Genomic DNA, 56,233 nt, shown 5'->3' on the forward strand with positions numbered 1-56,233 from the left:
CTGGGCTACCGCCCGTCCGCGGCGGCCCGCACGCTCCGTACGGGCAAGTCGGGACTCATCGGCCTGACCGTGACCACGTACGGGGATGAACCGCGCAGTGCGCGGGGGCCCACCCCTTCGCCCGGCCGGGGCCCGGGCGGGCAGGCACGCGCCTGCGGCGCGGCGGGGCGACAACCGCCGCGCGCGGCATCCCCGACGCCCGGAGGGGGCGCGCCTCACGCGATCGCGTGGAGCGCACCCCCTCCGGCGTTGAGACGTCGTCAGACGCCCACGGCGTCCAGGGCGTCGCCCTCCGCCTCGGCCGCGTCGGCCGCATCGCCGGCCGCCTCGGCGGCCTTGCCCGCCTTGGCCGCCTTCTTCAGCCGCCGGCGCTCCTTGCGGAGCTCCACCATCGCGTAGAGCGTCGGGACGAGCAGCAGGGTCAGCAGCGTCGAGGTGATCAGGCCGCCGATCACCACCACGGCCAGCGGCTGGGCGATGAAGCCGCCCTCGCCGGTGACGCCGAGCGCCATCGGGAGCAGGGCGAAGATCGTCGCCAGGGCGGTCATGAGGATCGGGCGCAGGCGGTGCCGGCCGCCCTCGATCACCGCTTCGACCACGCCCAGGCCCTGGGCCCGGTACTGGTTGATCAGGTCGATCAGGACGATCGCGTTGGTGACCACGATGCCGATGAGCATCAGCATGCCGATCATGGCCGGCACACCCATGGGCGTGCCGGTGGCGACCAGCAGACCGATCGCGCCGGTGGCCGCGAACGGGATGGAGACCAGCAGGATCAGCGGCTGGATCAGCGACCGGAAGGTCGCCACGAGCAGCATGAACACGATCGCGACGGCCGCGAGCATGGCCAGGCCCAGGTTCACGAAGGCGTCGGACTGGTCCTCGGAGACACCGCCGATGGTCGCGGTCGCGCCCGCCGGGAGGTCGATCTCCTTGAGCCTGGTCTGCAGCGCCGCGCTGACCGCGCCGGTGTTGTCGCCGGTCGGGGTGGCGGTGATGGTCGCCGCGCGGGCGCCGTCGATGCGGGTCTTGGAGACCGGGCCCGGCACCAGTTCGACGGTGGCGATGTCACCCAGCCTGACCGGGCCGATCGGCAGCGCCTTCAGCTCGTCCAGGGTGGTGGCCGGCTTCGCCGAGGTGAGGACGACGTCCCGCTCGGTGTCGTCGAGGATCGCCTTGCCCGCCGGGGTGCCGCGCACCGCCTGGCCGACGATCAGACCGAGGGTGGTGTCGTCGAAGCCGGCGTCGGCGGCCTTGTCGTTGGCGCGGACGGAGACCCGCGGGACCGACTGGGACAGGTCGCTCTGGACGTCCGTGACGTCCTTGAGGCCCTCGACGCCCTTCTTGACCGCGTCGGCGGCCTGCTTCAGGACATCGGCGTCGGCGGCCTTCACGACCACCTTGAGGTCCTGGTTGCTGAAGGCGTCGCCGCCCGCGATGGTGGTCTCGCCGATGCCGTCGAGCTTGCCGAGGGCGCTGTCGACGGCGTCACGGGTCTTCTCGTACGAGGCGGAGTCCTCCAGGGTCACCTGGTAGGTGGCCTGGTTGGTGCCGGTGCCGCCGCCGAAGGCCGCCATGAAGCCGGAGGAGCCGATGGTGACCTGGTAGTCCTTGATGCCCTCGGTGTCGGCGAGGACCTTCTCGACCTTCTTCGCGGCCTCGTCGGAGGCGGCCAGGCTCGTACCCGGCGGGAGCTCCTGCTTGATGCTGAGGAGCTTCTGCTCGCCCTGGTCGAAGAAGTTGGTCTTCAGCAGACCGCCCATGCCGAAGGTGACCACGAGGACCACCAGGGCGATGACGACGCTGGTGAGGCGGCGCCGGGTGGCGAAGCGCAGCACGGGGACGTAGGCGCGCTGCAGCCTGCTGCGGGCCTCCTTCTCCTCGGCCGCCCTGCGGGCCTCGTCCGGGTCCTCGGAGGTGCCCTTGGGGGCGCGCAGGAACCAGAACGACAGGACCGGGACCACGGTCAGCGAGACGAGCAGCGAGGCGAGCAGCGCGGCCGTGACGGTCAGCGAGAAGGAGCCGAAGAGCTCGCCGACGATGCCGCCGACCAGGCCGATCGGCAGGAAGACGGCGACGGTGGTGAGGGTCGAGGAGGTGACCGCGCCGGCCACCTCCTTGACCGCGGTGACGATCGCGGTCTGCCGCTCCTCGCCGTAGCCCAGGTGACGCTTGATGTTCTCCAGGACCACGATCGAGTCGTCGACGACCCGGCCGATGGCGATGGTGAGGGCGCCCAGGGTGAGCATGTTGAGCGAGAGGTCGCGGGTCCACAGCACGATCAGGGCGAGGACCACGGAGAGCGGGATGGAGACCGCGGTGACCAGGGTGGAGCGCAGCGAGGCCAGGAAGACCAGGATCACGAGGACGGCCATGACCAGGCCGAGCGCGCCCTCCGTGGTGAGGCCGGAGATGGACTTGGCGACGGCCGGGCCCTGGTCGGAGACCACGGTCAGCTGCGCGCCCGCGCCCAGGTCCTCGCGGAGCTTGGGCAGCTTGTCCTCGACGGCGTCGGAGATGGTGACGGCGCTGCCGTCCTTGTCCATGGTGACCACCACGGCGAGGCTGGGCTTGCCGTCGGTGCGGGTGATCGAGACCCGGCGGGCCTCCTCCTGCCGGACGGTGGCGACGTCGCCGAGGCGGACGGCCTTGCCCTTGGCGGGCTTGATCCGCAGGTCCTGGATCTGCTGGAGCGAGGAGTAGCCGCCGCCGACCTGGACGGTGCGGGTCATGCCGTCCTCGGTGAAGGCGCCGGCCGGCATGGTGCCGCCGCCGTTCCTGATCACCTCGGTGAGCTTCATGCCGGTCAGACCCGCCGCGGCGAGCTTCTTCTCGTCGGGGGTGACGGAGACCTGGAGCTCCTGGACGCCGTCGATGGTGACCTGGCCGACGCCGTCGACGTCCTTGAGGACGGGGACGACGGTCCGCTCCAGCTGGTCGGCGAGTGCCTGCGGGTCCTTGTCCGAGGAGACGGCGAGGACGACGGTCGGGATGTCGTCGGTGGAGCCCGCCACGACCTGCGGGTCGACCGAGTCCGGCAGCTGGGCGCGGGCCCGGTTCACGGCCTGCTGGACGTCGGCGACGAGCTGCTTGGTGCCCTCGTCCCCGTAGTCGAAGCTCGCCATGATGACGGCGCTGCCCTCGGAGGCGGTGGAGGTGACGCCCTTGACGCCGTCGACCGCCTTGAGGGCGTTCTCCAGCGGCTCGACGACCTGCTTCTCCACCACGTCGGGCGAGGCACCCTGGTACGGGGCGATGACCGAGACCATCGGGAACTCGATCGAGGGCAGCAACTGCTGCTTCAGCTGCGGGATCGCGATCGCTCCGAAGAGGAGCGCGACGAGGGACATCAGCCCGATCAGGGCCCGTTGGGCGAGGCTGAACCTGGACAGCCAGGACATGGATGGGGACTCGTTTCTGTGGCGTACGCGGCAGGTCTGCGGCGCATTCGGCAGGCACAGGGCACCGACGAGGGGTACCCGGCTACACCCTCCGCCATGGGAAGGGGCCGATTCCTCGGCCCCGGGTCCCAATTCCTTATGCCGCGTATACCGCGCCTGGAGTACGAGCCGCCACGGTGTCACTCCACCCTTGGGCGTACAAGGCCCGACTCGTAGGCCGTGACCACCAGCTGGGCCCGGTCCCGGGCGCCCAGCTTCGCCATGGTCCGGTTCACATGGGTCTTGACGGTGAGCGGGCTGACGTCGAGCCGCTCGGCGATCTCGTCGTTGGAGTGGCCGCCGCCCACCAGGACCAGCACCTCGCGCTCGCGGGCGGTGAGCGCGGACAGCCGCTCGGAGTACTTGGGGGCGTCGGCGCCGTCCGGGTCCGCGCCGCCGCCCTGGGCGAGGAAGGAGGCGATCAGGCCCTTGGTGGCGGCCGGGGAGAGCAGCGCCTCTCCGGCGTGCGCGACCCGGATGGCGCCGAGCAGCTCCTCCGGCTCCGCGCCCTTGCCGAGGAACCCGGAGGCCCCGGCGCGCAGCGACTGCACCACGTACTCGTCGACCTCGAAGGTGGTCAGCATGACGATCCGGACGCCGGCCAGCTCGGGATCGGCGGTGATCATGCGGGTGGCGGCGAGCCCGTCGGTGCCGGGCATGCGGATGTCCATGAGGACCACGTCCGCCTTGGTCGCGCGGGCCTGCGCCACCGCCTCGGCGCCGTCGGCGGCCTCGGCGACCACCTCCATGTCGGGCTCGGAGTCGACCAGGACCCGGAAGGCGCTGCGCAGCAGCGCCTGGTCGTCGGCCAGCAGTACCCGGATGGTCACGCGTCCCCCTCGCAGTCGGCCGGTACGGGCAGTATCGCCTGCACCCGGAAGCCGCCCCCGTAGCGGGGTGCCGCGGTGAGGGTGCCGCCGAGCGCGGTGACGCGCTCGCGCATGCCGACCAGGCCGTGCCCGCCGCCCGGCTCGGGCGCCGGGACGACCGCGGGCCCGTCGTCGAGGACGGTGACCTCCACGGTGCGGCCGACCCGGAGCACGCTCACCTCGGCCCGCGCCTCGGCCCCGGCGTGCTTGCGGACGTTGGTCAGCGCCTCCTGGATGATCCGGTACGCGGCGAGGTCGACGGCGGCCGGCAGGGCGGCGGCCCTGTCGGTGCGGGCCAGCTCGACCGGCAGGCCCGCGTTGCGGAAGGTGGCCAGCAGGTCGTCCAGGACGGCGAGACCCGACACCGGTTCGGTGGGCGCCTCCGGGTCGCCCGACTGACGCAGCAGGCCGACGGTGGCGCGCAGCTCGTCGAGGGCGGAGCGGGAGGCGGTGCGGACGTGCGCCAGGGCCTCCTTGGCCTGGTCGGGGCGCTTGTCCATGACGTGCGCGGCGACCCCGGCCTGCACGTTCACCAGGGCGATGTGGTGGGCGACGACGTCGTGCAGATCGCGGGCGATCCGCAGCCGCTCCTCGGCGACCCGCCGCCGGGCCTCCTCCTCGCGGCTGCGCTCGGCGCGCTCGGCCCGCTCCCGTATGGCGTCCACGAAGGCCCGCCGGCTGCGCACCGCGTCCCCGGCGGCCGCGGCCATCCCGGTCCAGGCGAAGACGCCCAGGTTCTCCTGCGCGTACCAGGGGGTGGGTCCGAAGACCATGGCGGCGAAGGTCAGCACGGCCATGGTGGCGAGGCCGAGCCGCCAGGTGGTGGGCCGGTCGGTGTGCGCGGCGACGGTGAAGAGCGAGACGACGGCGCCCATGGTGACCGGCGCCGGGCGCTGGTCGCCGATCAGCTCGACCAGGGCGAAGACGGTGGTGGCGGCGAGCACCGGGATGGGCCGGCGGCGCCGGAACACCAGGACGGCGGCGCCGAGCAGCATCAGCACGACACCGACCGCACTGGGCGTCCGGTCGCCGAAGGTGGGCCCGTCGGGGCTGCCGTGCGGGTCGGTGAAGGAGCCGCAGACCATGGCGGCGAGCACGGCGAGCGCGAGCCCCGCGTCGAAGGCAAGCGGGTGGGCGCGCAGCCGGTCCCGGGTCCGCGCGAGCGGGGTGCCGTGGGTCAGGGTGCCGTTGGTCGTCACAGCAGAAGACGGTACGGGGTCCGGACGCGGCGGTGCCCCATCCCTGTGCGGGGGACGGGGCACGGGCCGGGCCTGTCCGGCCCTGATCCGCCGGACAGGCCCGAGGCCTCAGCCGGGGATCAGGCCGTCGTCGGAGAGCAGCTTGCGCACCTCGTCGAGGGTCGCGTCAGGAGCCGGAAGGATCAGTTCGGAGGGTTCGAGGGCGTCGTCGGGGAGTGGGTCCCCGAGCTCCCTGACCTTGTCGAGCAGTGCGTGGAGCGTGCTGCGGAAGCCCGGGCCGTCGCCCGCCTCCATCTCCTCCAGGAGATCGTCGTCGAGCTTGTTGAGCTCCGCGTGGTGACTGTCCGCCAGCCTGAGCTGGCCCTCCCCCATGATCCGTACGATCATGACGTGCCGTCCTCCTGTCGAAGGGCTACTTCTCGAAGCGGGGCTGGGACTGCTGCTGGTTCTGGCCCTGGTTCTGGGCGGAGCCGTTGCCGCCCTCGATGGCCTGCTGCTGCGCCGACGGGCCGCCGGCCAGCTCGGCCTTCATCCGCTGGAGCTCCAGCTCCACGTCCGTACCGCCGGAGAGGCGGTCCAGCTCGGCCTGGATGTCGTCCTTGGCCAGGCCCGACTGGTCGTCGAGCGCGCCCGAGGCGAGCAGCTCGTCGATCGCGCCGGCCCGCGCCTGCAGCTGGGCGGTCTTGTCCTCGGCCCGCTGGATGGCCAGGCCGACGTCGCTCATCTCCTCCGAGATGCCGGAGAACGACTCGGCGATCCGGGTCTGCGCCTGGGCGGCCGTGTACGTCGCCTTGATCGTCTCCTTCTTGGTGCGGAAGGCGTCGACCTTGGCCTGCAGCCGCTGCGCCGCGAGGGTGAGCTTCTCCTCCTCGCCCTGCAGGGTCTGGTGCTGCACCTCCAGGTCGCTGACCTGCTGCTGCAGCGCGGCACGGCGGGACAGCGCCTCGCGCGCCAGGTCCTCGCGGCCGAGTGCGAGGGCCTTGCGGCCCTGGTCCTCCAGCTTGGACGACTGGCCCTGCAGCTGGTTCAGCTGCAGCTCAAGGCGCTTGCGGGAGGTCGCCACGTCGGCGACGCCGCGGCGCACCTTCTGTAGCAGCTCCAGCTGCTTCTGGTAGGAGTAATCGAGGGTCTCGCGCGGATCCTCGGCCCGGTCGAGGGCCTTGTTTGCCTTCGCGCGGAAGATCATCCCCATACGCTTCATCACACCGCTCATGGGCTTCGCGCGCCCCCTTCTGACGGACTCGGCTCCAGCACTCCAACAAGAACCACAGTACGGTTCCTCACTCCATTACCGCACTGTTCGGGGCCCGATGTGCTCCTCCCCAAGAACGAGTGGAGATCACCGGGCCTCCGGCCCAGGGAGTAGAGGGACACTGCGGGTCCCCGGAGCGAAGACGCGGGCCGTTAGCGGATCGTTCCCGCCCGCGCTGGGTCCCACACCCCGCACCACGTACCCTTGGCCTTGTGTTCCGTAGCCGTTCGAAGGATGAGAAGGCCCCCACCGACAAGGTGACGGCGGACCTCTCCAAGCAGCCCCGCGACCCCGAGGCCCCCAAGGGCCGCCCGACCCCGAAGCGGAGTGACGCGCAGTCCCAGCGCCGCCGTGCGCAGTCAGCGCCGCTGGACCGCAAGGAGGCCGCCAAGCGTCAGCGCGAGGCCCGCCGCGCGGACCTGACCCGCCAGCGCGAGGCGCTGAACAGCGGTGACGAGCGCTATCTGCCCGCCCGAGACAAGGGCCCGGTGCGGCGCTTCGTCCGTGACTTCGTCGACTCGCGCTTCGCGGTCGCCGAGTTCTTCCTGCCGATGGCCGTGGTCATCCTGGTCCTGTCGCTCTTCGGCAACACCAACCGCCAGCTGCAGAACATCTCGCTGCTGCTGTGGGCCGGTGTGATCGTGATGATCGTGATCGACTCGATCGGCATCTGGCTGCGCCTGAAGAAGCAGCTGAACGAGCGATTCCCGAACGAGTCGAAGCGCGGCGCGATCGCGTACGGCCTGATGCGCACGCTCCAGATGCGCCGCCTGCGGCTGCCCAAGCCGCAGGTCAAGCGCGGAGAGCGGCCCTGAGCGCGGACATTCCGGCCGCGGGTGAGGTGCTGCCGGTCGTGGGCACCTGGCCCGCCGAGCCCGGCGGGCTGCGCGACACCGTCCGCCAGGAGCTCATCGCTCGCCAGCTCGATGAGCAGATAGCCGCCCGCTACCCGGTGGGGCAGCGACTGCGCATCCTCGACGCGGGGATGGGCCAGGGCACCCAGGCCCTGCGGCTCGCCCGGGCCGGACACACGGTGACCGGCCTGGAGGCCGACCCCGAGCTGCTCCAGGCCGCCCGCGATTCGCTGGCGACCGAACCGGCCGGCATCCGCGAGCGGGTCCGGCTGATCCACGGCGACGGCCGCGAGACCGGGGTTCACTTCCTGCCCGGCAGCTTCGACGTCGTCCTCTGCCACGGTGTGCTGATGTACGCCGACGAGCCGGACGCGCTGCTCGCGGGCCTGGCCCGGATGCTGGCCCCCGGCGGCCTGCTGTCCCTGGTGGTACGGAACGCGGAGGCGCTGGCCATGCGGCCGGGCCTCGCCGGGGACTGGGCGGGCGCGCTCGCCGGTTTCGAGTCGGACGTCTACACCGACCGCGACGGCGTGAAGGGCCGGGCCGACCGGCTCGACGCCCTCACGACCACGCTGTCCGGGATCGCGGCCCCGCTGCACGCCTGGTACGGCGTGCGGGTCTTCACCGACGGCATCCCCGCGGAGACGGGCCTGCCGGCCGCCGCCGACCTCGAGCGGCTGCTCGCCGCCGAGGACCGGGCCGGGCGCACCGAGCCGTACCGCCGGATCGCGGGTCTGCTGCACCTCTGCGGGGTACGGGGCTGAGGCGGACGGGAGCGGGGGCCGTTCCGGTGGCCGGGTCCGGGACTGCATGATTTACGGCGCGGCCAGGTGCCGGAAGAGCCGGACGCCCTCGTCCCGCGCCACACATCACGCCTTACGCACCGGACCCGGCCCCCTGCACGTCCCCCGCTCCCGTTCATGGACAACCGCTGCCCGGTTCCCCTGCGGGACGAACGCCCACACGGAGTGGACGCGGGCGCTCTAGCCCTCCGCGTCCAGCGGCATCGGGCCGTAGATCTTCGCGCCGTCCTCCGACAGCGTCACCTGGTCCGCGCCGCCGTCCAGGAGGTCGCGCCAGTGCTCACCGATCCAGGACTCGGCGTCGCCCTGGGTGGTGAACTCCTCGGGGGTCACCACCGGCGTGACCTCGGTGCCGTCGGACTTCTCGAACCGCCACGTCCATGCCATGTCCGCCTCCGGTTGATCTTCCGGTTGATCGGTTTCCTGCCCGCAGCGTAGCCGGGCGCGCACCCCTCGCGGTGACGCGGGAGGATCTAGGCGTGGAACTGACTCTGCTCGGCACCGGCGCCCCCCTCGGACTGCCCCGCCCCGACTGCCCGTGCGCCGTGTGCGCGGTGTCCCGCGGCGAGCGGGCGCGGGCCGCGACCTCGCTGCTCGTGGACGGGGCCCTGCTGCTCGACCTGACGCCGGGCGCCGCGCTGGCCGCCGCCCGCTCGGGGCACTCCCTGGTGGGGGTGCGGCAGGTGCTGCTGACGCATCCGCACGACGGGCCGGCCGTGGAGGTGCCGGCGGGGCTGCCGACGGCGGGCCGGGTGCCGGACGGACGGGAGCTGACGCTGATCAGCGGGCACCGGGTGCGGGCGGTGGCGATGGACGCGCCGGGCACGGGCTACGAGGTGACGTCGGCGGACGGCGAGCGGTTGCTGTATCTGCCGCCGGGCGGCTCGCCGGCCGGTCTGATGGACGACCACCGCAGGCCGTACGACCTGGTGGTGGCGGACGTGACCGGGCGGCCGGACGCGCTGGCCCGGCTGCGGGCGACGGGCGCGGTGGGGCCGGCCACGGACGTGATCGCGGCGCATCTGGACCACGACGCCCCGGCCGGGGCCGAGCTGGACCGGCGGCTCGCGGCGGCGGGCGCTCGCGCGGTGCCGGACGGGACGACGCTGTATGTGGGCGAGTACCACGCGGTGCCGGACGTGCCGCGCCGCACGCTGGTGACGGGCGGGGCCAGGTCGGGCAAGTCCGTGGAGGCGGAGCGGCGTCTGGAGACCTTCCCGGAGGTCGTGTACGTGGCGACGGGCGGGACCCGCGAGGGCGACCCGGAGTGGGCCCACCGGGTGAGCCTGCACCGGGAGCGGCGGCCGGGCTCCTGGCGTACCGCGGAGACCACCGACCTCGTGCCGCTGCTGCGCGAGGAGGGTCCGCCGCTGCTGATCGACTGTCTGTCGCTGTGGCTGACGGACGCGATGGACGCGGTGGGCGCGTGGGACGACGAGCGGTGGGCGGACGGCGGCCGGGAGGCGCTGGCGGCGCGGGTCGCGGAGCTGGTGGCGGCGGTCCGGGAGACCTCGCGGACGATGGTGGCGGTGACCAACGAGGTGGGTTCGGGCGTGGTGCCGGCGACGGCCTCGGGCCGCCGTTTCCGGGACGAGCTGGGGCGGCTGAACGCGGCCTTCGGCGACGAGTGCGAGCAGGTGCTGATGGTGGTCGCGGGGCAGGCGCTCGTACTGCGTGGGTAGTCCCCGGGCCGCCGGGCCCGGCGCGCGGGTAGGGTGCGATCGACCGCGTGACAGACCCACGAACGCATGGACGTCCTAGGTGGAACCGACCTTGAACCTCGACGACTTCTCCGATCTGATCGAGCGCCCCGACGGGGGGATCCGGCACGAGGCCGAGGAGCGGCGGGCGCGCCTGGCCGTCCGGCCGGGGGCGCTCGGGCGGCTCGACGAGCTGGGCGAGTGGCTGTCGGCGGCGCAGGGCGCGGTGCCGGTGCGGCCGGTGGAGCAGCCGAAGGTGGTGCTGTTCGCGGGCGACCACGGGGTGGCGTCCCTGGAGGTGTCGGGGCGGGCCGCGGGCACGGCGCACGAGCTGGTGCGCGCGGTGCTCGACGGGTTGAGCCCGGTGGCGGTGCTCGCGCGGGCCCAGCAGGTGCCGGTGCGGGTGGTGGACGCGGGTCTGGACTGCGATCCGGAGCTGCTGCCGGCCGAGGTGACCCGGCATCGGATCCGGCGCGGGGCGGGCCGGATCGACGTCGAGGACGCGCTGACGGTCGAGGAGGCGCGGGCGGCATTGGCGCTCGGCATCGCGGTGGCCGACGAGGAGGCCGACTCGGGGACCGATCTGGTGGTGCTCGGGGATCTGAGTGTGGGGGGTACGACTCCGGCTTCGACGCTGATCGCCGCGCTGTGCGGGACGGACGCGTCCGTGGTGACGGGGCGCGGCGGGGCCGGGATCGACGACCTGGCGTGGATGCGCAAGTGCGCGGCGATCCGGGACGCGCTGCGCCGGGCGCGCCCGGTGCTCGGCGACCAGCTGGAGCTGCTCGCGACGGTCGGCGGCGCGGATCTGACGGCGATGACGGGGTTCCTGCTGCAGGCCTCGGTGCGCCGGATGCCGGTGGTCCTGGACGGTGTGGTGGGCGCGGCCTGTGCGCTGGTGGCGCAGCGGGCGGCGTTCCGGGCGCCGGACTGGTGGCTGGCGGGTCAGGTGAGCGGGGAGCCGGCGCAGGCGAAGGCGCTGGACCGGATGGCGCTCAACCCGCTGCTCGACCACGGCGTCACTGTGGGCGAGGGAACCGGGGCGTTGCTCGCTCTTCCCCTCGTCCGGGCCGCGGCCGCGCTGGCCGCGGAGCTGCCGGAGGTGACCACCACGGTGGCGGACGAGGAGAGCTGAGCCGGCGGATCACGGCACCGGGTGCGTACGGGCCGCCACGCGCGGCCGCTCGCATCCGGCGACCGGCCACGAGAAGCGACGCCCCATATGATCGCTTTTCATGGGAGAGGTCCGCTTGTCCAGCGAGGGAGCGCCCCAGGGTTCGGTGCGTTCGCGGCGCAGCGCCGCGTTCGCGGTCTGGTACCTGAGGGTCGTCACGTTCATCAATTTCCTGAGCGCCGTCTGGGTGTCGTTCGGCAATGACCTGCGCCGGCACAACGAGGACAACTACTTCACCCCGTACATGCTCACGGCCGGTTTCGCCTCCGGTGTGTTCACCCTCTTCCTGGCGATCACCATGCGCCGCCGCAAGCGGGCCGCGTGGATCCTGAACCTCGTGCTCAGCGGTCTCTTCCTGCTGCTCTTCGCGCTGGTGATGATCTTCCCGGAGATCCGGCAGCACGCCCAGAACTGGGTCTCGCTGGTGCTGACGGCGGCCTTCTTCACGGCGCTGCTGCTCGGCCGCAGGGAGTTCTACGCGAAGGGCGACCGCTCCAACCCGCTCCTCGCCACCGCCGTGGCGATCGGCGGCCTCCTCGTCACCTCGCTGCTGGCCGCCGGTCTTGTCACGGTCACCAACGAGTCCACCGGGCACTCCACCTTCCTGGAGCGCTGGCGGTACGGCGTGATGCGGCTCGTCACGCTGGCCGCCGACGACTCGCGGTTCGCCGGCATCGCCACCCCGGGCTGGGTGGACGTGGTCATCAACGTGATGTCCACGCTGCTGCTCTTCGCCGTGCTGTTCGCGGCGTTCCGTGCCCGGCGGGCGGTCGATCCGCTCACCGAGGAGGACGAGGACCGGCTGCGGACGCTGCTCGACAAGCAGGGCGACCGGGACTCGCTCGGCTACTTCGCGCTGCGCCGCGAGAAGAGCGTCATCTGGTCCCCGAGCGAGAAGGCGGCGATCGCCTACCGGGTGGTCGGCGGGGTGTCGCTGGCCTCCGGCGACCCGATCGGCGACCCGGAGGCCTGGCCGGGTGCCATCGAACCCTGGCTGGCCGAGGCCCGCGAGCACGGCTGGATCCCGGCCGTGATGGGCGCGAGCGAGGAGGCCGGCACGGTCTACGCCCGGCACGGTCTGGACGCCCTGGAGCTGGGCGACGAGGCGATCGTGGAGACCGGAGCCGGGGGGTCCGGGGGTGGTTCCCCCAGAGAGAGCTTCACGCTGGAGGGGCGGGCCATGCGGACCGTGCGGCAGGCCTACAACCGGGTCAAGCGGGCCGGGTACGAGGTCCGGATCCGGCGCCACGAGGACATCCCGGCCGACGAGATGGCCGTGCTGCTCGCCAAGGCGGACGACTGGCGCGACGGGGAGACCGAGCGCGGCTTCTCGATGGCCCTCGGACGGCTCGGCGACCCGCGGGACGGGCGCTGCGTGATGCTGGAGTGCACGGACGAGAAGGGCGAGCTGCGGGCGCTGCTCTCCTTCGTGCCGTGGGGCCAGAAGGGGCTCTCCCTGGACCTGATGCGCCGTGACCGGGACTCCGAGAACGGCCTGATGGAGTTCATGGTCATCGAACTGCTCCAGCGCGCGAAGGAGATCGGGATCACTCAGGTCTCGCTGAACTTCGCGATGTTCCGGTCCGTCTTCGAACGCGGCTCGAAGCTCGGGGCGGGACCCGTGCTGCGGATGTGGCGTTCGCTGCTCAGCTTCTTCTCCCGCTGGTGGCAGATCGAGTCGCTGTACCGCGCCAACGCCAAGTACCGACCGATCTGGGAGCCTCGATTCATGCTCTTCGAGAAGAGCGCCGACCTGCTGCGGATCGGTCTCGCCGCCGGCCGCGCCGAGGGCTTCCTGGAGGCCCCGGGCCTTCCGAAGTGGCTGCACCGCAAGCACCTGGAAGGCAGACGTTGATCCCTGCGCCGGTCCGGGCGTTCGCGCGCCGCGAGTGGGGCCCGCTGTTCGGCGCCGTACGCACGGCGCTGGTCACCCGTGGGTGGCGCGCGATCCCGATGACGCTGGCCGCCGTCTGTCTCACCTCGGTCTTCCAGATCGTGCAGAACCAGGACTGGGGCTACCAGCCGGTCCAGGACATCGGCTCGGTGCGGGCCGAGGACCCGCTGTTCCCGGCCCTGCTGCGGACCCCGCTGTCGCTGTTCGTGCCGGCGCTCGACCTGCCGGTGTGGGGCGCGCTCGCGCAGATCCTGCTGGTCTTCGGCATCGCCGAGATCTGCCTCGGCCGGGCGCGGACGCTGCTCCTGGCGTACGCGGCGACGCTCGCCGGCACCCTCTACGCCCGGGTCGGCATCGCGCTCGGTCCGGACAGCCCGCTGGGGCTGCCCGCCACCGACGCGCAGGTGGTGGACACCGGCCCGTCGGCCGCCGTGGTGGGGCTCGCGGTGTACGTCTGCTGGCACTACGGGGCCCGCTGGACCGGGGCCCTGGTGGTCGTCGCCATGGTGGTCGAGGTGATGATCAAGAACAACCTGGCGGGCAAGGAGCACCTGGCGGCGATCGCGGCCGTGCTCCTGGTGCTCGGCCTCCAGGAGTGGCGGAGGCGCCGGCGGGGTCAGCGCGAGGGCGTGGAGCCGCGGCCGGGGACCCGTTCCTGGAAGCCGCCGATCAGGTCCTGAGTCCGGCGGCGCACCTTCACCCAGCGCTTGTCGTGCCGGTACGTACGAATCCGGGAGCGGGCCCGGGCCCGGTGGCGGCGCGGGTAGAGCCGGCGGGACCACCACGAGCCGGGGCGGGCGAGGCGGACGGCGCCGACGATCGCGACGAACGGGATCAGGGTGCCGATCACGGCCATCCGGAACTTCCCCTTCACCAGGGTGACCAGAACGAAGAGGAAGTTGATCGCGAGGGTGAGGATGAAGGTCACCCGGTCCTGCCGCTCGTCCGACGTCATGTCGTTCACGCCGAGCGGCGAGAAGCCGGCGAGGGCGAGCAGCACCAGGGCGGCGGTGAGCACCACGACCTCGACGCTCTGCCGGCCGGCCTCCGACCAGTAGACGTCGTCGAGGTGCAGGATCAGCGCGAACTCGTCGAGGACCAGGCCCGCGCCGACCCCGAAGACCACGGCGAACACGCCCGCCCCGATGCCGTGCCGGTCGCTGGCCACCGCGCCGAAGCCGCCGAGCACGGTGAGCACGACGCCCGGCACGACGTGGTGGATGTGCAGCCCGCCGGCCGAGGAGACGTTGCGGAAGGGGCCCTTGCCGGCCCGGATGAGCCGGGTGATCATCCGGGTGACCAGGAAGGTCAGCACGAAGGAGGCCAGGGCGAGGAACAGCGGGAGCTTCCCGGGTTCGACGATGTTGCGGGAGAACCAGTGACCCATGCCACCCTCTGCCGATTGGTCAGTTTTCTTCCGTTCCCGCCCATTTAACCCTCCGCCCGGGGCACTACCCTTCCGCGGATGGACGGCCTGCGTTTCGCCTTCGGCACCCTCACCGTGCTCCCCGCCCGCGTCACCCGCTGGGACCGCGACGCGGCCCGCGCCGGGATGCTCTGCGCCCCGCTCGCGGGCCTGGTCGTCGGTCTGTTCGCGGCCGCGGCCGGTGGGGTGTTCCTGCTGCTCGGCACCGGTCCGCTGCTCGCCGCCGTCCTCACCGTCGCGGTCCCCGCCCTGCTGACCCGCGGCCTGCACCTCGACGGCCTCGCCGACACCGCCGACGGCCTCGGGAGCGCCAAGCCGCCCGAGGACGCGCTGCGCATCATGAAGCAGTCGGACATCGGCCCCTTCGGCGTCATCACGGTGGTCCTCACCCTGCTCGCCCAGGTCGCCGCGCTGTACGAGCTGTACGGCGAGGGCTGGGCGCACGGCACGGTGGCCGCCGCCCTCGCCGCGACCGTCGCCCGTCTCGCCCTCACCGGCGCCTCCCGCGAGGGCGTCCCCGCCGCCCGCCCCGAGGGCCTGGGCGCGGTCGTCGCCGCCACCGTCCCCGTACGCGCCGTCGCCCTGACCACCCTCGCGGTCCTCGCCCTCGCGGCGGCGAGCGGCGCGCTGTTCTCGCCCTGGGACGCGGTACGCCAGGCGCTGGCCGTCCTCGCCGCACTCGGGATGGCGGAGCTGCTGCTGCGGCGCTGTGTGCGCCGCTTCGGCGGTGTGACGGGCGACGTCTTCGGCGCGGTGGAGGAGACGGCGGCGACGGCGGCGCTGGTGGCACTGACCCTGGGGTGATCAAGCCGTGACCTGCGCGGAGGCAACCTTCCGGGGCCGCAGGGGGTCATGTGGGCATGATCAGACGCCTTGCCCGCAGGGGCGCGGTGCTCAGCGCCGCCGCCCTGTTCCTGACCGGCTGCTCCGGCGGCGCGGCCGACGCCGAGCCGAAGGCCGCGCCGCCGAAGCACCCCGTGTTCGACCAGAAGATCGACCGGCAGATGTTCCTGGCCCTGCGGGAGACGCAGGAGGCGGGCACCGCGGGCTTCACCCAGCGGCTGACGCTGGAGACGAAGAAGGGGAAGGCGGTCCAGACCGTCGAGGGGCGGCTCGACTTCGCGAGGAACACCGGCTCCGCGACGATCCGCTGGACGGTGCCCAAGCAGTACCCGGACGCGGCGAAGGACGTCATCCTCGGGCGGGCACCGGGGCGCAGCTACGCCGACGCCGTCGGACGGGTGGTCGTCGACGCGCAGAGCATCACCTACCAGGCCGGCTCCGCGGACTACTGGCTGCGCTACGCGTACGGCGACTACGACGCGAGCGCCAACACCCTCGACCTGCTGCGCGGCACCGAGGCACCGGTCGGCGGGACGCTCCTGGAAGCACTCGGCTCCGCCCGGGCGAAGAGCCGCCAGGGCCTCAACTACCGAGCGGAGGTGATCGTCGATCCCGTCTGGGAGATGCTCCCCGGCGAGCTCTCCGAGCAGTTGCTCTCCGAGCGCTACACCCCGGGGGTCACGAACGTGAAGGAGGTGCCGCTGACCGTCTCCCTCGACACCGAGGGCCGATTCAGCCGGGTGCGCGCCGACCTCTCCGGCATGCTCCGCAAGAAGGGCGGCCTGTTCTCCGATGCCACCGCCATGACACTGGAGCTCACCCTCGACGGGTACGGCAGGTCCCAGCCGGAGAGCCGGCCCAAGGGCCGGGTCCTGGAGGCCGCGAAGACGGTGCGGTCGATCCACCAGGTCAAGCCCGGGCGCTGCGTCGACTTCAGCACCGGCCGGCGCGAGGCCGACCTGGTCGCGGAGGTCCCGTGCGCCAAGCCGCACGACGGGCGTCTCTTCGCCCAGAAGACCTTCGGCGGAAGCGCCTATCCCGGGAAGTCCGCCGCCAGGTCACGGGCCCGGCAGGCCTGCCGCGACGCCTACCCCGGCGCGGCCGACAGCTGGACCTCCGACGCGGACAAGCAGGGCTCCTACTGGTTCATGTGGAGCTCGGAGTACGACTGGGAGCAGGACGGCAAGGGCCGCGTCAGCTGTTACGTCGTCACCGCCCGGGGCCAGGTCTAGGGCGTGTGTCGGAAGTAGCGTCGTCCGCCCGCAGGGCGGGCCGGGAGGCGTCCGGTGCGTGCGATCGCAAGGCGGAGGGTGGGGGCACCACCCGGGCCGCCAGGCCCAGGGGGAGAGAGCGCAGCGTGCTGCGCCGACGACTGACAACGCGGCGAGCGTGCGTGCAGGGCGCCTCCCGGCAGACGGGACTTTCGACACACGCCCTAGATCCGGGTCAGGTCTGGGGGCAGGGCCTGCGCCAAACCCCCAGGTCGTACCTCTTCAGCATCGAGCTCAGGCCGAGCTTCCGCGTGCCCGGGCAGAACTCCGAGAGCGGCAGCTCGTACTCGACGTGGAAGACCGCCTTCCCCGCCTTCACGAAGGGCACGAGCAGCTCGCACTCCTCGTACTCGGCGCACTGCTCGTCGACCGCGAAGTCGAAGTCGGGGAGCAGCTGCGGGATCTGGTCCAGGTCGTTCTTCAGGCCCACGGACATGCCCCGTTCGTGGGCGAGGCGGGCGATCAGGCGGTTGTAGGCCAGCTGGTCGGCGGCGGTGAGGGGGAAGCCGGTGCGGTTGGTGTAGCCGTCCATGTTGTCGGGCTCGACCGCGTCGAAGCCCTTGGCGCGGCACATGTCGAGGCGGGCCGCCATCAGCGGGGCCAGCAGGTCGGTGCGGCGGATGTCGAGCCAGCGCTCGCCGGGCCAGCCGTTGCTCCGTCCGAGCAGCTCCTCGGGGAACTGGTCGGCGTCCGGACGGAACTCCTCCCAGGCGCCGGTGGACAGGTAGCAGATCACCTTGCGGCCCCGGCGGTGCAGGTCGGCGACGGCCGAGGCGGGATGGTCGAAGCCGTCGATGTCGTACACCGGCACGTCGATCGTCGGGTCGAGGCGGCCGCTGAGCTGCCACTGCCAGGCGAGGCCGGGCGCCGGGCGCCACGGCTCGACCGCCTTGGGATCCGGACGGTCCGGGCGGTCCGGGCGGTCGGGGGCGGGTGGTGTGGTGCAGGCCGCGGCGAGCAGCAGCAGCGGGACGAACAGCACCAGCAGACGTCTCATCGGACCGGCTCCAGGGTGTGTGGCAGGGTTCCCCACGGGTGGGCGCCGGTGCCGGGCACCGCGCAGTGCACCGGGGTGGCGGGGCGGGCGTCGGACGGGGCCGCGTACACCAGGTGGCAGTAGTGATCGGCGACCGGCAGGTCCAGGTTCCGGTAGGCGTCCCAGGGCCCCTCGAAGGTGACGAGGAGGTCGGCCAGCGCCTCGTAGCCGGGGGCGGGGTGGGCTCCGTGGTTGAGGACCAGGGTGCGCGCGCCGGCCGCCCGGGCGGACACGGCGAGGCGCCGGTAGTGCGGCAGCGCGCCCGGCGCGGTCGGCACCTGGTCGAGGAAGGCCCCGTCGGCCCCGTACCAGTCGCGGTGCCGCACCAGGTCGGCGACCACCTCGTGGTGCGGGCGGCGCCCGTAGTCGGTGTCCGCGTAGCCGAGCACCCGTACCCCGGCGGCCCGGAGTCGCTCGGCGACGTCGCCGAAGGCCGGGTCGGGCGCGCCGCCCGCGCCGCTGGCGGGGTTGAGAACGACGCCGTAGAGGGAGGGCGCGGCCGCGAGGAGGGCGTCCCAGGCTTCGGGGCGGTCGGCGGGGTGCTCGTAGAACGGCACCAGGAGGGAGGAGTCGGGGGACGGGTTGAGGGAGGAGTTCACAGTCCGGCCCCTAGACGCGGTGGGCGGTCGGTCGTACCAGCAGAACACAGGTGAGCACGCACAGCGCGGCGGCCGCGGCGCCCGCCGCGAGCGGGCCGGCGGCCGGGGCGAACGCCTGGGCGAGGCCCTGCGCGGCGGCCGCGAGCAGGCACACCACGGCCGCCTTCGCCACCCCGCCGAAGGCCTGGAGCAGCAGCCCCAGCCACAGCACCGCGCCGACCAGGAGCAGCGAGGCGATCCGGGGTGCGGTGACGGCGGCGGCGCCGGGCCACAGCAGCGCGGCGGCGGTGGTGAGGACGAGCAGCACGGCGAGGTAGCCGCCGAGGCAGCGGGCGAGCGTGCCGGTGACGGCGCGCCGGAACTCGTCGGCCGTGGTGAGCAGCCGCAGCCGGGCGAGGCCGGCGGCGCGGAAGCGGTGGAGCAGCCATTCGGCCGGGCCCATGGAGAGGGTGAGGGCGATGACCGCGTCGGCCCCCGCGTACAGCACGAGGAGTCCGCTGCCGAGGCCGAACAGGCCGTACGGGAGGGAGCGCGCGAGCGGCGGCCCGCCACGGCCCCGGGCGAGCCCGCCGGGGCCTCGCGTACTCCACAGGACGAGCGCGGCGAAGCCGGTGGTGGCGGCGAGCGAGAGCAGCAGCAGCGCCACCCGCAGCGGTTCCGGCAGGTCGTGGCGGAAGGCGGGCACCGCGCCCGCGAGGGGTGAGAGGGCGACGAGCAGGGCACGTTCGCGGCCGAGGACGAGCAGCACGGTCGCGGCAGCCAGGTAGAGCGCCTGCCCGGCGCCGAACAGGGCGGCGGGCCGCTCCCCCGGTCCGGCGGCGGCCACCGCGACGGCCGCCCCGGCGAGCGCGCCGGCCGGGGCGCCGGTGACCAGGGCCCGGACGGCGGCGGCCCGGTCGCCGAGCCCCAGCCAGGTGTAGGCGCGGTGGGCGAGGGCCTGGTTCCACACCCACCCGGTGACGGCCCCGGCGAACAGCGGCACGGTGCCGGGCGGCAGCCCGTACCGCCCGGGTCCGGAGAGCAGCGGCGCGCCGAGCACGTACGCGAGTCCGGGCAGCGCGAACACCAGACCGCGCAGCAGACAGCCGGCGAGCCCGGTGTGCCAGGGTCCGGCGGCGGGCGGCTCGGGCGCGGGGTGGCGGCGCTCGGTGCGGGCGTAGAGGTCCTCGGCGAGCGCGAAGGAGTCGGCGCGCCCGTAGACCAGCCGGATGTGATCGTCCGTCATGCCGTCCGACTCCAGGATCGCGGCTATCTCGTCCGGGTGGACAGCCGTGGCGGCGAGGGCGTCGAGCCGGTCGGCGAGTTCGTCGAGGGGGTCGGCGGCGAGGTGTCCCGGGGACGGCGGGGCGTGGCTTCCCCGCGGGGCGTCCGTCGCCCGCTGGCGGGGGATCTGCGGCAGGCCGTCCCGCGTCGCGCCCGGTTTCAGCCAGAGTGAGCCGCTCATGCGAGGGCACCTCCGCGGAGCAGTTCGGCTCGCCAGGGGTCGGTGAGGCGGACCGTCCAGTCGAGCGGGTCCTTCGGCTCGGTGGTGGGGCGGCCGGCGAGTTCGAGGTAGATGCGGCGGAACCCGTCGACCGAGCGGTGCAGGGTGAAGCGGTCGACGACCCGCTGTCGGGCCCGGTGGGCGAGGTCGGCCCTCCTCGTGCCGTCGCGCAGCAACTCGCTGACGGCGGCGGCCATCACGGCCGGTTCGCGGGGCGGGACGACGAGGCCGGTGTCGCCGACGGCCTCACGGACGCCGCCGACGTCCGTGGAGACGGTGGCCCGGCCGCAGGACATCGCCTCGATGAGGGAGAAGGGGAAGCCCTCGCTGATGGAGGAGAGCATGACGACGTTGCCCGCCGCGTAGGCGCCGGCGACGTCCGACGTGCGGCCTTCGAAGACGACGCCGTCGGTGACGCCGAGTTCGGCGGCGAGCTTCTCCAGGCGGGTGCGGTAGTCCTCGTTGCCGGCCGGCACCGGGCCGAACAACCGCAGCCGCAGCTCGGGGAGTTCGGCGCGGCAGATGGCGTACGCCCGGAGCAGGGTCTCCAGGTCCTTGATGGGGTCGACCCGGCCGACCCAGCTGAGGGTGGGGGTCTCGGGCTCGGGGCCGGCCCAGGGGAAGGCGGCGGGGTCGACGCCGTTGTAGACGGTGCGGATGCGGTCGGCGGGGGCGCCGCCGCGCTCCTCCCAGCGCCGGTTGTACTGGTTGCACGGGGTGATGAGGTCGGCCTTGCGGTAGCCGAGCGTGTTGAGCTCCCGGTAGAAGCCGAGGAGCAGGGCCTTGACGGGGAACCGCTGGGCCTCGGTGCGGTAGCCGAGGTAGCGCTCGCGCAGGTAGATGCCGTGTTCGGTGAGCAGGAAGGGGACCCCTTCGAAGTGCTGGGCGGCGAGCGCCGGCAGCGTGGCGAGCCCGCTGGACACGGCGTGCGCGACCCGGTCGCCGGATATCCGGGCGGCGAGCGGGCGCAGGGCGTGTTCGAGCAGGTCGGTGGCGGTGAGGGCGTCGTGGACGGTGGGCCGGGCCGCGGCCGTCGGCAGGTGCGGCATGGACCAGATCCACATCAGGGAGCGGAGCACCCGCTCGGTGCGCAGGGCGGCGGTGAGTCCGCCGGCCCGGGCGAGGGCGGCGAGCTCGTACAGCGCCTCGCCGAAGTCGTGACCGGCGGCGGGGTCGAGGATCGCGAGCAGGAAGCGCTCGTAGGTGTCGAGGAAGCGGCGGCCGGCCCGGCCGCGCGGGGCCGCCCGGGCCCGCTCCGGGGCGGGGCCCCAGAGCGGGAAGGCGGTGTGGGCGGTGAGGTTCGGCGGCAGTTCCCAGGTGACGGGCTCGCGGCCGCTGCCGGTGAGCGCGAGGACGTGGAAGTCGACCTCGGGCATGCCCCGGATCAGCTGGTCGCACCAGGTGCTGACGCCGCCGTGGACATGTGGATAGGTGCCTTCGGTGAGCATGGTGACGTGACGGCCACTGCTCGGCATGTGCGTTCCCCCGGAGCGCGCGGTTCTCGGACGGCTGGTCAGGTGGTCGTGCGGGGCCGGTCAGGCGGTCGGGAGCCTGAGGGTGACGGCGCTCTGGAGCGGTTCGGGCGTGGTCCAGGCCGACCGGGTGCCGGCGTAGGCGGCGCCGAACACGGCCGTGCCGAGGAGGAGTTGCTTGCGGGTGCCCTCGGGGGCGGTGAGCGGGACGGCGACGCCGGAGGGGGCCTTGACGGTGACGGTGTCGCCGATCCGGTAGGCGGTGACCTGGCCGGCGCCGAGCGCACGGTTCCAGGCGGCGCGGCGGTCGAGCTCGGTGCCGGTCTCCTTCTGGCTCGGGTTCACCAGCGGGGTGTTGTCGGCGTACAGCGCGCGGTGGTCGGCGAGGACCCGGTCGAGGACGGGGTAGAGCAGGCGTTCCTCGGCGAGGTTGGACTGGTGGACGTAGTGCGGCCGGGGGTCGTTGCCCATGACGTGGGCGAGGGCGGTGCGGGCCTCCTGCGGCACGATGTGGTTCGCGTAGCCGGTGGCGGTGTCGAGCGGGGCGGGCAGGCAGGTGGAGGCCGGGTTGTCCTCGCACAGGCCGCTGCCGCCGTCGGCGCGGGAGGTGTAGATCCAGTTGTACTCGTCGGCCATCTCCGCGGCGGTGCCCACGTTGTAGTACACGTTCATCGGGTGGCGGGGCACGGTCTTCGCGGCGCCGTAACCGGTGCCGACGGTGCGCTGGGCCGGTTCGCGGGAGTTGTCGCTCGCCGTCCACTTCACGCCGTTGTCGGCGAGCGCGGCGGCCAGGTTGGGGTTGTCGGCGGGCTGCTGGGGCAGGGTCTTCAGACCGGAGTGCTCTCCGGTGACGAGCTCGGTGCGGTCGACGGAGACGCCCTTGCCGGTGGCCCAGTTCAGGTTGTCGCGGATCTGCGCGGAGATCTCGGCCCGGGTGACCCACTTCGTCGTCCCGGTGGCGTCCCTGGCGCAGCTCCACGGGACGGTCGTGGCGTCCTGGACGCAGCCGAGGAAGGGGTGGGTGTAGGTGTGGTTGATCCAGCGGTACTGGGCGCGGTCGGCGACGAGGCGCGCGGCGAGCGGGTCGGTGCCGCCGTGCTCGGTCTTCCACTGCTCGCCCTGGCCGCCGTTGTAGACCAGGTCGAGCCGGAAGCCGGAGGCCTTCTGCCAGGCGGCGGCGTAGACGGCGTCGGCGGCGGTCATGCGGACCGGGTTGTCGCCGGCCTCGCCGTCGCCGCCGGGGCAGTCGAGGTCGCCGGGGGTGCAGTCGCGGGCGGTGTCCCAGCGGGCGTCGGGGGCGAGGACGTCGTCGACGTGCACGGCGAGGTAGTCGCGGGACCGGCCGAGGTGGACGCCCTGGGTGAGCCACTCGACGATGCCGCGGGCGAGCGCCCGGTACTGCCGCTGGTGGCGGTTGTAGGCGAAGGTGACGACGAGTTCGCGGCGCCCGTCGTGGGCGTACTCGCCGATCAGGCTGATGCGTCCGCCGTCGGCGGCCGGCATGTCGAGGAAGCTGGTGTAGCCGGCCCGGGGGCGGCCCGCGTAGCCGTAGCTCTCGGAGACGTCCGGGTCGTTGTCCTCGAAGACCACCGGTCCGCGCAGGTCGCGGAAGGGCCCGGCCTGGCCGGCCGGGGTGACGTGGCCGGTGGCGCCGTCGAGGACGCCGGACCAGCCGCCGTCGCTGGTGTAGTCGAGGCCGACGCCGGGGTGGGCCCAGGTGTAGGCGTCGACCTGGGGGATGCCGAAGCCCTGCTCGTACGCGACGAGGACGGCCTGCTCGGCGGAGTCGGGGCCGAAGACGGACTCGTGCGGCAGGACCACGCCCTGGTACCTGGCGCGCGGCCGGCCGGTCGCGCTGTCGGAGGGTTCGCTCAGGAAGGCGGCGGTGAGCACGGGGCGGCCGGGGTCGTTCAGGTCGAGGGTGCGGTACGGGACGCCGGAGCCCTCCAGCTCGGCGGTGATCGCGTCCACCGCGCTGCCGCCGTCGTCGACGACGAGCACGGTCAGGTCGATCCGCGGGACCGGCGTGGCCGCCGCGGCCGACTGCGCGGACGGCACGACGGTGGCGAGCAGCCCGGCCGCGGCGAGGGCGGCGAGCCGGGCGGTACGGGGAGCGCGCGCGGTACGGGGCGTGCGCGCCGCACGGGAAGCGCGGACGGCGCGGTCGGTGCGGGCGGCGGCGCCGGTTCTGGGCGTGCGGGAGCGGCCGGAATCCATCGGTGGGTGTCCCCCCTCGGCAGGGCCGCGGGGGCCGCGGACCTGTGGAGATGCGTCAGATGGGCGAAGGGCGGTGTGTCGCCCTTGCCTGATTGAGGCGAGTGTGAAACGCGACCGGCCGGACCGGGCGTCAAACCCGACAGAGACACCACGGATGAGTGAATCACCACCGCCGTGAACGAAAACGGCGAGCGAGCGTAGGCTCATTACCGGCGCTCATCGGGCCGAAATACGATGCGGCGGGCACGGTCGGCCCACCCCTCGACCGCCACAGCACTCAATGGAAGCGAGAATTCACCACCGTGACTGCTCTCACTCTCAGCACCGCCGGAGCGGCGACGCTGCGCGCCGACGCGGTCGTCGTCGGCGTCGCGAAGTCCGGTAAGACGCTGGTCGTCGCCCCGGGCGCCGAGGTCGTCGACCAGGCCTTCGACGGTGGCCTGGCCGCCGTCCTGGAGACCCTGGGCGCCTCGGGCGCCGAGGGTGAGGCGACCAAGCTGCCCTCCCCCGCCGGCCTGAAGGCCCCCGTCGTGCTCGCCGTCGGCCTGGGTGCCGCGCCCGAGGACGGCGAGGCCTATGGCACCGAGGCGCTGCGCCGGGCCGCGGGCACCGCCGCCCGCGCGCTGACCGGCTCGAAGAAGGCCGCCTTCGCCCTGCCCGTCGCCGATGCCGAGGCCGCCGCCGCCATCGCCGAGGGCGCCCTGCTCGGCGCGTACGCCTACACCGCCTACCAGGAGAACGCCAACGGTGGCAGGAAGCCGCTGGCCGAGGTCGCCCTGCTCGGCGCCAAGCCCCGCGACAAGGCCCACAAGGCCGCCGCGGAGCGCGCGATCGCCGTCGCGGAGGAGATGAACCGCGCCCGCGACCTCATCAACCAGCCGCCGAACGACCTGACCCCGGCCGCGTTCGCCGCCGCCGCGCAGGCCGCCGGCAAGGAGCACGGCCTCAAGGTGCAGGTGCTCGACGAGAAGGCGCTCGCCAAGGGCGGCTACGGCGGCATCCTGGGCGTCGGCTCCGGCTCGGTGAACCCGCCGCGCCTGGTCCGGGTCGCCTACACCCACCCGAAGGCGGAGAAGACCCTCGCCCTGGTCGGCAAGGGCATCACCTACGACTCGGGCGGCATCTCCCTGAAGCCGGCCGGCCACAACGAGACGATGAAGTGCGACATGAGCGGCGCGGCCGCCGTGTTCGCCTCCGTCGTCGCCGCGGCCCGCCTCGGCCTCGCCGTCAACGTCACCGGCTGGCTCGCCCTGGCCGAGAACATGCCGTCCGGCTCCGCCACCCGCCCGGGCGACGTGCTGCGCATGTACAGCGGCAAGACCGTCGAGGTCCTGAACACGGACGCCGAGGGCCGCCTGGTCCTGGCCGACGCGCTGACCAAGGCCTCCGAGGAGCGCCCGGACGCGATCGTCGACGTGGCCACCCTGACCGGTGCCATGGTCCTGGCGCTCGGCAACCGCACCTTCGCGATCATGGCCAACGACGACGACTACCGCTCCGCGCTGCACGAGATCGCGGACGAGGTCGGCGAGCAGTCCTGGCCGATGCCGATGCCGGCGGACCTGCGCAAGGCGATGGACTCCCCGATCGCCGACATCTCCAACATGGGCGAGCGGATGGGCGGCGGCCTGGTGGCCGGTCTGTTCCTGAAGGAGTTCGTGGGCGAGGGCATCACCTGGGCCCACCTGGACATCGCGGGCCCGGCCTTCCACGAGGGCGCCCCCTACGGCTACACCCCGAAGGGCGGCACCGGCTCCTCGGTGCGCACCCTGGTGCGGCTGGCCGAGCGGACGGCCGACGGCGAGCTGTGATCCGTATGTGATCCGTCACCCGGGGCGGCGGGCGGTCTCGGCTCCCGTACAAGGCCGTCCGCCCCATGGGCCGGCGAGCGAACCGAAGGGCGCGCCGGGGGAACAGTCCCGAGCGCGCGCAGTCCCCGAGGAACGAGGGGGCGAGCACGTACGGGGCTGTGAGCCCGGCTGAAAGCGCCCGGAGGTGAGCCGAGCCTCGAAAAGGGGACCATCCGCCGTCTCAGAGCGCGGCCCCGCGTCCCGCCGTGCGGCAACAAGTGCGAAGATGGGTTCTCGGCAGGACAGGGCCCTCACCACAGGGCCGACGAATATGCGGCCGGACCACCGGAGCCGCCGCCCCGTCAGCGAAGACGGGCGACGAGCGCACATGCATGGAGGACGTGACGTGGCGAACGACGCCAGCACCGTTTTCGACCTAGTGATCCTCGGCGGCGGTAGCGGCGGTTACGCCGCCGCGCTCCGTGGAGCGCAGCTGGGCCTGGACGTCGCACTGATCGAGAAGAACAAGCTCGGCGGCACCTGCCTGCACAACGGCTGCATCCCGACGAAGGCCCTGCTCCACGCCGGCGAGGTCGCCGACCAGGCGCGCGAGGCGGAGCAGTTCGGTGTCAAGGCCTCCTTCGAGGGCATCGACATCAAGGCCGTGCACAAGTACAAGGACGACGTGATCTCGGGCCTCTACAAGGGTCTGCAGGGTCTCGTCGCCTCCCGCAAGGTGACCTACATCGAGGGCACCGGTCACCTGTCCTCCCCGACCTCCGTCGACGTCGACGGCCGCCGGGTCGAGGGCCGTCACGTCCTCCTCGCCACCGGTTCCGTGCCGAAGTCCCTGCCGGGTCTGGAGATCGACGGCAACCGGATCATCTCCTCGGACCACGCGCTGACCCTGGACCGGGTCCCGGAGTCCGCGATCATCCTCGGCGGCGGTGTCATCGGCGTCGAGTTCGCCTCGGCGTGGAAGTCCTTCGGCACCGACGTCACGGTGGTCGAGGGCCTGAAGCACCTCGTCCCGGTCGAGGACGAGAACAGCTCCAAGCTGCTCGAGCGCGCCTTCCGCAAGCGCGGCATCAAGTTCAACCTGGGCACCTTCTTCCAGTCGGCCGAGTACACCGAGACCGGTGTGAAGGTCACCCTGGCGGACGGCAAGACCTTCGAGGCCGAGGTGCTGCTCGTCGCCATCGGCCGCGGCCCGGTCTCGGCCGGTCTCGGTTACGAGGAGCAGGGCGTCGCGATGGACCGCGGCTACGTCCTGGTCGACGAGTACATGCGCACCAACGTGCCGACGATCTCGGCGGTCGGTGACCTGGTCCCGACCCTGCAGCTCGCGCACGTCGGCTTCGCCGAGGGCATCCTGGTCGCGGAGCGGCTCGCCGGTCTGAAGCCCGTCCCGGTCGACTACGACGGCGTGCCGCGGGTGACGTACTGCCACCCGGAGGTCGCCTCCGTCGGCATCACCGAGGCCAAGGCCAAGGAGATCTACGGCGCGGACAAGGTCGTCGCCCTGAAGTACAACCTCGCGGGCAACGGCAAGAGCAAGATCCTCAAGACCGCGGGCGAGATCAAGCTCGTCCAGGTCAAGGACGGTGCCGTGGTCGGCGTCCACATGGTCGGTGACCGCATGGGCGAGCAGGTCGGCGAGGCGCAGCTGATCTACAACTGGGAGGCGCTGCCGGCCGAGGTCGCGCAGCTGATCCACGCCCACCCGACGCAGAACGAGGCGCTCGGCGAGGCCCACCTGGCCCTGGCCGGCAAGCCTCTGCACTCCCACGACTGACGCTCACGTCATCACAGGGCGCGACGACCACTTTCCGCAATTCGTTAGGAGCAACTGAAACCATGTCGGTTTCCGTAACCCTGCCGGCGCTCGGCGAGAGCGTCACCGAGGGCACCGTCACCCGCTGGCTCAAGGCCGAGGGTGAGCGTGTCGAGGCCGACGAGCCGCTGCTCGAGGTCTCGACCGACAAGGTCGACACCGAAATCCCCGCCCCCGCCTCGGGCATCCTGGCCTCCATCAAGGTCGCCGAGGACGAGACGGTCGAGGTCGGCGCCGAGCTGGCCATCATCGACGACGGCTCCGGCGCCCCGGCCGCCGCCCCGGCCCCGGCCGCCGAGGCCGCTCCGGCTCCGGTCGCCGCCCCGGCTCCGGTCGCCGAGGCCCCGGCCGCTCCGGCCCCCGTGGCCGAGGCTCCGGCCGCCGCCCCGGCCGGTGGCGCCACCGGTACGGACGTCGTGCTGCCCGCCCTGGGCGAGTCCGTCACCGAGGGCACCGTGACCCGCTGGCTGAAGTCGGTCGGCGAGACCGTCGAGGCCGACGAGCCGCTGCTCGAGGTCTCCACGGACAAGGTCGACACCGAGATCCCCGCCCCCGCCTCCGGCGTTCTCCTGGAGATCGTCGTCGGCGAGGACGAGACCGCCGAGGTCGGCGCCAAGCTGGCCGTCATCGGCGCCGCGGGCGCCGCCCCGGCCGCTGCCCCGGCTCCGGCCGCCCCGGCCCCCGCCGCCGCCCCGGCCCCGGCTCCGGCCGCCCCCGCCGCTCCGGCTCCGGCCCCCGCGCCGGTGGCCCCGGCCGCGCCGGTCGCCGCTCCGGCTCCGGTCGCCCCGGCCGCCCCCGTGGCCGCCCCGGCCCCGGTCGCGCCTGCCGCTCCCGCCGTCGCCCCGGCCGCCCCGGAGGACGAGGGCGCCTACGTGACGCCGCTGGTCCGCAAGCTCGCCTCCGAGCACGGCGTGGCCCTGGCGTCCGTCAAGGGCTCCGGCGTCGGCGGCCGTATCCGCAAGCAGGACGTCCTCGCGGCCGCCGAGGCCAAGAAGGCCGCCGCTGCCGCTCCCGTCGCCGCCCCGGCCGCCGCCGCGCCGAAGACCCCCGCCCTGGAGGTCTCCCCGCTGCGTGGTCAGACGGTCAAGATGACCCGCATGCGCAAGGTCATCGGCGACAACATGATGAAGGCGCTGCACGGCCAGGCCCAGCTGTCCTCGGTCGTCGAGGTCGACATCACCAAGCTGATGAAGCTGCGCGGCCTCGCCAAGGACGCGTTCGCGGCCCGCGAGGGCGTCAAGCTCTCCCCGATGCCGTTCTTCGTCAAGGCGGCGGCCCAGGCGCTGAAGGCCCACCCGGTCATCAACGCCCGGATCAACGAGGACGAGGGCACGATCACCTACTTCGACACCGAGAACATCGGTATCGCGGTGGACTCCGAGAAGGGCCTGATGACCCCGGTCATCAAGGGTGCGGGCGACCTGAACATCGCCGGCATCTCCAAGGCCACGGCCGAGCTGGCCGGCAAGGTCCGCGGCAACAAGATCACCCCGGACGAGCTGGCGGGCGCGACCTTCACGATCTCCAACACGGGTTCGCGCGGCGCGCTGTTCGACACCATCATCGTTCCGCCGAACCAGGTCGCCATCCTGGGCATCGGCGCCACGGTGAAGCGTCCGGCCGTGATCGAGACCGCCGAGGGCACCGTCATCGGCGTGCGTGACATGACCTACCTGACGCTCTCCTACGACCACCGTCTGGTGGACGGCGCCGACGCCGCCCGCTACCTGGTGGCCGTGAAGGCGATCCTGGAGGCCGGCGAGTTCGAGGTCGACCTCGGCCTCTGAGGCTGCTGGGGCCGCTGAGGCTACTGGCGAGTAAGAGGCGCGTGCACCGCAACGTAACGAGCCTCACCTGCGGCGCCCCCGTCCGGATGTGTTTCCGGGCGGGGGCGCCGCCGTATTGTCTAGGTGTCAAGAACTCCCGGAGGAGCCGCTTCATGACCGTCCCCGTCGTCCACTCGCTGCGCGAGCAGATCCGCGAGCACATCGTGGAGGGGATCGTCAGCGGCCGCTGGAAGCCGGGCGAGCGCATCGTGGAACGCCGGATCGCGACCGAGCTGGAGGTCTCCCAGACCCCGGTCCGCGAGGCGCTGCGCGAGCTGGAGTCGCTGCGGCTGATCGAGTCGGCGCCGAACAAGGGCGTCCGGGTACGCAATCTGACCGCCGCGGACCTGGAGGAGAGCTACCCGGTCCGGGCCGGTCTGGAGCAGATCGCGGCGGAGCTGGCGGCCGGCCGGCTCGCGGCGGACTGCTCGACCCTGGAGCCGCACGTGGCGGCGCTGTACGAGGCGGACGCCGCCTCCGACGGCACGGCGCAGGTGCGGCACACGGTGGCCTTCCACCGGGAGCTGGTGCGGGCGGCCGGGAACGGCGTGCTCCTGCACACCTGGGAGGGCCTGGGCATCGAGGTCTTCACGGCCCTGTCGATCCGCTGGCTGGGCACGGTCCAGAAGTCGTACGCCGAGGAGCACCAGGAGCTGGTGGAGGCCTTCCGGCGGGGCGACCCGAACATCGGGGCGCTGGTGAAGGCGCATGTGCTGGGGTGCGCGCCGCGCGCCTGACCGCACGCCCTCGCACGAGGCGCTGACGAGCGGGTCCACCTTCGGGCGGGCCCGCTCATTCGTGCGTACGGGACCTCATTCCGTGACCCCACCTGCGAAAACAAGGCACCGGGTGCCCATTTTGGCGGCACCCTGTGCCGACTTTGGTGCTCCGGGCATCTTTTTCTTGACGAAGCTTTGATCGATCATCGATCGCCGGTTTACAGTCTTCGGCGGGCCGTCACCCGGCCCTTCGCCCTGTCCTGCCAGACAAGGCCTCTTTGTCTCCACCCCCATCTGTCCGGAAGGCGGCGATCATGACCGATCCCGTAGGCAAGATTCCGAGCGAGCTCGACCAGCTCCCGGACCGTGACACCGAGGAGACCGCCGAGTGGGCGGCCTCCCTCGACGCCGTCACCGAGGCCGCCGGCCCCCACCGGGCCGCCTACCTGATGCGCCGCACGCTCCAGCACGCCGAGGGCGCGGGCCTGGCCCTGCCCAAGCTGCTGGAGACGGACTACCTCAACACCATCCCCACCTCCGCCGAGCCGGTCATCGGCGATTTCGGCGGAGACGAGGAGCTGGAGCGGAAGATCACCGCGTGGAACCGCTGGAACGCGGCCGCGATGGTCACCCGCGGCTCCAAGCACGGCGTCGGCGGCCACATCGCGACCTTCGCGTCCGCGGCCTGGCTGTACGAGACCGGCTTCAACCACTTCTTCAAGGGCAAGGAGTCCGGCGACGCCGCCGGCTCCGGCGACCAGCTCTACATCCAGGGCCACGCCTCCCCCGGCATCTACGCCCGCGCGTTCCTCGACGGGCGGCTGAACGAGGCGCACCTCGACAACTTCCGGCAGGAGGCCGGCGGCAACGGCCTGCCCTCCTACCCGCACCCGCGGCGCCTCCCCTGGCTGTGGGAGTTCCCCACCGTCTCCATGGGTCTCGGCCCGCTCTCCGCGATCTACCAGGCGCGCTTCAACCGCTACCTGACCAACCGCGGCATCAAGGACGTCTCCTCCTCGCACGTCTGGGCCTTCCTGGGCGACGGCGAGATGGACGAGCCCGAGTCGACGGCGGCCCTCGCACTGGCGGCCCGCGAGGGTCTGGACAACCTGACCTTCGTCATCAACTGCAACCTGCAGCGCCTCGACGGCCCGGTCCGCGCCAACTTCAAGATCGTGCAGGAGCTGGAGGCGCAGTTCCGCGGCGCCGGCTGGAACGTCGTGAAGACCCTGTGGGGCAACGCCTGGGACGAGCTGTTCGCGCTCGACACCACCGGCGCCCTGGTCCGCCGCCTCCGCGAGGTCCCGGACGCGCAGGTCCAGACGTACCAGACCCGTGACGCCGCCTACATCCGCCAGGACTTCTTCGGCAAGGACCCGGCGCTCGTCGCGATGGCGCAGCTGCTCTCCGACGACAAGATCCTCGAATGCTTCCACCTCTCCCGCGGTGGCCACGAGCCGCGCAAGGTGTACGCCGCGTACAAGGCCGCCCTGGAGTTCAAGGGCGCGCCGACGGTGATCCTGGCGCAGACCGTGAAGGGCTTCACCCTGGGCGAGGGCTTCGCGTCGAAGAACGCGAACCACCAGATGAAGAAGCTCACCACGGACGAGTTCAAGAACATGCGTGACCTTCTTGAGCTGCCGATCTCGGACGCGCAGTTCACCGACGGCGTGGTGCCCTACGGCCACCCGGGCGCCGACTCCCCCGAGGTCCGCTACCTCCAGGAGCGCCGCGCGGCCCTCGGCGGCCCCGCCCCGGCCCGCCGGGTGCACCCGCTGGCTCCGCTGCCGGCCCCGGCCGAGAAGACCTTCGCCGCCTTCGACAAGGGCTCCGGCTCGCAGTCGGTCGCCACCACGATGGCCTTCGTGCGCCTGGTCAAGGACCTGGTCCGCGACAAGGAGACCGGTAAGCGCTGGGTCCCGATCGTCCCGGACGAGGCCCGTACCTTCGGTATGGAGTCGCTGTTCCCCTCGCTCGGCATCTACTCGCCGAAGGGCCAGACGTACGAGCCGGTCGACCGCGACCAGCTGATGTACTACAAGGAGGCCGTCAACGGCCAGATCCTGAACGAGGGCATCACCGAGGCCGGCTCGATGGCCGACTTCATCGCCGCGTCCACCGCGTACGCGACGCACGGCGAGGCGATGATCCCCTTCTACATCTTCTACTCGATGTTCGGCTGGCAGCGGACCGCCGACCAGATGTGGCAGCTCGGCGACCAGCTCGGCCGCGGCTTCCTCGTCGGCGCCACCGCGGGCCGTACGACGCTGACCGGTGAGGGCCTCCAGCACGCCGACGGCCACTCCCCCGTCATCGCGGCCACCAACCCGGCGGCGCTGACCTACGACCCGGCGTTCGCCTACGAGGTCGCGGCCATCGTCAAGGAGGGCCTGCGCCGGATGTACGGCGAGGCGGCCGAGGGCGAGGACCAGAACGTCTTCTACTACCTCACCGTCTACAACGAGCCGATGCCGCAGCCGGCCAAGCCGGGCCACGCGGGCGTCGACGAGGGCATCGTCAAGGGCCTCTACCGCTTCAACACGGCCGAGTCGGCCGGCCTGGAGCTCCCCGCGAACGCCTCCCGCATCCAGCTCCTCGCCTCCGGCACGGCGATCCACTGGGCCCTGGAGGCGCAGAAGCTGCTCGCCGCCGAGTGGGGCGTGGCCGCCGACGTGTGGTCCGCGACCTCGTGGACCGAGCTGCGGCGCGACGCCCTGGAGGCCGACGCGGCCCTGCTGCGCGGCGAGGAGCGCGTGCCGTACGTCCGCCAGGTCCTGGACGGCGTGGACTCCCCGGTCCTCGCGGTCTCCGACTACATGCGCCAGGTCCCGGACCAGATCGCGCAGTGGATCCAGCAGGACTACACCTCGCTGGGCGCCGACGGCTTCGGCCTCTCGGACACCCGCGCGGCCGCCCGCCGCCACTTCGGCGTCGACGCCGAGTCCATCGTGGTCGCCGCCCTCGCCCAGCTCGCCCGCCGCGGCGAGGTCCAGGCGACGGCGGTGAAGGAGGCCCGGGAGCGGTACGGCCTGTAAGGCCGCCGGACCCGACCGGTCTGCCGGAGGGGCCGCCCTCCTCGTACCTCATGCGTACGAGGAGGGCGGCCCCTCCGCCGTGTCAGTGCCCCGTACACGAAGGCACGATGATGGGGACATGCGTGCCGCCCGCCTCATCAAGCTGGTCCTGCTGCTCCAGTCCCGGCCGTCGATGACCGCCGCCGAACTCGCCGCCGAACTGGAGGTGTCGGAGCGGACCATCACCCGGGACGCGCTGGCGCTCTCGGAGGCGGGGGTGCCGGTGTACGCGGACCGGGGGCGGGCCGGTGGGTACCGGCTCGTCGGCGGTTACCGGACGCGCCTCACCGGCCTGGCCCGCGGGGAGGCGGAGGCGCTGTTCCTGTCCGGGCTGCCGGGGGCGCTGCGGGACATGGGGCTCGCGGACGCGGCCTCGGCGGCGCGCCTGAAGGTCTCGGCGGCGCTGCTGCCCTCGCTGCGGGACGCGCCTGAGGCGGTGGGGCGGCGCTTCCATCTGGACGCGCCGGCCTGGTACCAGGAGCCGGAGACGCCGGAGCTGCTCGCGCCGGTGGCGGAGGCGGTGTGGGGCGACCTGCCGGTGCGGGCCCGCTACCGGCGGGGCGACGGCGAGGTGGCCCGCGAGCTCGAACCGTACGGTCTCGTCCTGAAGGCGGGGGTCTGGTACGTGTGCGCGCGGGCCGGGTCGGCGTACCGCACCTACCGGGTGGACCGGTTCACCGAGGTGACGGTGGGCCAGGAGCCCTTCGCGCGGGATGCGGACTTCGATCTGGCGGCGTTCTGGAGCGAGCGGTCGGCGGAGTTCGCGCGCTCGCTGCTGCGCGCGGAGGTGGTGCTGCGGCTGACGGAGGCGGGGGCGCGGCGGCTGCCGTACGTGACGGACCGGGCGGCGGCCGGCGAGGCGCTGGCGGCGGGGGTGGCCGAGGCGGACGGCCGGCTGCGGGTGGTGCTGCCGGTGGAGAGCGAGGAGGTGGCCTTCGGGCAGCTGCTCGGGCTCGGCCCGGAGGTGGAGGTGCTGGCCCCGGGCGGCCTCCGCGAGCGCTTCGCGGCGGCCGCCCGGGCGATGGCCGAGCGCTACCGGTAGTCCGCCGGGTCCGTGTCCGGGTCGGTCTCCTTGGCGAGCAGGAAGCCCCAGGAGTCGGGCCGCGAGCCGTCCGCGTCGGTGAAGCCGTACTCCCGGGCGAGCTGTCCGCTGTCCAGGGACCGTCCGTTCCAGCGGGCCCGGTCGGGGTCGGCGGCGAGGGCGGCGACCGCCCGTCCGACGTAGACGGGGGACTCGGAGACGGCGAAGTCGGGGACCTTGTCGGTGGCCTCGCGCCAGGTCTCCTCGGTGACGCCGAAGCCGGCGAGCATCTGCTCGGAGCGGAGCCAGCCGGGGCTGACGGAGACGGCGGTGCCGGCGGAGTCCGCGAGCTCCTTCGCGAGGCCGAAGGCCATCCGGATGGGGGCGTTCTTGGCGAGGTCGTAGAAGAGGTTCTCGCGGAAGCGGGTGCCGTTGTACGCGGTGGTGCCGTCGGTGACCTCGACGACCAGGCCGCCGGGGTGGCGGGTGAGCAGCGGGAGGGCGGTGTGGGAGGTGATCAGGTGTGTCTTCACGCCGAGTTCGAGCATGCGCAGGCCGTCGGCGAGGCCGATCTCCCAGGTCTTCCTGCCGAAGGAGGAGCCGATGAGGTGTTCGCCGCCCCACACGTCGTTGACGAGGACGTCGAGCCGGCCGCGATCGCGGTCGATCCGCTCGACCAGGGCACGGACCTGGTCCTCTTCCAGGTGGTCGGTGGGGACGGCGACGCCCTCGCCGCCGGCGGCGGTCACCAGTTCGGCGGTCTGCTCGATGGTCTCGGTGTCGCGGCCGACCTCGCTGACCTTGTCGCGGGTGGTGCGGCCGGTGACGTAGACGGTGGCTCCGGCGGCGCCGAGCTGGACGGCGATGGCGCGTCCGGCGCCTCGGGTGGCGCCGGCGACGAGGGCGATCCGGCCGGCGAGGGGCTTGTTCTCCGTGTTCTCCGTGGTCATGCGAGCAGCCTGGCAGGGAAATCCGACATCTTCTGTCCGGATTGATTTCAGCCGATTCCGGGTGCGTCGCCCGGCGGCACGCACGATGCTTGTCCCGTGATGGACGAGACGGAGTTCTGGGAGATCATCGACTCCACCCGGGAGCGCGCCGAGGGCGACCCGGAGGAGCACGCCGACCTGCTCGTGGAGCGCCTCACCCGGCTCGACCCGGACTCCGTGGTGGACTTCGCCCGGCATTTCGAGGCCCGGTACAACCGCGCGTTCACCTGGGAGCTGTGGGGTGCGGCGGCGGTGCTGCTCGACGGGGCGGCGGACGACACCTTCGACTGGTTCCGCTGCTGGCTGATCGGCCAGGGGCGGGAGGTCTTCGAGGGCGCGGTGCACGATCCGGACGCCTTGGCCGAACTCCTCGAGGACTTCGATCCGGAGATCGACGGGGACGGCGAGGAGCTGGGTTTCGCGGCGGACGAGGCGTACGAGGGGCTGACCGGCGGCGAGACGCCGGAGCTGGGCATTCCGCCGCAGGGCGCGGAACCGCTGGGCACACCGTTCGACCTGGACGACGACGGTGTGCTCGCGGCCCGCTTCCCGCGCCTGTGGGCCCGGTTCGGCCCCGGCTGACCTGCTCCGGCCCGATCCCGGCCCCGGCCGCGCCCGGGGCGCAGGTCAGAAGTGCGTGCCGCCGTCGATGCGTATCTCGGTGCCGGTGATGAACTTGCCGTCCTCGGAGGCGAGCATCGCGACGACGCCGGCGACGGTCTCGGGGCCGGCGAAGCCCTGGCCGAGGGCGGGGGCCAGCTTGGCGAAGAGCGACCAGTCGGTGTCCTCGGGCAGGCCGGGACCCTGGGACTGCTTGGAGGCGCCGGAGCCGTCGGTCATGCCGGAGGAGATGGAGCCGGGCTGGACGGCGGTGAAGCGGATGCCCTGCTTGGCGTACTCGGCGGCGAGCGCGTGGGTCATGGACTGGATGCCGCCCTTGCTGGCCGCGTAGGCCGCCATGTACGGGTGGGCGAACATCGCCGAGGTCGAGGAGAAGTTGACGACGGCGGAGCCGTCGCCCTCCAGGAGCGCCGGTATGGCCTCGCGGATCATCAGGAAGGTGCCGGTGAGGTTGATCCGCAGGACCTGCTCGAAGGAGTCGAGCGTGGTCTCGTGGGTGTGCGAGGAACGCAGGATGCCCGCCGCGTTGACCAGCACGTCCAGACCGCCGAGGGTCTCGACCGCGGCGGCGACGCCCTCGCGCACGGAGGCCTCGTCGCCGACGTTCACCACGAGCGTGGTGAGGCGGTCGGCGTCGGCACCCGCCTTGGCGAGGGTGTCCTTGAGGCCGTCCTCGCTGATGTCCGCGGCGACGACGCGCCCGCCCTCGGCCAGCATGCGCAGGACGGTGGCCTGGCCGATGCCGGAGCCGCCGCCGGTGACGAGTGCGCGGCGTCCCTCGTAACGGGTCAGCTGGTTCATGACGACACAACCTCTCGATCTCAACTTCCTGATGCTGCCACCGTACGCCTAAGTGGCACGTTTTGCCATAGCTGCATGAAGTGCATTCCTGGCAGGCGCGGGCGTACGCTGGGCGCGTGAGCACCAAGCCCCCCTCCCTGACGGAGCGCCGCAAGGCCGCCACCCAGCTCGACATCGCCCGCGCGGCGGCCGAGCTGTTCACCGAGCGCGGGCCCGACGACACCACCGCCGAGGACATCGCCCAGCGGGCCGGGGTCGCCCTGCGCACCTTCTACCGGTACTTCCGCTCCAAGCAGGACGCCGTCGCCCCGCTCCTCGCGGGCGGCGCCGACCGCTGGCGCGCCGGGCTCGCCGCCGCCGGACCCGGTACCGCCGTGCCCACCGCCCTGGAGCGGTCCATCGCGGAGTCGCTGGCCGCCGCGGACACCGAGGCCGAGGAGGGCCTGCGCTGGACCCGCGGGCTGCTGCGGGCGGCCGAGCACGACCCGGCGCTGCGGGCCGTCTGGTACCGGGTCAACCAGGAGTCGGAGGAGCGGCTGCGCGCGGTCCTGGCCGATCTGGCGGGCCCCGGCACCGACCCCCTGGAGCTGCGGCTCGCGGCCGCGGCGGCCACCGACGCCATCCGGATCGCCCTGGAGACCTGGGCCGAGACCGACGCCCCGGTCCACGGCCCCGGCTCACCGGCCGAGCTGGCGGTGCGCTGCCTGCGCGAACTCATGGGCGGGATGCGGCTCCTCGCGCCCCGCTCAGCGGAGGAGTGAACGGCCCATCAGGATGTCGTCCACATATCCGCCGGCCAGGAAGAACTCGCCCGGCAGCACGCCCTCGACCGTGAAGCCCTCGCTCTCGTAGAGCGCGCGGGCCGGGGCGTTGTGCCCGAGTACGCGGAGGGTGAGACGGCGGGCCCCCTCGGCCCGGGCCCGGTCCGCGGCGGCGCGGAGCAGGGTGCGGGCCACGCCCCGGCCGCGGGCGGCCTCCGCGACGGCGAGGCCCTGGATCTGGCGGACGTGGGCGTTGCAGGGGAGCGGGGTGGGCGGGCCCAGGCGGACGTAGCCGAGCACCCCGGCATCCCCGGACTCCGCCACCAGGTAGTGCGCGGGCGGGTGCCGCTCGTCGAAGAACGGCTCCCCGGGCTCGGGCGCCGGCAGCACGGCGTGCAGCGGCGACCAGGTGGCGCGGTCGAGCGCGGCGAGGACGGGTTCGTCGGCGGCCACGGCGGCGCGGACCCGTATGCCCGACCGCTGCGGGGCCTCCGGGCCTTGCGCTGTCTCCCGGTCCTGCGCTGTCCCCGGGCCCTGCGGTGTCTCCGGCACGATCATGCGGCCACTGTGCCACGGCCGGACCCGGGAGGGGCAGGATGGCCGTATGAAGCGACAGACTCGCCAGCGCATCGCCGTCACCGGCGCGTCCGGACTCATCGGCTCCGCCCTCGTGCGCTCCCTGCGCGCCGACGGCCACGACGTCCTGCGGCTCGTCCGGCGCCCGGCCGCGGCGGCCGACGAGGTCGAGTGGGATCCGGCCCGGCTGTACGTGGACACCGCCGGACTGGTCGGGGTCGACGCGGTCGTGCACCTGGCGGGCGCGGGCGTCGGCGAGCGGCGCTGGAACGAGGCGTACAAGAAGGAGATCCGTGACAGCCGGGTGCTCGGCACCCGCGCCGTCGCCGAGGCCCTGGCCTCGCTCGCCGACCCGCCCGAGGTGCTGGTCTGCGGCACGGCCCTCGGCTACTACGGCGACACCGGCACCCGCGCGGTGGACGAGAGCGCACCCGCCGGCGAGGGCTTCCTGCCCGAGGTGTGCGTGGCCTGGGAGGCCGCGGCGGCGCCCGCCGAGGCGGCCGGGATCCGCGTCGCGTACGCCCGCACCGGCCTGGTCGTGGGCCGGGAGGGCGGCGCCTGGGGGCGGCTCTTCCCGCTGTTCCGGGCCGGGCTCGGCGGGCGGATGGGCGACGGGCGCCAGTACTGGAGCTTCATCTCGCTGCACGACGAGGTCGCGGCCCTGCGCCACCTCGTCGACACCCCTGCGGCGTCCGGACCGGTGAACCTGACCGCGCCCGAGCCGGTCACCAACCGCGAGGTGACGGCGGCGATGGGGCGGGTGCTGCGCCGCCCGGCCGTCTTCCACGTACCGGCGCCCGCACTGCGGGTGGTGCTCGGGGAGTTCGCCGGGGACGTGCTCGGCAGCCAGCGGGTGCTGCCGGGGCGCCTGTTGGAGACCGGCTTCGACTTCGCCTTCCCGACGATCGACGAGGCGGTGCGGGCCGCGGCCCGCTGACGAATCGTCACCCTCCCTTCACCCACCGGTCTCCCCGGTGTGCTCCCCCGTGCTGCGTGCACCCCGTCGCGCGCGGCTGCCCGCCGTGGGAGCGCTCCTTAGTCTCGTGCCGAACGAGGGCATTCCGGGGGCCCGTTGGGGGCATAGGCCTCCCACAAGCCGCGCCGACCTGGGGAGGGGCACGTGCTCAACAACGCGGACGTCGTCGTCGTAGGAGCCGGGATCGCGGGTCTCGCGACGGCTCATCAGCTGATCGCGGCCGGTCTGTCGGTCACGGTCCTGGAGGCCGCGCCGCAGGTCGGCGGCCGGATGGCGACCGACACCGTCGACGGCTTCCGGCTCGACCGGGTCGGGCCGCTGTTCACCGCGCCGGAGGTCGCGGGCGTGCCGCTGCGCCCGTTCGCCCCGGGGGTGCTCGTGCACAGCGACGGGCGTTGCGTCCGCTGGGGCGCGCCGCACACGCCGTGGGGCACGGGGCCTCGGGGCACGGCGTCCCGGGGAACGGGGGGCGTACGGGGTCTGGGGGGCGCGCGCGGCATGGCGCGCGCCCTCGCGGGCGCCCCCCGGAACCCCGCCGTCTCGCTCGACCAGGCGCGCCTGGGGGCCTCGCTGGTGCGGCTCGCCACCACGCCCGCGCAGCGGATCCTCACCCGCACGGAGCGCACGGCGCAGGAGGCCCTGTCGGCCCGGCTGCCCGCCCGCACCGTGCAGGGGGTGCTGCGCCCGCTGCTCGCCGCGCTGCTCGGCGACCCGGATCTGACGACCTCCAGCCGGCGCGCGGACCTCGCGCTGCGCTCCTTCGCGCGGGGCCGGCTCGGGGTGCCGGAGGGGGGGTCGGGCGCGCTGGTGGCGCGGCTCGCGGCGGCGCTGCCGCCGGGCACGGTCCGTACCGGCGTGCGGGTCACCGACGCGTCGATCTCGCGGGTGTCGACCGCGGAGCACGGGGTGTTCGGCTGCCGCGCGGTGGTCGTGGCGACCGACGGCCGGACGGCGGCGGAGCTGCTGCCCGGGCTGCGGGTGCCGGAGTACCGCGCGGCGACCGTGCTGCACCACACGGCGCCGGTCGCTCCGACCGCGGATCCCGTGCTGATCCTGGAGTCCGACCCCGGCGGTCCGGTGGCGCACACGGCGGTCATGAGCGCGGTCGATCCGCGCCGCGCACCGGACCGCCGGGTCCTGATCACCTCGACCGTCCTCGGCACGCCCCCCGACGACACCGAGCGGCGGGTCCGCAAGCACCTGGCGACGCTGTACGGCGTCTCCACGGACGACTGGGAGCTGCTGGCCCTCCACCACACCCCGCAGGCCCACCCGGTCCTCCGCCCGCCCTTCGACCCCGAGCGCCCGGTGCGCCTCCTCGCCGGCCTCTACGTCTGCGGCGCCCACCGCGGCACCGGCACCCCCTTCGGCGCCCTGGCCACGGCCCGCAGGACGGCGACGGCACTGCTCGCGGACCTGGGGGTGCGCCCGGCGGCGACACAGCCGGGGGCGAACGCGGCCTAGGTCCGGGATCGGACCAGGCGGGATCGGGCCCGGCGTCAGCCCAGCGCGGAGACCCGGTCCCGGTACGTACGGACGGCGGGGGCGTCGCGGTAGGGCTCCAGGCGGCGTTCGAAGTCGCGGACGTATTCCACGGCGCGGGCCGAGCGCATCTCGGCGGCCTGCTGGGCGGCTTCGGCGCCCAGCGCGCAGGCCTGGTCGAGTTCGCCGAGGGCGAGACGGGCGGAGGCGAGGACGACGCGGCAGAAGAGCCGGCTGCGGGCGAAGCCGGGGGGCCGGAGCTGGAGGGCGCGTTCGGCGTGCTGGGCGGCGGCGCGGTACTGCTGGAGGTCGCGGTGGCAGTGCCCGAACTCGTCGGCGAGCTGTGCCTCGTCGAAGGAGCGCGCCCAGTACGGCACCTCGTCGCCGGGCCGGGCCGCCTCCAGGGCGCGTTCGGCGCGGGCGAGGGCGGCGCCGCAGGCCCGGGAGTCGCCGAGGACGCCGTGCCCGCGCGCCTCGACCGAGTGGAGCAGCGCCTGGACGACGGGCGGGGCGGCGGCGCCGACGCCCTGCTGGGCGACCCGGGCGAGCTGGACGGCCTCGCGGCCGTGCCCGAGGTAGACCGCCTGGTGGCTCATGGTGATGAGGACGTACGAGCCGTAGGCCCGGTCCCCGGCGGCCTGGGCGAGCCGGAGCGCCTGCACGAAGTAGCGCTGGGCCAGGCCGTGGGCGGCGATGTCGTACGAGGTCCAGCCGGCCAGGCGGGTGAGGTCGGCGGCGGCGCCGAACAGCCGGCGGCCGACGCTCTCCCCGTACGTGCCGCGCAGCATCGGCTCGGCCTCGTGCTCCAGGTAGCGCACCAGGGCCTGGCGGGCGTGGCCGCCGCCGTAGGCGTGGTCGAGGGTGCGGAAGAGTTCGCCGACGGAGCGCAGGGCGGCGATGTCGCCGCTGGACACGCGCTGGCCGGGACCCCGGTCCGTACCGCGCTGGCGGGGCACGGAGTAGCGGCCCTGGAGGGGCACGCGCGGGTCGGCGCCGGCCGGGCCGCCCCGGCCGCCGGCGCCGGGCGCGTGACCGGCACCCTGGCCGGCGGGCTCGCCGCGCGCCACCCGCTCGTCCGCGCGGCCGATCAGCCAGTCGCGGCTGGGGACGACCAGACCGGCCGGGGTGAAGGCGATCTTCCGCAGCTCGGCGTGGCTGCCGGAGTCCTTGCGCCAGAGGCCGCTGACGATGTCGACGGCCTCCTCGGGGGTGGCCGCGAACTCCAGGCCCGCATAAACGGGTGCGCACGCGTCCAGGCCGAGGTCCTGCGCGGAGAGCCGGCGCCCGAGGCGGCGGGTGAACACCTCGGCGATCAGCGCCGGCGTGGTGCCGCGCGGCTGCTGCCCGCGCAGCCACCGGGTCACCGAGGTCTTGTCGTAGCGGAGGTCGAGGCCGTGTTCCAGGCCGAGCTGGTCCACCCGTCTGGCGAGACCCGCGTTGGAGAATCCCGCCTCGGCGATGAGCGCGGCGAGCTGGCGGTTCGGGATGCGCTGCGAGGGTCGTTCCGTCATCAGCTGTGCGGTCTCCTGCCTTCCGGGCCCGGGGTGGCAGCCCGTATGGACCCTCGTGGCCCTCATGGAACGGCGTGAATTTAGCGGCAGTCACGGCCATTACCGCCACCTTCGCCCCACATTCATCCGATCGTGTGAGGATTGACTGTCCGCTGACGAAGGGCTCGCGGACCGGCGTAGAAGGCCTCGGTCTTCCGCCGGAGGGGCGCTCGCGCACCTGCCGGAGGCCGGTCGGACGTACCGCCGTACAGTGGCATGGGCGCGAATGACGCATGGTGCCGAGCCGGCTCCCGCCCCCGGGACGATCCCCGGGAACCCGGCCCGCGGCACCAGGAGGAGGCATGGCCGTGAGTGAGCTGCGATTCGTCCGTCTGGGCTTCGGCGACGAGGCCGTCGACTACCAGGTGGCCTGGGACCAGCAGCGCGAGGTGCACGCCGCCCGGTTCGCCGACGAGGTCGAGGACACCTGTCTGCTCCTGGAACACCCGCCGGTGTACACCGCCGGCCGGCGCACCGCGGACAACGAGCGCCCGCTCGACGGGACGCCGGTCGTGGACGTGGACCGCGGCGGGAAGATCACCTGGCACGGCCCCGGCCAGCTGGTGGGCTACCCGATCATGAAGCTGCCCCGCCCGGTCGACGTCGTCGCGCACGTCCGCCGCCTGGAGGAGGCGCTGATCCGCACCGCCGCCGAGTTCGGCGTGACCACCACCCGGGTCGAGGGCCGCAGCGGCGTGTGGGTGCTCGGCGACCCGGTCGAGCAGCGGCCGCAGATCGGCGGCCTGTCGCTCGACTTCGACCCGCGGCTGCAGGACGAGGAGTTCGACCCGCGGCTGAACGGCCCGGAGTACGCCCCCTCCAACGCCGGCCAGCGCCGTGAGGACCGCAAGCTCGCGGCCATCGGCATCCGGGTCGCCAAGGGCGTCACGATGCACGGCTTCTCGTTCAACGTGAACCCGGACAACACCTGGTTCGACAAGATCATCCCGTGCGGCATCCGCGACGCGGGTGTGGCCTCGCTCGCCAACGAGCTGGGCCGGGACGTCACGATCGAGGAGGTGCTCCCGGTCGTCGAGAGGCACCTGCGGGACGTCATGGCCGACGCGGTGCTCAAGCCGCGCGAGATCGTGCGCGAGGCGGAGCCGGCCACCGAAACGGCCGCAGAACCGACCACCGAACCGGCCACCGCCTGAGGAATGCCGAGCTCTGGCCTTGGGTTGGCCAGAGCGTTAAGGCATGGAAGCAACGGGCGTACCCTGGTGGACGCCGAAGAATCGAAGCTACAGGAGCCGATGTGTCCGCAGTCGCACCCGACGGACGCAAGATGCTGCGCCTGGAGGTCCGGAACAGCCAGACCCCCATCGAGCGCAAGCCCGAGTGGATCAAGACCCGCGCGAAGATGGGGCCCGAGTACAACAAGCTCCAGGGCCTGGTGAAGAGCGAGGGACTGCACACGGTCTGCCAGGAGGCGGGCTGTCCCAACATCTTCGAGTGCTGGGAGGACCGCGAGGCGACCTTCCTCATCGGCGGCGACCAGTGCACCCGCCGCTGTGACTTCTGTCAGATCGACACCGGCAAGCCGGAGGCGCTGGACCGCGACGAGCCGCGCCGCGTCGGCGAGTCCGTCGTCACCATGGACCTGAACTACGCCACGATCACCGGCGTCGCCCGCGACGACCTGGAGGACGGCGGCGCCTGGCTGTACGCGGAGACCGTGCGCCAGATCCACCAGCAGACCGCGGAGCGCGCCGCCGGGCGCACCAAGGTCGAGCTGCTCGCCCCCGACTTCAACGCGGTTCCGGAGCTCCTGGAGCAGGTCTTCGACTCCCGCCCCGAGGTCTTCGCGCACAACGTCGAGACGGTGCCGCGGATCTTCAAGCGGATCCGTCCCGGCTTCCGCTACGAGCGCTCCCTCGACGTCATCACCAAGGCGCGGGACTACGGTCTGGTCACGAAGTCCAACCTGATCCTCGGCATGGGCGAGACCCGCGAGGAGGTCAGCGAGGCGCTGCGGCACCTGCACGAGGCGGGCTGCGAGCTGATCACCATCACGCAGTACCTGCGGCCCTCCGTCCGGCACCACCCCGTGGAGCGCTGGGTGAAGCCGCAGGAGTTCGTGGAGCTGAAGGAGGAGGCCGAGGAGATCGGCTTCTCCGGTGTGATGTCGGGCCCGCTGGTCCGTTCGTCGTACCGGGCCGGCCGGCTCTTCCAGCAGGCGATCGAGCGCCGTGGCGCGGTCGACAACGCCACGCAGGCGGTCTGAGGCCCCGGCCCCGCCCCGCTCTCCCCTGAGGCCCGTACGCGCGCGTGTACGGGCCTCAGGGTTTCATCAGTGTTTGACCCCCGGGTCACGCCCTGGTAACACCGTTCTGTGAGGCTGTTCTCACTCACCGCCACCGAGCGTTCACGGAGGCCCTCGCCCATGCAGGCCGCGCACATCCGAGCCAACGCCATCCCGACCGTCACCGACGCCCTGCGCGCCGTGGAGTCCGTGCTGCTCGCCCGCGGGCAGCGCACCGCCCGGCGCAACGCCTGGACCTCGGTCCTGGAGGACCGCCGCCGGGCCAAGGACCGGGTGGAGGCCCAGCACGTGATGGAGGCCGTGGAGGGCCACGCGTCCCGGGGCACGTAAACTTCAGGACATGGCGAGGAGTGCAAACACGGGCGGCGCTGACGCCGCGAACCCCGGGCGACTGAAGCAGATCGCCCTCACGTACAAGATGACCCGGAAGGCCGATCCGAAGGTCGGTCTCGTCGTCGCGGGCGTGGGCATCGTCGTACTCGGTGTCCTCCTCGCGATCGGCTTCCTGATCGGTCACCCCGTTTACCTGGGCATTCTCGGATTCATCCTGGCGTTCCTGGCGATGGCCGTCGTCTTCGGCCGGCGCGCCGAGAAGGCGGCCTTCGGGCAGATGGAGGGCCAGCCGGGCGCCGCCGCGGCGGTGCTGCAGAACATCGGGCGCGGCTGGACGGTGACCCCTGCGGTCGCGATGAACCGCAGCCAGGACGTCGTGCACCGGGCGGTCGGCCGCCAGGGCATCGTGCTGGTCGGCGAGGGCAACCCGAACCGGCTGAAGACGCTGCTCGCGGCCGAGAAGAAGAAGATGGCCCGGATCGTGGTGGACGTCCCGGTGACGGACATCCTCGTCGGCAACGACGAGGAGGCGGGCCAGGTCCCGCTGAAGAAGGTCCGCACCAAGATGCTGAAGCTGCCGCGGCTGCTGTCCGGCCCGCAGGTGACGGCCGCCAACGACCGGCTGCGGGCGATGGGCGACCTGATGAGCAACATGCCGCTGCCGAAGGGTCCGATGCCGAAGGGCATGCGGATGCCGCGGGGCGGAAAGATGCGCTGAGCGCGCACCCCATCCGTACGGAACGGGAAGCGCCCCGGACCTGGTCGGTCCGGGGCGCTTCCCGTTGTTCGTACCGCTTGGGCGTACTCGGTACGGCTCGGCCGTGACGGCTCGGCCGTACGGGGCTCAGATCCGGACCTGGACCGCGCCCGAGAAGCGGTCGTGCAGGCCGCGGCCGTCGCGGTCCCAGATGAGGGCCGGGATGGCGAGGCAGACCAGGACGCTGCGCAGCACCACCCGGAGGATGCCGAGGCGGCCGCCGTTCGCCGAGACGACCCGGAGGCCGAAGAGGCGCTTACCGGGGGTGAAACCGATGGTGCCGACCGTGAGCACGCTCATGACCAGCAGGATCACCAGCGCCCAGTTGCCGGTCGCCTGGTTGTAGCCGTGCGTGATGAGGCCGTATGCGATCACCATGCAGAGGGCCCAGTCGACCGCGAGGGCGCCGAGGCGGCGGCCCGGGCGGGCGATGGAGCCGGGGCCCTCCTCGGGCAGGCCGAGCTGCTGCCCCCGGTAGCCGAAGTCCACGCCCGCTTCTTCGGCCGCGGCGCGCGGGCCGGAGAGCCATGATCCGAGTGCTTGCCTGTTGTCCACCCGACCACGGTACTGCGCCCGTTTTTGATCACTTCGGCCCGGGTGGCCGAGGCCCCGAAGGGCACAGGAGCACACCCGCCCCGGTTAACTTCGACGAAACAAATGGGTCATGCTTGAGAAATCCCGTCTGCCTATGGTCGGGTCCAGCGTGTGCCACCGCACTGGCCGCACGACCGAGCTGCAACCCCGCCCCTCCCCGGGCCGGGAGTAGGAGGAGTTGGATGTTCCAGAACGCCGACGAGGCCAAGAAGTTCATTCAGGACAATGACGTCAAGATGGTCGACGTCCGATTCTGCGACCTTCCGGGCGTGATGCAGCACTTCACGATCCCGGCGACGGCGTTCGACCCGTCCGAGGAGCTGGCCTTCGACGGCTCGTCGATCCGTGGTTTCCAGGCCATCCACGAGTCGGACATGGCCCTGCGCGCCGACCTGTCGACGGCCCGTCTGGACCCGTTCCGCCGCGACAAGACGCTGAACATCAACTTCTTCATCCACGACCCGATCACGGGCGAGCAGTACAGCCGTGACCCGCGCAACATCGCGAAGAAGGCGGAGGCGTACCTCGCCTCGACCGGCATCGCCGACACCGCGTACTTCGGCCCCGAGGCCGAGTTCTACGTGTTCGACTCGGTCCGCTTCGAGACCTCCGCGAACCAGGGCTTCTACCACATCGACTCCGAGGCCGGCGCCTGGAACACCGGCAAGGAGGAGGACAACCGGGGTTACAAGGTCCGCTACAAGGGCGGCTACTTCCCCGCCCCGCCGGTCGACCACTTCGCCGACCTGCGCGCGGAGATCTCCCTGGAGCTGGAGAACGTCGGCCTCAAGGTCGAGCGCCAGCACCACGAGGTCGGCACCGCCGGCCAGGCCGAGATCAACTACCGGTTCAACACGCTGCTCGCCGCCGCCGACGACCTGATGCTCTTCAAGTACATCGTGAAGAACGTCGCCTGGCGCAACGGCAAGACCGCGACCTTCATGCCGAAGCCGATCTTCGGCGACAACGGCTCGGGCATGCACGTCCACCAGTCGCTGTGGTCGAACGGCGACCCGCTGTTCTACGACGAGGCCGGCTACGCGGGTCTGTCGGACACCGCCCGCTACTACATCGGCGGCATCCTGAAGCACGCCCCGTCGCTGCTCGCCTTCACCAACCCGACGGTGAACTCGTACCACCGCCTGGTGCCGGGCTTCGAGGCCCCGATCAACCTGGTCTACTCGCAGCGCAACCGCTCCGCCGCGATGCGCATCCCGATCACGGGCTCGAACCCGAAGGCCAAGCGCGTCGAGTTCCGCGCGCCGGACCCGTCCTCGAACCCGTACCTCGCCTTCTCCGCGCTCCTCCTCGCGGGCCTCGACGGCGTCAAGAACAAGATCGAGCCGGCCGAGCCGATCGACAAGGACCTGTACGAGCTCGCTCCCGAGGAGCACGCGAACGTCGCCCAGGTCCCGACCAACCTGGAGGCCGTCCTCACCGCCCTGGAGGAGGACAACGAGTACCTGCAGGCCGGTGGCGTCTTCACGTCCGACCTGATCGAGACCTGGATCGACTACAAGCGCACCAACGAGATCGCCCCGATCCAGCTCCGCCCGCACCCGCACGAGTTCGAGCTCTACTTCGACCTCTAAGCCGTACCGCCTCTCAGCCGTACCGCGCAGGCGAGGTTCTTCCGAGGCCCGTCGTCCCCTTCCCGGGGACGGCGGGCCTCGCCGTTTCGGCCAAGATCACGGAAATGCGAACAGCTGACGAACTCCCGTGCGTACCCACGAGTAGGGGGTTCACGCTCCGCGACTGATCGATAGCGTGTCGTCGTCGCTGCCGCCACACCCGGAGCACAGGGCTCCGCTGGGACTAGCTGGCGCGATGAGGACTGCCGACGTGACTCAGGCGGCTTTCGCCCCTGCAGAGACGCTCCGACTCCAGCCGTACACCGATCACTGCCGCGTCATCGCCGACGAGGGCGCGCACGTGGTCATCGGCGTCTCCCCGGGGAACAGTTATTTCACCGCCCAGCGGCTGCGCGAGCTGACGCGCTGGGGCTTGGACCACTTCGATCAGGTCGATCTCGTCTACACCGATCTGCATGTCGCCGACATGTACGAGGCGCTGGGGTACGGGGCCGACGAGGCGCGGCGCAAGGCCGTCAAGAACCTGCGGGGGGTGCGGGCGAAGGTCGGCGCGGCCGCGGCCGAGGCCGATCCCACGGGGGTACGGGTACGGGCCCGCGGGATGTCGGAGTTCGGGGACGTCCCGGCATACCGGGAGCTGCACCGCACGGTGCTCGACGCGGTGGCGGCGGACCCCGTGGTGCGGGACACCTGCGACGCGCTGACCGGGATCTTCCTGGCCGGGAAGCTGGCGCCGGGGCAGCGGACCGACGAGCGGCAGCGGGAGGTGTGCCGGGCGTACATCTGCGCCGAGGTGCCGCTGTTCCTGGACACGCCCGCGATCCTCGGGGTGCCCTCCTCGCTCAACTGCTACCACCAGGCACTGCCGCTGGCCGATCTGCTGTACGGGCGGGGGTCCGGGCTCCGGGCCTCGCGCAACCAGGGCCACGGCATCCTCACCCCGGTCGGGACGCCCGCCGAGACCACTGTCGAAGGAGCCACGCGATGAGCGTCACCGCCGAGACCCTGCCGGCCTTCCCCTTCGACTGGGACGGGACCCGGCTGCCCGCCGAGGTCGGCGCGCTGCGCGCCGAGCCGGTGCGGAAGGTCCGCACGATCGCCGGGGCGGAGGCCTGGCTGGTCTCCTCGTACGAGCTGTGCCGACAGGTCCTGGAGGACCCGAGGTTCAGCCTGAAGGACACCTCGGCGCCGGGAGCGCCGCGGCAGTACGCGCTGACGATCCCGCCGCACGTGGTGAACAACATGGGCAACATCACCGGGGCCGGGCTGCGCAAGGCCGTGATGAAGGCGATCAACCCGAAGGCGCCCGGCCTGGAGGAGTGGCTGCGGGCGCGGGCCGGGGCCCTGGTGGACGCGCTGGTCGCCGAGGGGGCGCCCGGGGAGCTGCGGGGCGGGTACGCCGATCCGTACTCGGCGGGGCTGCACTGCCGGATGCTGGGCATTCCGGAGGAGGACGGGCCGCGGCTGCTGCGCAGCCTGGACGTGGCCTTCATGAACGCGCCGCGCGAGATCGAGGCGGCCCGGCTCAACTGGGACCGGGACATCGCCTATATGACCGAGCGCCTGGACGATCCGGGGACCGGCGGACTGATGGCGGAGCTCGCGGCGCTGCGCGAGGATCCCGACTACGCGCATCTGACGGACGAGATGCTGGCGACGGTGGGTGTGACGCTGTTCGGCGCCGGGGTGATCTCCACGGCCGGGTTCCTGACGATGGCGCTGGTGTCGGTGCTGACCCGGCCGGACGTACGGGAGGCGCTGACCGCCGGCGGCGGCGGGCGCGGGGTCGCCGGGGCGATGGACGAACTGCTGCGGGTCAACCTGTCGATCGGCGACGGGCTGCCGCGGCTCGCCCTGGAGGACGTGCGGCTCGGCGAGGTCGAGGTACGGGCCGGTGAACTGGTCCTCGTCCTGGTGGAGGCCGCGAACCACGATCCCGGCCACTTCCCCGACCCGCTGGCCTTCCGGCCGGACCGGGAGAACGCCTCCGACCACCTCTCCTTCGGCGGTGGATCGCACTACTGCCCGGCGACGGCGCTCGGCAAGCGGCACGCCGAGATCGCCCTGGAGTCGCTGCTCGACCGGCTGCCGACGCTGCGGCTCGCGGTGCCGGTCGAACAGCTGGTGTGGCGCACCAACTTCATGAAGCGCCTGCCCGAGCGGCTGCCGGTGGCCTGGTAGCGGGCGGGCTCCGACCAGGGGCGCTGCCCGGTCCGGCCGGGACCGGGCAGCGCCCCCGCTGGGGTCAGCGGCTGTGACGGATCACCGGCCGTAACGGATCAGGGCGCGGACCATGCGGCAGGTGGTGTCGGACGGCGGATGGATGCCGAGCTGGGTCGCCGTGGTGCGTATCTTCGCGTTGGTCGCCCGCGAGGGCAGGTAGACGCCGGCGTCGAGCAGGGCGATGGCCAGGCGCATGGCCTTCAGCCGGCGGTTGTGCGTGACATACCACTCGCGGGGGCGGCCCGCGGGGAGCGGCTTCTTCTGGAGCGGCTTCCAGGGTTCGAGGGACGGTGTCCGGATCATGGCGACAGCCATGGGCGACCTCCTGGCGAACGGTGGGGTGCGGGCCCTCCCCGGGGCCCTCACCTTCACCCCCCATTTTAGTGCCCCCCACTGACAATCGTCCCTGGCCAGACCGGGTTTGGCGGTACGTTGGGGGCATGGAGATCTGGATCAATCCCGCCTGTTCCAAGTGCCGCAGCGCGCTGACCCTGCTGGACGCGGAGGGCGCCGACTACACCGTGCGCCGCTACCTGGAGGACGTGCCCTCGCCGGACGAGATCCGCGCCGTCCTGGAGCGGCTCGGTCTGGAGCCGTGGGACATCACGCGCACCCAGGAGGCGGCGGCCAAGGAGCTGGGCGTCAAGGACTGGCCGCGGGACGAGGCGAGCCGGGACCGCTGGGTGGCGGCGCTGGCCGAGCACCCGAAGCTGATCCAGCGCCCGATCATCACCGCCGAGGACGGCACGGCCGTGGTCGCCCGCTCCGAGGAGGCGGTGCGGGACGCCCTGTCCCGCTGAGCCGGCTCCCCCGGGTCAGCTCCCCGCTCCCCCGAGATGACGGGCCATCCGGGCGTGGGCCTCCGGGCCGGCGCCCACGGGGAGCGCGAAGTGGGCGACGTCGGGGAGCACCTGCGTCTCCAGGCGCCCGCCGGTGACGGCGGCCCGGGCCGCGCGCTCGACGGCGTACGGGTCGTGGGTCCGGCTGCGTCCGGCGAGCAGCACCAGGGTGGGCGGGCGCAGCGCGGCAAGCCGCTCGGGCGCGGGCCGGGGCCCGTTGACCGGGCGGACGGTCGGCTGGTCGGCGGCGAGCACCTGCAACCGGCGCCAGTCCGGGTCGAGCGCCGTGCCCCCGGCCTCCCAGTCGAGGAACGCGGCCTGGCGTGCGGCGTTGGGCCGCAGCAGCACCGGCAGGGCGCGGAGCAGGAAGCGCGGGGCGAAGCCGGTGAAGCAGTTGGTGGGGTCGAGCAGCGCGAGCCGGCCGATCCGGTCGGGCGCGGCGAGCGCGTACTGCAGGGCGATCCAGGCGCCGTAGGAGTGCCCGGCCAGGCCCACCGGCCGGTCGGCGGGTATCGCGAGGGCGTCGAGGAGCGCGTCGAGCCAGCCGGTGAGATCGACGGCGGTACGGATCGGGCGGCCCGGGTCCGCGAGGCTGCGGCCCGGTTCGCCGACGAGGTCGACGGCGTGGACCCGGTGGGTCGCGCCGAGCGCGGCCGCGGTGCCGTACCACCCGGTGGCGGTGGCCCCGCCGCCGGGCAGCAGGACCACGGGCGGGGCGTCGGCGGGCCCGTGGCTGATGACGTGGGTCGTGCCGTACGGGGTGGGGACGGCCGCCGTGGTGGTGCCCTGCGGCCAGTGCGCGAGGACGGCGTCGTAGGCGCGGTCGAACGCGGACGGTTCGCGGGCCCCCGTCACCGGACCGCGGCCGTCTCGATCTCGGCTTGAGCTCCGGTCCCGGTCCCGGCCTCGGTCTGGGCCGCCGCTTCCGCCTCGGCCAGGATCTCGGTGAGCCGGGCCCCGAAGCGCACGTCGCAGGGGTGCGGGCGGCCGGTGCGGACGGCCTCCAGGAGGGCGTCGACAGCCGCCCCGAAGGCGTCGAGCGCACCGTCCCAGTGCGGCATGACGGCCTTGCCCCGCTCTCCGTGCAGGGCGAGGGCGGCCTCGGCGGCGCCGGCCGGGGCGCTGAGGGTGAGGGTGGCGGTGCTGCTCGCGCCGGAGGTGTGGCGCAGAGTCAGATGGCGGGTGTCCGCCCGGCCCGGGACGCAGTGGACGGAGGTGACGTCGCCGAGGATCGGTATGAGGACGGAGAGGACGTGCGGGCCGACGTCCCACAGGCCGCCCTTGTCACGGCGCCAGGGGGAGGCCGCGTAGACGCTGTCGGCGTCGGGTGAGAACAGGGCGCCCAGCCAGTGCGCCTCGCCGAGGAACCAGCCGCCGGCGGCGGCCTGTTCGTCGATCCACCGGGCGGTGGGCCCGGCGAACCGGAGGGTGCAGAAGACGATCGAGGCCACACCGGCGGCGGTGACGGCGTCGGCGAGCTCGCGCGCCGTCGCCGCCGAGGTCGTCACCGGCTTGTCGAGGATCACGTGGCAGCCGGCCGCGGCGGCCCGCGCGGCCAGCGGCGCCTGGACGTCCGGCGGCAGCGCGAGCGCGACGGCGTCGCTCGCCTCGAACAGCGCGTCCACGTCCTCGTACGCCTCGGTCCCGCACGCGGCGGCGAGCGCGGCCGCGGCCTCGGGCCGTCTGCCCCACACCCCGCTGAACTCCACGTCCGGATGCGCCGCGAGCGCGGGGGCGTGGGTGCGCTCGGCCCAGGGGCCGGTGCCGAGGAGTCCGATGCGGGTCTTCGTTCCGGGGAGGTTCGTCATGCCCACAGTCTGCCGGGCCCCGCCCTCCGTCGACTCGGGGATCCCCCGGGTCGTCCCCCACCCCGCCCCGGAGCGCACGCCCGGGGCGCGCAGCCGGGCACACGCCGGAGCCGGCCGCGGGCGAAACCTGCTGGGCCCCCTCCCCACCCCCGGTGTTAGCGTCTTCCGCGCCGGCCGCGGGACTCCGGTGCGACTTCCGGGACCTGCCTATGAAGCAACGTATTCGCTGTTCGCGCCCCCATTCCCCGGCCGGCACCCTGCATGGGGGGACAAGGAGGGGGACCATGTCCGACCTGATCGCCGCCGAGGACGTCCTGCTCTTCGTCAACGCGGCCGTCACGGCGACCGGCCAGCGCGAGTTCCGCTCCTCCGCCCAGGAGCAGCGGCTCTCCCTCGGCTTCGTCCACGAGTACGTGCGCGTCAACTATCGCCCGCTGTACGCCGCCGCGCTCGCCCTCGACATCAACGACCACAACGCGGCGCTGATCGTGGAGCAGTTGCTGCGCACCCCGCGCGAGGCGGGCTCGACGGAGGGCCGGCTGATCGCCGCGCGGCTCGCGCTGCTGCCGCCGCAGCGGGTCTACCGCCTGTTCGGCGTGCTGCGCGCCGCCGGGGTCAACAACCGGCGCACCCGGGCGGTCGTGCGCGACTGGCTGGCGGCCCGCCCCGACCTCGCGCACGACGCGGTGAAGTACCGCTCGGGGCTCAAGGCCGCCGCCCGGCACGCCCACTGGTCCTTCGCCGACGCCCCGGAGACCGGCGACTTCCTCTTCGCGCCCGGGCGGCGCGCCCGCTACGCGCACCCGGGCCTCGAAGCCTTCCGCCGGGCGCGGTACGAGCAGGGGGCGCTGTACGAGCTGCCGTTCACCGTCGCCGAGGGCTTCGCCGCCAGGCACGGAATCGCCCGTGAGGTCTTCCTGGAGCGGATCACCCCTCGGATGACCCGTCTGGAGCGGCTGCGTACCCGTCCGGCCGCCGCCGATCTGGGCGTGATGCCGCTGACCCGGCTCGCGCTGTACGTGCTGTCGCTGCCCTTCGGGGAGCGCGGGGCGCGGCGGGCCGAGCTGACCGGGGCGCTGCGGGCGGCGGCGCGGCGGGTGGCGGGGCCGTACGCGGGGAGCTGGGGCCGGGTGGCGGCCGTCCTCGACGACAGCTGGTCGGCCTCGGGCTCGGCGGTCAAGCGGCGCCGGCCGCTGGCGGTCGCGCTGGGCTGTCATTTCCTTCTGGAGGCACTGGCCGCGCCGGGCGCGTACACGGCCCACTGGACCTCGGGCGGGCGTGATCCGCTGCTGGTCCGCCCGTGGGGGCCGACGCCGCTGGGCACACGGATCCTGGACGCCCTGGAGACGGAGCCGGAGCGGCTGGTGATCGTCTCCGACGGGTGGGACAACGCGCCGCCCGGGCTCGCGGGCGAGGTGCTGCGGGTGTGGCGGGAGCGGCTGGATCCGGCGCACCGGACGTATGGCGTGCATCTGAACCCCGTATACGACGCCGATGTCTTCGACGTGCGCCGGCTGGCGCCCGGGGTGCCGACGGCCGGAATCCGGGACGCGGAGGACCTGCCGGCGCTGGTGGAGGTCGCGCGGTTCGCGGAGGGGCGCGAGGGTCTGGCCGCGCTGCGGGCGTATCTGGACCGGCGGGTGGAGCTGTTCCTCGGGGCGGCGCGGGAGGGGGAAGGAGCATGACGCGGATCGATCTGTCGGGGCTCGGTGTGCGGCCCGCGCAGGTGTGGGGCGGGGTGCGGCTGGTGCCGCTGGTGCGCGAGGAGCCGGTGACCGGCCTGCGGCTGCACCGGGAGGTGTACGAGACCGGGCCGTACGGGGACACCGTGGAGGTCGGCGACGGCACGGCGTACACCTCGTACGTCCCGCACGGCTTCGTCGCCGACTGGTCGGGGACGGGCGGCGAGTCCGCCGCCTACGGAACCCGGCTCGGCGAGGAGCGGCCGGTCGCGGTCCCGGTGCGGCGGCTCGCCCGGGGCCGGCGCGGCGAGTCCCGGCTGCGGTTCCTGCCGCTGCACCTCGCCCTGGAGGGCTATCTGGCGCTCCACTTCGGCGGGCCGTCCGTGGTGTGGGACGAATGGTCCCGGGAGGCGGTGCGGCGCGGGCTCTCGCCGCGCGCGGAGGCGGCCTACGCGGGGTGGCAGGTGCCGGGGCTCGCGGAGGCGCTGCGGGTGTTCGAGATCCATCCGGGGCAGTGCGGGGTGCTGCTGTACGTGGCCGACGCGCTGGCGGCCGCCTTCGTGGTGCCGCACCCGGACGACTACCGGCTGCTGCACCCGACGCTGGTGGAGGACCTCTTCGGGGAGCTGGTGCACCAGTACGCGCACTATGGGGCGCCTGTGCCCGAGTTCCGGGCGTCCGTGGAAAGCGGCGCTATCCATTCCCTCGGCGATCTGCGCCGGGCGGCGCGGGCCGAGGAGCGGGCGTGGGCGGAGGCGCACGACGGCCTGCCGGCGCGGGACCTGCTGACGACCTCGTACGCCTTCGAGCGGGTTCGTACGATGGGCGGCTTCCGGCTCCACCGCTTCCTGCCGCCGTTCCTGCGCACCGGGCAGGAGCAGCACATCGGCGAGCTGATCTGCGACCACCGGGGACGGACCCTCTATCTGAAGACCTTCCGGCTGTCCGAGAACCAGATCCGCCGGGGTCACCTGTTGCGGCGGCTGGCGGACTGCGACTGGCACCTGGAGCGTACGGCCGAGGCCCTGGGCACCTCGTACGCCGAGCTGGTGGCGCGGATCCGGCGGGCCGGGTTCGACGGACTTCTGAACGCGCACGTCGTCGCACGGCGGCTGCGGGACAAGGAGGAAGGCTGAGTAACACGGGGTTCACAAACGGGCAACCGACGGGAAATCCGGTGTTGCGAAGCTGCGCACGACGCAGACACCGCCACCGCAGCTCTCGCAATGTCGCGAGCCGCCGCCGCCCGCGGAGCACCCGCAGCACGCCAAAGGATGAGGCCCCGTGACCTTCAAGGCTGAGTACATCTGGATCGACGGCACCGAGCCGACCGCCAAGCTCCGTTCGAAGACGAAGATCATCTCCGGTGAGGTCCTTCCGCTGGAGGAGCTGCCGATCTGGGGCTTCGACGGTTCCAGCACGAACCAGGCCAAGGGTCACGCCTCGGACCGCGTGCTCAAGCCGGTCTTCTCCTGCCCGGACCCGATCCGCGGCGGCGACGACATCCTCGTGATGTGCGAGGTGCTGAACACGGACATGACGCCGCACGCGTCCAACACCCGGGCCGCGCTGGCGGAGGTGTACGCGAAGTACGCCGCGCAGGAGCCGATCTTCGGCATCGAGCAGGAGTACACCTTCTTCGACGGCGAGCGCCCGCTCGGCTTCCCGGTCGGCGGCTTCCCGGCCCCGCAGGGCGGCTACTACTGCGGTGTCGGCGCGGACGAGATCTTCGGCCGTGACGTCGTCGAGGCGCACCTGGAGAACTGCCTGAAGGCGGGTCTGGGCATCTCCGGCATCAACGCCGAGGTCATGCCGGGCCAGTGGGAGTTCCAGGTCGGCCCGCTGGCGCCGCTGGAGGTCGCCGACCAGCTGTGGGTGGCCCGCTGGCTGCTCTACCGCACCGCCGAGGACTTCAACGTCTCCGCGACCCTGGACCCGAAGCCGGTGAAGGGCGACTGGAACGGCGCGGGCGCGCACACCAACTTCTCCACGAAGGCGATGCGCGAGGGCTACGACGCGATCATCACCGCGTGCGAGGCGCTGGGCGAGGGCTCCAAGCCGCTCGACCACGTCAAGAACTACGGCGCCGGCATCGACGACCGTCTGACCGGCCTGCACGAGACCGCCCCGTGGGACCAGTACTCCTACGGCGTCTCCGACCGCGGCGCCTCGGTCCGTATCCCGTGGCAGGTCGAGCAGGACCGGAAGGGCTACATCGAGGACCGCCGTCCGAACGCGAACGTGGACCCGTACACGGTGACCCGCCTCCTGGTGGACACCTGCTGCGAGGCCCTGGAGAAGGCCGGCCAGGTCTGATCCGCACCGCGCCCGGTGAGGGGCCCCGCCGTCGAACGACGGTGGGGCCCCTTCGCGTTGAGCATGTCGAGCATGTCGAGTGTGACGTACCAGGGGGTGCTCAGCGCGTTTCCCTCCTGATTTAATAGGGATATGGAGAGGACGCAGAACGACACCGCGACAGGTCGCCACGACCTCGAGCCGTTCTGGCCTTCCCGACAGCACCACGACTTCGACCGGTGCTGTCGGCGCGTGAGGAACGCGTCGGCCCTCTAAAGCCCGACCGGAGCCGTCT

General features: G+C 73.0%; 49 protein-coding genes. 29 read left to right on the top strand and 20 right to left on the bottom strand.

What is annotated here, in order from left to right:
- Positions 1–260: 260 nt before the first annotated feature.
- From AB0M18_RS28570 to AB0M18_RS28590, 5 genes are all read right to left on the bottom strand, one after another.
- Positions 261–3,401: an efflux RND transporter permease subunit gene (locus tag AB0M18_RS28570; protein WP_365762947.1), complete on the bottom strand. Its 3,141-nt coding sequence runs from the start codon at positions 3,399–3,401 to the stop codon at positions 261–263.
- 179 nt (positions 3,402–3,580) lie between these two features.
- Positions 3,581–4,270: a response regulator transcription factor gene (locus tag AB0M18_RS28575; RefSeq protein WP_365762949.1), complete on the bottom strand. Its 690-nt coding sequence runs from the start codon at positions 4,268–4,270 to the stop codon at positions 3,581–3,583.
- A complete protein-coding gene (locus AB0M18_RS28580; RefSeq protein ID WP_365762951.1) occupies positions 4,267–5,508 on the bottom strand; it encodes a sensor histidine kinase in 1,242 nt (413 codons plus the stop codon). The genes AB0M18_RS28575 and AB0M18_RS28580 overlap by 4 nt, the downstream gene beginning before the upstream one ends.
- 108 nt (positions 5,509–5,616) lie before the next feature.
- Positions 5,617–5,895 carry a hypothetical protein gene (locus tag AB0M18_RS28585; RefSeq protein WP_365762953.1) on the bottom strand — a complete coding sequence of 93 codons (279 nt, stop codon included), beginning with the start codon at positions 5,893–5,895 and terminating at the stop codon, positions 5,617–5,619.
- Positions 5,896–5,920: 25 nt separating this feature from the next.
- Entirely contained in the window at positions 5,921–6,721 is an 801-nt protein-coding gene (locus AB0M18_RS28590; RefSeq protein ID WP_362536423.1) for a PspA/IM30 family protein, read from the bottom strand.
- Positions 6,722–6,972: 251 nt separating this feature from the next.
- Here AB0M18_RS28590 and AB0M18_RS28595 point away from each other — a divergent pair, with 251 nt between their 5' ends.
- Positions 6,973–7,575, top strand: a complete 603-nt coding sequence (locus AB0M18_RS28595; protein WP_265861755.1) for a DUF3043 domain-containing protein — start codon at positions 6,973–6,975, stop codon at positions 7,573–7,575.
- Positions 7,576–7,601: 26 nt separating this feature from the next.
- A complete protein-coding gene (locus AB0M18_RS28600; RefSeq protein WP_365762956.1) occupies positions 7,602–8,378 on the top strand; it encodes a methyltransferase domain-containing protein in 777 nt (258 codons plus the stop codon).
- A gap of 219 nt (positions 8,379–8,597) precedes the next feature.
- Here AB0M18_RS28600 and AB0M18_RS28605 read toward each other — a convergent pair whose 3' ends face one another.
- The gene (locus AB0M18_RS28605; protein ID WP_265861758.1) at positions 8,598–8,804 is read right to left on the bottom strand and encodes a hypothetical protein; all 207 of its coding nucleotides are present in this window, start codon (positions 8,802–8,804) and stop codon (positions 8,598–8,600) included.
- A gap of 92 nt (positions 8,805–8,896) precedes the next feature.
- On the opposite strand from AB0M18_RS28605, the gene AB0M18_RS28610 reads away from it, so the two are divergent.
- From AB0M18_RS28610 to AB0M18_RS28625, 4 genes are all read left to right on the top strand, one after another.
- Positions 8,897–10,099, top strand: a complete 1,203-nt coding sequence (locus AB0M18_RS28610; protein WP_365762958.1) for a bifunctional adenosylcobinamide kinase/adenosylcobinamide-phosphate guanylyltransferase — start codon at positions 8,897–8,899, stop codon at positions 10,097–10,099.
- A 91-nt stretch (positions 10,100–10,190) separates the two neighbouring features.
- A complete protein-coding gene (locus AB0M18_RS28615; protein WP_365763102.1) occupies positions 10,191–11,252 on the top strand; it encodes a nicotinate-nucleotide--dimethylbenzimidazole phosphoribosyltransferase in 1,062 nt (353 codons plus the stop codon).
- A 100-nt stretch (positions 11,253–11,352) separates the two neighbouring features.
- Complete coding sequence (locus AB0M18_RS28620) at positions 11,353–13,146, top strand: phosphatidylglycerol lysyltransferase domain-containing protein (RefSeq protein ID WP_365762960.1); 1,794 nt, start codon at positions 11,353–11,355, stop codon at positions 13,144–13,146.
- Positions 13,143–13,865 (top strand): hypothetical protein, encoded by a 723-nt coding sequence (locus AB0M18_RS28625; protein WP_365762962.1) that lies wholly within the window; start codon positions 13,143–13,145, stop codon positions 13,863–13,865. Before AB0M18_RS28620 ends, AB0M18_RS28625 begins: the two co-directional genes overlap by 4 nt.
- On the opposite strand, the gene AB0M18_RS28630 is transcribed toward AB0M18_RS28625, so the two are convergent.
- Positions 13,802–14,572 (bottom strand): hypothetical protein, encoded by a 771-nt coding sequence (locus AB0M18_RS28630; RefSeq protein WP_365762964.1) that lies wholly within the window; start codon positions 14,570–14,572, stop codon positions 13,802–13,804. The genes AB0M18_RS28625 and AB0M18_RS28630 overlap by 64 nt on opposite strands.
- 78 nt (positions 14,573–14,650) lie before the next feature.
- On the opposite strand from AB0M18_RS28630, the gene cobS reads away from it, so the two are divergent.
- Complete coding sequence (gene cobS, locus AB0M18_RS28635) at positions 14,651–15,415, top strand: adenosylcobinamide-GDP ribazoletransferase (RefSeq protein ID WP_365762966.1); 765 nt, start codon at positions 14,651–14,653, stop codon at positions 15,413–15,415.
- Between the two features lie 56 nt (positions 15,416–15,471).
- On the top strand, positions 15,472–16,686 hold the full coding sequence (locus AB0M18_RS28640; RefSeq protein WP_365762968.1) for a hypothetical protein: 1,215 nt from the start codon (positions 15,472–15,474) through the stop codon (positions 16,684–16,686).
- Between the two features lie 214 nt (positions 16,687–16,900).
- Here AB0M18_RS28640 and AB0M18_RS28645 read toward each other — a convergent pair whose 3' ends face one another.
- The 5 genes from AB0M18_RS28645 to AB0M18_RS28665 are packed head-to-tail and all read right to left on the bottom strand — an operon-like array spanning position 16,901 to position 23,532.
- Positions 16,901–17,722, bottom strand: a complete 822-nt coding sequence (locus AB0M18_RS28645) for an endo alpha-1,4 polygalactosaminidase (protein WP_365762970.1) — start codon at positions 17,720–17,722, stop codon at positions 16,901–16,903.
- Positions 17,719–18,360, bottom strand: a complete 642-nt coding sequence (locus AB0M18_RS28650) for a spherulation-specific family 4 protein (protein ID WP_365762972.1) — start codon at positions 18,358–18,360, stop codon at positions 17,719–17,721. Before AB0M18_RS28650 ends, AB0M18_RS28645 begins: the two co-directional genes overlap by 4 nt.
- A gap of 10 nt (positions 18,361–18,370) precedes the next feature.
- Positions 18,371–19,804: a hypothetical protein gene (locus tag AB0M18_RS28655; protein ID WP_365762974.1), complete on the bottom strand. Its 1,434-nt coding sequence runs from the start codon at positions 19,802–19,804 to the stop codon at positions 18,371–18,373.
- Entirely contained in the window at positions 19,801–21,318 is a 1,518-nt protein-coding gene (gene pelF, locus AB0M18_RS28660) for a GT4 family glycosyltransferase PelF (protein ID WP_365762976.1), read from the bottom strand. The genes AB0M18_RS28655 and pelF overlap by 4 nt, the downstream gene beginning before the upstream one ends.
- Positions 21,319–21,378: 60 nt before the next feature.
- Entirely contained in the window at positions 21,379–23,532 is a 2,154-nt protein-coding gene (locus AB0M18_RS28665; RefSeq protein WP_365762978.1) for a hypothetical protein, read from the bottom strand.
- A gap of 302 nt (positions 23,533–23,834) precedes the next feature.
- Between AB0M18_RS28665 and AB0M18_RS28670 the strand changes: the two genes are divergently transcribed.
- The 6 genes from AB0M18_RS28670 to AB0M18_RS28695 all read left to right on the top strand — a co-directional run bounded on the left by AB0M18_RS28670 (position 23,835) and on the right by AB0M18_RS28695 (position 33,817).
- The gene (locus AB0M18_RS28670; protein WP_365762980.1) at positions 23,835–25,343 is read left to right on the top strand and encodes a leucyl aminopeptidase; all 1,509 of its coding nucleotides are present in this window, start codon (positions 23,835–23,837) and stop codon (positions 25,341–25,343) included.
- A gap of 385 nt (positions 25,344–25,728) precedes the next feature.
- The gene (lpdA, locus tag AB0M18_RS28675) at positions 25,729–27,117 is read left to right on the top strand and encodes a dihydrolipoyl dehydrogenase (RefSeq protein WP_365762982.1); all 1,389 of its coding nucleotides are present in this window, start codon (positions 25,729–25,731) and stop codon (positions 27,115–27,117) included.
- Between the two features lie 62 nt (positions 27,118–27,179).
- A complete protein-coding gene (sucB, locus tag AB0M18_RS28680; RefSeq protein ID WP_365762984.1) occupies positions 27,180–28,943 on the top strand; it encodes a 2-oxoglutarate dehydrogenase, E2 component, dihydrolipoamide succinyltransferase in 1,764 nt (587 codons plus the stop codon).
- 152 nt (positions 28,944–29,095) lie between these two features.
- Positions 29,096–29,719 (top strand): GntR family transcriptional regulator, encoded by a 624-nt coding sequence (locus AB0M18_RS28685; RefSeq protein WP_365762986.1) that lies wholly within the window; start codon positions 29,096–29,098, stop codon positions 29,717–29,719.
- Positions 29,720–30,015: 296 nt separating this feature from the next.
- Positions 30,016–32,736: a pyruvate dehydrogenase (acetyl-transferring), homodimeric type gene (aceE, locus tag AB0M18_RS28690; RefSeq protein WP_365762988.1), complete on the top strand. Its 2,721-nt coding sequence runs from the start codon at positions 30,016–30,018 to the stop codon at positions 32,734–32,736.
- 118 nt (positions 32,737–32,854) lie between these two features.
- On the top strand, positions 32,855–33,817 hold the full coding sequence (locus AB0M18_RS28695) for a WYL domain-containing protein (RefSeq protein ID WP_365762990.1): 963 nt from the start codon (positions 32,855–32,857) through the stop codon (positions 33,815–33,817).
- Here the strand turns inward: AB0M18_RS28695 and AB0M18_RS28700 are convergent.
- Positions 33,808–34,746: an SDR family oxidoreductase gene (locus AB0M18_RS28700; RefSeq protein WP_365762992.1), complete on the bottom strand. Its 939-nt coding sequence runs from the start codon at positions 34,744–34,746 to the stop codon at positions 33,808–33,810. The two genes, AB0M18_RS28695 and AB0M18_RS28700, sit on opposite strands and share 10 nt — an antisense overlap.
- A gap of 99 nt (positions 34,747–34,845) precedes the next feature.
- On the opposite strand from AB0M18_RS28700, the gene AB0M18_RS28705 reads away from it, so the two are divergent.
- On the top strand, positions 34,846–35,367 hold the full coding sequence (locus AB0M18_RS28705; RefSeq protein ID WP_265861916.1) for a DUF4240 domain-containing protein: 522 nt from the start codon (positions 34,846–34,848) through the stop codon (positions 35,365–35,367).
- 45 nt (positions 35,368–35,412) lie between these two features.
- On the opposite strand, the gene AB0M18_RS28710 is transcribed toward AB0M18_RS28705, so the two are convergent.
- On the bottom strand, positions 35,413–36,207 hold the full coding sequence (locus AB0M18_RS28710) for an SDR family oxidoreductase (RefSeq protein WP_365762994.1): 795 nt from the start codon (positions 36,205–36,207) through the stop codon (positions 35,413–35,415).
- Positions 36,208–36,323: 116 nt separating this feature from the next.
- On the opposite strand from AB0M18_RS28710, the gene AB0M18_RS28715 reads away from it, so the two are divergent.
- A complete protein-coding gene (locus AB0M18_RS28715; protein ID WP_365762996.1) occupies positions 36,324–36,968 on the top strand; it encodes a TetR family transcriptional regulator in 645 nt (214 codons plus the stop codon).
- Here AB0M18_RS28715 and AB0M18_RS28720 read toward each other — a convergent pair.
- Positions 36,954–37,526, bottom strand: coding sequence for a GNAT family N-acetyltransferase (locus AB0M18_RS28720; RefSeq protein ID WP_365762998.1), 573 nt, complete (start codon positions 37,524–37,526; stop codon positions 36,954–36,956). The two genes, AB0M18_RS28715 and AB0M18_RS28720, sit on opposite strands and share 15 nt — an antisense overlap.
- 46 nt (positions 37,527–37,572) lie before the next feature.
- Between AB0M18_RS28720 and AB0M18_RS28725 the strand changes: the two genes are divergently transcribed.
- The gene (locus tag AB0M18_RS28725) at positions 37,573–38,481 is read left to right on the top strand and encodes a TIGR01777 family oxidoreductase (RefSeq protein ID WP_365763000.1); all 909 of its coding nucleotides are present in this window, start codon (positions 37,573–37,575) and stop codon (positions 38,479–38,481) included.
- 183 nt (positions 38,482–38,664) lie between these two features.
- Positions 38,665–39,984 (top strand): FAD-dependent oxidoreductase, encoded by a 1,320-nt coding sequence (locus tag AB0M18_RS28730; protein ID WP_365763002.1) that lies wholly within the window; start codon positions 38,665–38,667, stop codon positions 39,982–39,984.
- A gap of 35 nt (positions 39,985–40,019) precedes the next feature.
- Here AB0M18_RS28730 and AB0M18_RS28735 read toward each other — a convergent pair whose 3' ends face one another.
- A complete protein-coding gene (locus AB0M18_RS28735; RefSeq protein ID WP_365763004.1) occupies positions 40,020–41,513 on the bottom strand; it encodes a regulator in 1,494 nt (497 codons plus the stop codon).
- A gap of 347 nt (positions 41,514–41,860) precedes the next feature.
- Between AB0M18_RS28735 and lipB the strand changes: the two genes are divergently transcribed.
- The 4 genes from lipB to AB0M18_RS28755 all read left to right on the top strand — a co-directional run bounded on the left by lipB (position 41,861) and on the right by AB0M18_RS28755 (position 44,866).
- The gene (lipB, locus tag AB0M18_RS28740) at positions 41,861–42,706 is read left to right on the top strand and encodes a lipoyl(octanoyl) transferase LipB (RefSeq protein ID WP_365763006.1); all 846 of its coding nucleotides are present in this window, start codon (positions 41,861–41,863) and stop codon (positions 42,704–42,706) included.
- A 101-nt stretch (positions 42,707–42,807) separates the two neighbouring features.
- Positions 42,808–43,776: a lipoyl synthase gene (gene lipA / locus AB0M18_RS28745; protein ID WP_365763008.1), complete on the top strand. Its 969-nt coding sequence runs from the start codon at positions 42,808–42,810 to the stop codon at positions 43,774–43,776.
- 159 nt (positions 43,777–43,935) lie between these two features.
- A complete protein-coding gene (locus tag AB0M18_RS28750; RefSeq protein WP_365763010.1) occupies positions 43,936–44,145 on the top strand; it encodes a hypothetical protein in 210 nt (69 codons plus the stop codon).
- 10 nt (positions 44,146–44,155) lie between these two features.
- A complete protein-coding gene (locus AB0M18_RS28755; RefSeq protein ID WP_365763012.1) occupies positions 44,156–44,866 on the top strand; it encodes a DUF4191 domain-containing protein in 711 nt (236 codons plus the stop codon).
- Positions 44,867–44,992: 126 nt separating this feature from the next.
- Here AB0M18_RS28755 and AB0M18_RS28760 read toward each other — a convergent pair whose 3' ends face one another.
- Positions 44,993–45,460 carry an RDD family protein gene (locus tag AB0M18_RS28760; protein ID WP_365763014.1) on the bottom strand — a complete coding sequence of 156 codons (468 nt, stop codon included), beginning with the start codon at positions 45,458–45,460 and terminating at the stop codon, positions 44,993–44,995.
- Between the two features lie 221 nt (positions 45,461–45,681).
- Here AB0M18_RS28760 and glnA point away from each other — a divergent pair, with 221 nt between their 5' ends.
- From glnA to AB0M18_RS28775, 3 genes are all read left to right on the top strand, one after another.
- Entirely contained in the window at positions 45,682–47,091 is a 1,410-nt protein-coding gene (gene glnA, locus AB0M18_RS28765) for a type I glutamate--ammonia ligase (protein ID WP_365763017.1), read from the top strand.
- A 250-nt stretch (positions 47,092–47,341) separates the two neighbouring features.
- Positions 47,342–48,079 carry a tRNA-dependent cyclodipeptide synthase gene (locus AB0M18_RS28770; protein ID WP_365763019.1) on the top strand — a complete coding sequence of 246 codons (738 nt, stop codon included), beginning with the start codon at positions 47,342–47,344 and terminating at the stop codon, positions 48,077–48,079.
- Entirely contained in the window at positions 48,076–49,272 is a 1,197-nt protein-coding gene (locus AB0M18_RS28775) for a cytochrome P450 (protein WP_365763021.1), read from the top strand. The genes AB0M18_RS28770 and AB0M18_RS28775 overlap by 4 nt, the downstream gene beginning before the upstream one ends.
- A gap of 81 nt (positions 49,273–49,353) precedes the next feature.
- On the opposite strand, the gene AB0M18_RS28780 is transcribed toward AB0M18_RS28775, so the two are convergent.
- Entirely contained in the window at positions 49,354–49,629 is a 276-nt protein-coding gene (locus AB0M18_RS28780) for a hypothetical protein (protein ID WP_265861804.1), read from the bottom strand.
- Positions 49,630–49,754: 125 nt separating this feature from the next.
- On the opposite strand from AB0M18_RS28780, the gene AB0M18_RS28785 reads away from it, so the two are divergent.
- A complete protein-coding gene (locus AB0M18_RS28785) occupies positions 49,755–50,114 on the top strand; it encodes an arsenate reductase family protein (RefSeq protein ID WP_365763023.1) in 360 nt (119 codons plus the stop codon).
- 15 nt (positions 50,115–50,129) lie between these two features.
- On the opposite strand, the gene AB0M18_RS28790 is transcribed toward AB0M18_RS28785, so the two are convergent.
- On the bottom strand, positions 50,130–51,008 hold the full coding sequence (locus tag AB0M18_RS28790; protein ID WP_365763025.1) for an alpha/beta fold hydrolase: 879 nt from the start codon (positions 51,006–51,008) through the stop codon (positions 50,130–50,132).
- A complete protein-coding gene (locus AB0M18_RS28795) occupies positions 51,005–51,961 on the bottom strand; it encodes a Gfo/Idh/MocA family oxidoreductase (protein ID WP_365763027.1) in 957 nt (318 codons plus the stop codon). The genes AB0M18_RS28790 and AB0M18_RS28795 overlap by 4 nt, the downstream gene beginning before the upstream one ends.
- Positions 51,962–52,245: 284 nt before the next feature.
- On the opposite strand from AB0M18_RS28795, the gene AB0M18_RS28800 reads away from it, so the two are divergent.
- The 3 genes from AB0M18_RS28800 (at position 52,246) to glnII (ending at position 55,959) form a co-directional block, all read left to right on the top strand.
- Complete coding sequence (locus AB0M18_RS28800) at positions 52,246–53,646, top strand: hypothetical protein (protein ID WP_365763030.1); 1,401 nt, start codon at positions 52,246–52,248, stop codon at positions 53,644–53,646.
- Entirely contained in the window at positions 53,643–54,779 is a 1,137-nt protein-coding gene (locus AB0M18_RS28805) for a hypothetical protein (protein ID WP_365763032.1), read from the top strand. Before AB0M18_RS28800 ends, AB0M18_RS28805 begins: the two co-directional genes overlap by 4 nt.
- A 148-nt stretch (positions 54,780–54,927) precedes the next feature.
- Positions 54,928–55,959 carry a glutamine synthetase gene (glnII, locus tag AB0M18_RS28810; RefSeq protein ID WP_365763034.1) on the top strand — a complete coding sequence of 344 codons (1,032 nt, stop codon included), beginning with the start codon at positions 54,928–54,930 and terminating at the stop codon, positions 55,957–55,959.
- Positions 55,960–56,233 lie beyond the last annotated feature (274 nt).

It is taken from the genome of Streptomyces sp. NPDC051909, assembly GCF_040681095.1.
In the GTDB taxonomy this organism is placed as follows: Bacteria; Actinomycetota; Actinomycetes; order Streptomycetales; family Streptomycetaceae; genus Streptomyces.

Bases quoted from the DNA above. Each gene is read 5' to 3' on its own strand.
- AB0M18_RS28570 (WP_365762947.1), bottom strand. From the start codon at position 3,401: ATGTCCTGGCTGTCCAGGTTCAGCCTCGCCCAACGGGCCCTGATCGGG.
- AB0M18_RS28585 (WP_365762953.1), bottom strand. From the start codon at position 5,895: ATGATCGTACGGATCATGGGGGAGGGCCAGCTCAGGCTGGCGGACAGT.
- AB0M18_RS28590 (WP_362536423.1), bottom strand. From the start codon at position 6,721: ATGAGCGGTGTGATGAAGCGTATGGGGATGATCTTCCGCGCGAAGGCA.
- AB0M18_RS28605 (WP_265861758.1), bottom strand. From the start codon at position 8,804: ATGGCATGGACGTGGCGGTTCGAGAAGTCCGACGGCACCGAGGTCACG.
- AB0M18_RS28620 (WP_365762960.1), top strand. From the start codon at position 11,353: ATGGGAGAGGTCCGCTTGTCCAGCGAGGGAGCGCCCCAGGGTTCGGTG.
- AB0M18_RS28630 (WP_365762964.1), bottom strand. From the start codon at position 14,572: ATGGGTCACTGGTTCTCCCGCAACATCGTCGAACCCGGGAAGCTCCCG.
- cobS (WP_365762966.1), top strand. From the start codon at position 14,651: ATGGACGGCCTGCGTTTCGCCTTCGGCACCCTCACCGTGCTCCCCGCC.
- AB0M18_RS28640 (WP_365762968.1), top strand. From the start codon at position 15,472: ATGATCAGACGCCTTGCCCGCAGGGGCGCGGTGCTCAGCGCCGCCGCC.
- AB0M18_RS28645 (WP_365762970.1), bottom strand. From the start codon at position 17,722: ATGAGACGTCTGCTGGTGCTGTTCGTCCCGCTGCTGCTGCTCGCCGCG.
- AB0M18_RS28655 (WP_365762974.1), bottom strand. From the start codon at position 19,804: ATGAGCGGCTCACTCTGGCTGAAACCGGGCGCGACGCGGGACGGCCTG.
- pelF (WP_365762976.1), bottom strand. From the start codon at position 21,318: ATGCCGAGCAGTGGCCGTCACGTCACCATGCTCACCGAAGGCACCTAT.
- AB0M18_RS28665 (WP_365762978.1), bottom strand. From the start codon at position 23,532: ATGGATTCCGGCCGCTCCCGCACGCCCAGAACCGGCGCCGCCGCCCGC.
- sucB (WP_365762984.1), top strand. From the start codon at position 27,180: ATGTCGGTTTCCGTAACCCTGCCGGCGCTCGGCGAGAGCGTCACCGAG.
- AB0M18_RS28685 (WP_365762986.1), top strand. From the start codon at position 29,096: ATGACCGTCCCCGTCGTCCACTCGCTGCGCGAGCAGATCCGCGAGCAC.
- aceE (WP_365762988.1), top strand. From the start codon at position 30,016: ATGACCGATCCCGTAGGCAAGATTCCGAGCGAGCTCGACCAGCTCCCG.
- AB0M18_RS28695 (WP_365762990.1), top strand. From the start codon at position 32,855: ATGCGTGCCGCCCGCCTCATCAAGCTGGTCCTGCTGCTCCAGTCCCGG.
- AB0M18_RS28700 (WP_365762992.1), bottom strand. From the start codon at position 34,746: ATGACCACGGAGAACACGGAGAACAAGCCCCTCGCCGGCCGGATCGCC.
- AB0M18_RS28705 (WP_265861916.1), top strand. From the start codon at position 34,846: ATGGACGAGACGGAGTTCTGGGAGATCATCGACTCCACCCGGGAGCGC.
- AB0M18_RS28710 (WP_365762994.1), bottom strand. From the start codon at position 36,207: ATGAACCAGCTGACCCGTTACGAGGGACGCCGCGCACTCGTCACCGGC.
- AB0M18_RS28720 (WP_365762998.1), bottom strand. From the start codon at position 37,526: ATGATCGTGCCGGAGACACCGCAGGGCCCGGGGACAGCGCAGGACCGG.
- AB0M18_RS28725 (WP_365763000.1), top strand. From the start codon at position 37,573: ATGAAGCGACAGACTCGCCAGCGCATCGCCGTCACCGGCGCGTCCGGA.
- AB0M18_RS28735 (WP_365763004.1), bottom strand. From the start codon at position 41,513: ATGACGGAACGACCCTCGCAGCGCATCCCGAACCGCCAGCTCGCCGCG.
- AB0M18_RS28750 (WP_365763010.1), top strand. From the start codon at position 43,936: ATGCAGGCCGCGCACATCCGAGCCAACGCCATCCCGACCGTCACCGAC.
- AB0M18_RS28755 (WP_365763012.1), top strand. From the start codon at position 44,156: ATGGCGAGGAGTGCAAACACGGGCGGCGCTGACGCCGCGAACCCCGGG.
- glnA (WP_365763017.1), top strand. From the start codon at position 45,682: ATGTTCCAGAACGCCGACGAGGCCAAGAAGTTCATTCAGGACAATGAC.
- AB0M18_RS28775 (WP_365763021.1), top strand. From the start codon at position 48,076: ATGAGCGTCACCGCCGAGACCCTGCCGGCCTTCCCCTTCGACTGGGAC.
- AB0M18_RS28780 (WP_265861804.1), bottom strand. From the start codon at position 49,629: ATGGCTGTCGCCATGATCCGGACACCGTCCCTCGAACCCTGGAAGCCG.
- AB0M18_RS28785 (WP_365763023.1), top strand. From the start codon at position 49,755: ATGGAGATCTGGATCAATCCCGCCTGTTCCAAGTGCCGCAGCGCGCTG.
- AB0M18_RS28795 (WP_365763027.1), bottom strand. From the start codon at position 51,961: ATGACGAACCTCCCCGGAACGAAGACCCGCATCGGACTCCTCGGCACC.
- AB0M18_RS28800 (WP_365763030.1), top strand. From the start codon at position 52,246: ATGTCCGACCTGATCGCCGCCGAGGACGTCCTGCTCTTCGTCAACGCG.
- AB0M18_RS28805 (WP_365763032.1), top strand. From the start codon at position 53,643: ATGACGCGGATCGATCTGTCGGGGCTCGGTGTGCGGCCCGCGCAGGTG.